At 62.1% G+C, this 51,073-nt stretch carries 49 protein-coding genes; 32 read left to right on the forward strand and 17 right to left on the reverse strand.

What is annotated here, in order from left to right:
* Window positions 1–123: 123 nt before the first annotated feature.
* Complete coding sequence (locus tag NCR98_RS11825; RefSeq protein WP_250526287.1) at window positions 124–900, reverse strand: enoyl-CoA hydratase; 777 nt, start codon at window positions 898–900, stop codon at window positions 124–126.
* 139 nt (window positions 901–1,039) lie between these two features.
* Here NCR98_RS11825 and paaN point away from each other — a divergent pair, with 139 nt between their 5' ends.
* From paaN to paaK, 4 genes are all read left to right on the forward strand, one after another.
* Window positions 1,040–2,749, forward strand: a complete 1,710-nt coding sequence (paaN, locus tag NCR98_RS11830; RefSeq protein WP_250526288.1) for a phenylacetic acid degradation protein PaaN — start codon at window positions 1,040–1,042, stop codon at window positions 2,747–2,749.
* 102 nt (window positions 2,750–2,851) lie between these two features.
* Window positions 2,852–3,643 carry a 2-(1,2-epoxy-1,2-dihydrophenyl)acetyl-CoA isomerase PaaG gene (paaG, locus tag NCR98_RS11835; RefSeq protein ID WP_244826319.1) on the forward strand — a complete coding sequence of 264 codons (792 nt, stop codon included), beginning with the start codon at window positions 2,852–2,854 and terminating at the stop codon, window positions 3,641–3,643.
* A gap of 58 nt (window positions 3,644–3,701) precedes the next feature.
* Entirely contained in the window at window positions 3,702–4,088 is a 387-nt protein-coding gene (gene paaI, locus NCR98_RS11840) for a hydroxyphenylacetyl-CoA thioesterase PaaI (protein WP_250526303.1), read from the forward strand.
* A 70-nt stretch (window positions 4,089–4,158) separates the two neighbouring features.
* Window positions 4,159–5,457 (forward strand): phenylacetate--CoA ligase PaaK, encoded by a 1,299-nt coding sequence (paaK, locus tag NCR98_RS11845; protein WP_250509524.1) that lies wholly within the window; start codon window positions 4,159–4,161, stop codon window positions 5,455–5,457.
* Here the strand turns inward: paaK and mltA are convergent.
* Window positions 5,454–6,617 (reverse strand): murein transglycosylase A, encoded by a 1,164-nt coding sequence (gene mltA / locus NCR98_RS11850; RefSeq protein WP_284503831.1) that lies wholly within the window; start codon window positions 6,615–6,617, stop codon window positions 5,454–5,456. The genes paaK and mltA overlap by 4 nt on opposite strands.
* On the opposite strand from mltA, the gene NCR98_RS33670 reads away from it, so the two are divergent.
* Window positions 6,616–6,765 (forward strand): hypothetical protein, encoded by a 150-nt coding sequence (locus tag NCR98_RS33670; RefSeq protein WP_284503192.1) that lies wholly within the window; start codon window positions 6,616–6,618, stop codon window positions 6,763–6,765. The genes mltA and NCR98_RS33670 overlap by 2 nt on opposite strands.
* Window positions 6,766–6,785: 20 nt before the next feature.
* On the opposite strand, the gene apaG is transcribed toward NCR98_RS33670, so the two are convergent.
* Complete coding sequence (apaG, locus tag NCR98_RS11855) at window positions 6,786–7,160, reverse strand: Co2+/Mg2+ efflux facilitator ApaG/CorD (protein WP_244826321.1); 375 nt, start codon at window positions 7,158–7,160, stop codon at window positions 6,786–6,788.
* 295 nt (window positions 7,161–7,455) lie between these two features.
* On the opposite strand from apaG, the gene rpe reads away from it, so the two are divergent.
* From rpe to NCR98_RS11895, 8 genes are all read left to right on the forward strand, one after another.
* On the forward strand, window positions 7,456–8,145 hold the full coding sequence (gene rpe / locus NCR98_RS11860; protein ID WP_244826322.1) for a ribulose-phosphate 3-epimerase: 690 nt from the start codon (window positions 7,456–7,458) through the stop codon (window positions 8,143–8,145).
* The gene (locus NCR98_RS11865) at window positions 8,142–8,882 is read left to right on the forward strand and encodes a phosphoglycolate phosphatase (RefSeq protein ID WP_250526289.1); all 741 of its coding nucleotides are present in this window, start codon (window positions 8,142–8,144) and stop codon (window positions 8,880–8,882) included. Before rpe ends, NCR98_RS11865 begins: the two co-directional genes overlap by 4 nt.
* A 385-nt stretch (window positions 8,883–9,267) precedes the next feature.
* Window positions 9,268–10,764, forward strand: coding sequence for an anthranilate synthase component I (gene trpE / locus NCR98_RS11870; protein ID WP_250465751.1), 1,497 nt, complete (start codon window positions 9,268–9,270; stop codon window positions 10,762–10,764).
* Window positions 10,765–10,776: 12 nt separating this feature from the next.
* Window positions 10,777–11,361 (forward strand): aminodeoxychorismate/anthranilate synthase component II, encoded by a 585-nt coding sequence (locus tag NCR98_RS11875; RefSeq protein ID WP_244826325.1) that lies wholly within the window; start codon window positions 10,777–10,779, stop codon window positions 11,359–11,361.
* Between the two features lie 5 nt (window positions 11,362–11,366).
* Entirely contained in the window at window positions 11,367–12,398 is a 1,032-nt protein-coding gene (gene trpD / locus NCR98_RS11880; RefSeq protein ID WP_244826326.1) for an anthranilate phosphoribosyltransferase, read from the forward strand.
* Window positions 12,399–12,409: 11 nt separating this feature from the next.
* Window positions 12,410–13,195, forward strand: a complete 786-nt coding sequence (gene trpC / locus NCR98_RS11885) for an indole-3-glycerol phosphate synthase TrpC (RefSeq protein ID WP_250526290.1) — start codon at window positions 12,410–12,412, stop codon at window positions 13,193–13,195.
* 21 nt (window positions 13,196–13,216) lie between these two features.
* Window positions 13,217–13,870 carry a CYTH domain-containing protein gene (locus tag NCR98_RS11890; RefSeq protein ID WP_244826328.1) on the forward strand — a complete coding sequence of 218 codons (654 nt, stop codon included), beginning with the start codon at window positions 13,217–13,219 and terminating at the stop codon, window positions 13,868–13,870.
* Window positions 13,867–14,643, forward strand: coding sequence for a uracil-DNA glycosylase (locus NCR98_RS11895; protein ID WP_250526291.1), 777 nt, complete (start codon window positions 13,867–13,869; stop codon window positions 14,641–14,643). The genes NCR98_RS11890 and NCR98_RS11895 overlap by 4 nt, the downstream gene beginning before the upstream one ends.
* Window positions 14,644–14,731: 88 nt before the next feature.
* Here NCR98_RS11895 and NCR98_RS11900 read toward each other — a convergent pair whose 3' ends face one another.
* The 4 genes from NCR98_RS11900 to NCR98_RS11915 form a co-directional block, all read right to left on the reverse strand.
* Window positions 14,732–15,328, reverse strand: coding sequence for an FMN-dependent NADH-azoreductase (locus NCR98_RS11900; protein WP_250465758.1), 597 nt, complete (start codon window positions 15,326–15,328; stop codon window positions 14,732–14,734).
* A gap of 139 nt (window positions 15,329–15,467) precedes the next feature.
* Complete coding sequence (locus tag NCR98_RS11905) at window positions 15,468–17,285, reverse strand: M61 family metallopeptidase (protein ID WP_250526292.1); 1,818 nt, start codon at window positions 17,283–17,285, stop codon at window positions 15,468–15,470.
* A gap of 98 nt (window positions 17,286–17,383) precedes the next feature.
* Window positions 17,384–18,115 (reverse strand): DsbC family protein, encoded by a 732-nt coding sequence (locus NCR98_RS11910; protein ID WP_244826332.1) that lies wholly within the window; start codon window positions 18,113–18,115, stop codon window positions 17,384–17,386.
* 30 nt (window positions 18,116–18,145) lie between these two features.
* Window positions 18,146–19,318: a UbiH/UbiF family hydroxylase gene (locus tag NCR98_RS11915; RefSeq protein ID WP_250526293.1), complete on the reverse strand. Its 1,173-nt coding sequence runs from the start codon at window positions 19,316–19,318 to the stop codon at window positions 18,146–18,148.
* Between the two features lie 240 nt (window positions 19,319–19,558).
* Here NCR98_RS11915 and ychF point away from each other — a divergent pair, with 240 nt between their 5' ends.
* The 4 genes from ychF (at window position 19,559) to NCR98_RS11935 (ending at window position 24,317) form a co-directional block, all read left to right on the forward strand.
* Window positions 19,559–20,653 (forward strand): redox-regulated ATPase YchF, encoded by a 1,095-nt coding sequence (ychF, locus tag NCR98_RS11920; protein ID WP_244826334.1) that lies wholly within the window; start codon window positions 19,559–19,561, stop codon window positions 20,651–20,653.
* Between the two features lie 121 nt (window positions 20,654–20,774).
* On the forward strand, window positions 20,775–21,104 hold the full coding sequence (locus tag NCR98_RS11925; protein WP_250526294.1) for a DUF3761 domain-containing protein: 330 nt from the start codon (window positions 20,775–20,777) through the stop codon (window positions 21,102–21,104).
* Window positions 21,105–21,282: 178 nt separating this feature from the next.
* Window positions 21,283–22,950 (forward strand): energy-dependent translational throttle protein EttA, encoded by a 1,668-nt coding sequence (gene ettA / locus NCR98_RS11930; RefSeq protein WP_244826336.1) that lies wholly within the window; start codon window positions 21,283–21,285, stop codon window positions 22,948–22,950.
* 242 nt (window positions 22,951–23,192) lie between these two features.
* Window positions 23,193–24,317, forward strand: coding sequence for a DUF748 domain-containing protein (locus NCR98_RS11935; RefSeq protein WP_250526295.1), 1,125 nt, complete (start codon window positions 23,193–23,195; stop codon window positions 24,315–24,317).
* Window positions 24,318–24,320: 3 nt separating this feature from the next.
* On the opposite strand, the gene NCR98_RS11940 is transcribed toward NCR98_RS11935, so the two are convergent.
* The 3 genes from NCR98_RS11940 to NCR98_RS11950 are packed head-to-tail and all read right to left on the reverse strand — an operon-like array spanning window position 24,321 to window position 27,122.
* The gene (locus tag NCR98_RS11940) at window positions 24,321–24,944 is read right to left on the reverse strand and encodes an HAD family hydrolase (protein ID WP_244826338.1); all 624 of its coding nucleotides are present in this window, start codon (window positions 24,942–24,944) and stop codon (window positions 24,321–24,323) included.
* 28 nt (window positions 24,945–24,972) lie between these two features.
* A complete protein-coding gene (locus NCR98_RS11945; protein ID WP_284503832.1) occupies window positions 24,973–26,802 on the reverse strand; it encodes an aminopeptidase P family protein in 1,830 nt (609 codons plus the stop codon).
* Window positions 26,803–26,849: 47 nt separating this feature from the next.
* A complete protein-coding gene (locus tag NCR98_RS11950) occupies window positions 26,850–27,122 on the reverse strand; it encodes a hypothetical protein (RefSeq protein ID WP_250526296.1) in 273 nt (90 codons plus the stop codon).
* Between the two features lie 295 nt (window positions 27,123–27,417).
* Between NCR98_RS11950 and NCR98_RS11955 the strand changes: the two genes are divergently transcribed.
* From NCR98_RS11955 to NCR98_RS11985, 7 genes are all read left to right on the forward strand, one after another.
* A complete protein-coding gene (locus NCR98_RS11955; protein ID WP_250526297.1) occupies window positions 27,418–28,185 on the forward strand; it encodes a glycosyltransferase family 2 protein in 768 nt (255 codons plus the stop codon).
* Window positions 28,186–28,347: 162 nt separating this feature from the next.
* Window positions 28,348–29,682, forward strand: a complete 1,335-nt coding sequence (hemA, locus tag NCR98_RS11960) for a glutamyl-tRNA reductase (protein WP_244826341.1) — start codon at window positions 28,348–28,350, stop codon at window positions 29,680–29,682.
* A 94-nt stretch (window positions 29,683–29,776) separates the two neighbouring features.
* On the forward strand, window positions 29,777–30,859 hold the full coding sequence (gene prfA, locus NCR98_RS11965) for a peptide chain release factor 1 (protein WP_244826342.1): 1,083 nt from the start codon (window positions 29,777–29,779) through the stop codon (window positions 30,857–30,859).
* Window positions 30,856–31,692 (forward strand): peptide chain release factor N(5)-glutamine methyltransferase, encoded by an 837-nt coding sequence (prmC, locus tag NCR98_RS11970; protein WP_250526298.1) that lies wholly within the window; start codon window positions 30,856–30,858, stop codon window positions 31,690–31,692. Before prfA ends, prmC begins: the two co-directional genes overlap by 4 nt.
* Before the next feature lie 97 nt (window positions 31,693–31,789).
* Window positions 31,790–32,101 (forward strand): Grx4 family monothiol glutaredoxin, encoded by a 312-nt coding sequence (grxD, locus tag NCR98_RS11975; RefSeq protein ID WP_244826344.1) that lies wholly within the window; start codon window positions 31,790–31,792, stop codon window positions 32,099–32,101.
* A 13-nt stretch (window positions 32,102–32,114) separates the two neighbouring features.
* Window positions 32,115–32,711, forward strand: a complete 597-nt coding sequence (locus tag NCR98_RS11980; RefSeq protein WP_250526299.1) for a UbiX family flavin prenyltransferase — start codon at window positions 32,115–32,117, stop codon at window positions 32,709–32,711.
* Window positions 32,712–32,820: 109 nt separating this feature from the next.
* Complete coding sequence (locus tag NCR98_RS11985) at window positions 32,821–33,606, forward strand: DODA-type extradiol aromatic ring-opening family dioxygenase (RefSeq protein ID WP_250526300.1); 786 nt, start codon at window positions 32,821–32,823, stop codon at window positions 33,604–33,606.
* A gap of 90 nt (window positions 33,607–33,696) precedes the next feature.
* Here NCR98_RS11985 and NCR98_RS11990 read toward each other — a convergent pair whose 3' ends face one another.
* The gene (locus tag NCR98_RS11990) at window positions 33,697–35,289 is read right to left on the reverse strand and encodes an APC family permease (RefSeq protein ID WP_250465772.1); all 1,593 of its coding nucleotides are present in this window, start codon (window positions 35,287–35,289) and stop codon (window positions 33,697–33,699) included.
* A 476-nt stretch (window positions 35,290–35,765) separates the two neighbouring features.
* On the opposite strand from NCR98_RS11990, the gene NCR98_RS11995 reads away from it, so the two are divergent.
* Window positions 35,766–35,969 carry a cold-shock protein gene (locus tag NCR98_RS11995; protein WP_016346375.1) on the forward strand — a complete coding sequence of 68 codons (204 nt, stop codon included), beginning with the start codon at window positions 35,766–35,768 and terminating at the stop codon, window positions 35,967–35,969.
* Window positions 35,970–36,033: 64 nt separating this feature from the next.
* On the opposite strand, the gene NCR98_RS12000 is transcribed toward NCR98_RS11995, so the two are convergent.
* Entirely contained in the window at window positions 36,034–37,308 is a 1,275-nt protein-coding gene (locus NCR98_RS12000; RefSeq protein ID WP_244828124.1) for an Hsp70 family protein, read from the reverse strand.
* Between the two features lie 197 nt (window positions 37,309–37,505).
* On the opposite strand from NCR98_RS12000, the gene NCR98_RS12005 reads away from it, so the two are divergent.
* Window positions 37,506–38,993 carry an MFS transporter gene (locus NCR98_RS12005; protein ID WP_244826348.1) on the forward strand — a complete coding sequence of 496 codons (1,488 nt, stop codon included), beginning with the start codon at window positions 37,506–37,508 and terminating at the stop codon, window positions 38,991–38,993.
* A 49-nt stretch (window positions 38,994–39,042) separates the two neighbouring features.
* Here NCR98_RS12005 and NCR98_RS12010 read toward each other — a convergent pair whose 3' ends face one another.
* Both NCR98_RS12010 and NCR98_RS12015 read right to left on the reverse strand, forming a co-directional pair.
* On the reverse strand, window positions 39,043–39,639 hold the full coding sequence (locus NCR98_RS12010) for a nitroreductase family protein (RefSeq protein ID WP_250526306.1): 597 nt from the start codon (window positions 39,637–39,639) through the stop codon (window positions 39,043–39,045).
* A gap of 210 nt (window positions 39,640–39,849) precedes the next feature.
* Window positions 39,850–41,133 carry an MFS transporter gene (locus NCR98_RS12015; RefSeq protein ID WP_250465776.1) on the reverse strand — a complete coding sequence of 428 codons (1,284 nt, stop codon included), beginning with the start codon at window positions 41,131–41,133 and terminating at the stop codon, window positions 39,850–39,852.
* Window positions 41,134–41,260: 127 nt separating this feature from the next.
* Between NCR98_RS12015 and NCR98_RS12020 the strand changes: the two genes are divergently transcribed.
* Together NCR98_RS12020 and NCR98_RS12025 are read left to right on the forward strand one after the other, a co-directional pair.
* Entirely contained in the window at window positions 41,261–41,905 is a 645-nt protein-coding gene (locus NCR98_RS12020; RefSeq protein ID WP_502799745.1) for a TetR/AcrR family transcriptional regulator, read from the forward strand.
* Complete coding sequence (locus tag NCR98_RS12025) at window positions 41,902–42,459, forward strand: DUF1415 domain-containing protein (RefSeq protein ID WP_250509545.1); 558 nt, start codon at window positions 41,902–41,904, stop codon at window positions 42,457–42,459. The genes NCR98_RS12020 and NCR98_RS12025 overlap by 4 nt, the downstream gene beginning before the upstream one ends.
* On the opposite strand, the gene NCR98_RS12030 is transcribed toward NCR98_RS12025, so the two are convergent.
* Window positions 42,460–43,329, reverse strand: coding sequence for a class I SAM-dependent methyltransferase (locus NCR98_RS12030; RefSeq protein WP_250465780.1), 870 nt, complete (start codon window positions 43,327–43,329; stop codon window positions 42,460–42,462).
* 389 nt (window positions 43,330–43,718) lie between these two features.
* Here NCR98_RS12030 and NCR98_RS12035 point away from each other — a divergent pair, with 389 nt between their 5' ends.
* Window positions 43,719–44,039, forward strand: coding sequence for a DNA-binding protein (locus NCR98_RS12035; protein WP_244826352.1), 321 nt, complete (start codon window positions 43,719–43,721; stop codon window positions 44,037–44,039).
* Window positions 44,040–44,089: 50 nt separating this feature from the next.
* Here the strand turns inward: NCR98_RS12035 and NCR98_RS12040 are convergent, their stop codons facing one another.
* Entirely contained in the window at window positions 44,090–44,788 is a 699-nt protein-coding gene (locus tag NCR98_RS12040; RefSeq protein WP_250465782.1) for a FadR/GntR family transcriptional regulator, read from the reverse strand.
* 253 nt (window positions 44,789–45,041) lie between these two features.
* Here NCR98_RS12040 and NCR98_RS12045 point away from each other — a divergent pair, with 253 nt between their 5' ends.
* From NCR98_RS12045 to NCR98_RS12055, 3 genes are all read left to right on the forward strand, one after another.
* Complete coding sequence (locus tag NCR98_RS12045) at window positions 45,042–46,166, forward strand: mannitol dehydrogenase family protein (protein ID WP_250526301.1); 1,125 nt, start codon at window positions 45,042–45,044, stop codon at window positions 46,164–46,166.
* A gap of 115 nt (window positions 46,167–46,281) precedes the next feature.
* Window positions 46,282–47,562, forward strand: coding sequence for an MFS transporter (locus NCR98_RS12050; RefSeq protein WP_244826354.1), 1,281 nt, complete (start codon window positions 46,282–46,284; stop codon window positions 47,560–47,562).
* A 9-nt stretch (window positions 47,563–47,571) separates the two neighbouring features.
* The gene (locus tag NCR98_RS12055; protein WP_244826355.1) at window positions 47,572–49,113 is read left to right on the forward strand and encodes a UxaA family hydrolase; all 1,542 of its coding nucleotides are present in this window, start codon (window positions 47,572–47,574) and stop codon (window positions 49,111–49,113) included.
* A gap of 120 nt (window positions 49,114–49,233) precedes the next feature.
* Here the strand turns inward: NCR98_RS12055 and NCR98_RS12060 are convergent, their stop codons facing one another.
* Complete coding sequence (locus tag NCR98_RS12060) at window positions 49,234–50,874, reverse strand: NAD(P)/FAD-dependent oxidoreductase (RefSeq protein ID WP_250526302.1); 1,641 nt, start codon at window positions 50,872–50,874, stop codon at window positions 49,234–49,236.
* Window positions 50,875–51,073: the final 199 nt, after the last annotated feature.

The raw sequence follows: 51,073 nt of genomic DNA on the forward strand, positions 1-51,073 counted from the left end.
ACCACCTTTGCCCGCCTCGCCTACTGAAACCACCTCCCGCTTCCTTCGCGTTCATCGAATCGCGAAGGAACGGAATTTTAGTGGGCGCCGGCGAGAATCGCAAGCCCTTTGCGTCGAAGAAACTCAACGGTGTTTGAAGACGGGCTTGCGCTTCTCGACGAACGCGGCCATGCCTTCCTTTTGATCTTCCGTCGCGAAGAGCGAATGGAACAGGCGACGTTCGAAATGAACGCCTTCCGCCAATGTTGTTTCGTAGGCGCGATTGACCGCCTCTTTCGCCATCATGACCGCTGGCAGCGAGAAAGAAGCGATGATCGTCGCGGCCTCGACGGCCTCATCGATCAGACGCTCCGCACCGACGACGCGCGACACCAAACCTGCCCGCTCCGCCTCGCTCGCGTCCATCATGCGCGCGGTCAGGCACATGTCCATCGCTTTTGCCTTCGATACCGCGCGCGTCAGCCGCTGCGTGCCGCCCGCACCCGGGATGACGCCGAGCTTGATTTCGGGCTGGCCGAACTTCGCGGTATCCGCGGCGATGATGATGTCGCACATCATGGCGAGTTCGCAGCCGCCGCCCAGCGCGAAGCCGCCGACCGCCGCGATGATCGGCTTGCGAATCGAGCGGATGGTTTCCCAGTTGCGCGTGATGTAGTCGCCCTTGTAGGCGTCCATATAGGAATAGCCGGCCATCATTCCGATGTCCGCGCCCGCTGCGAACGCCTTCTCGCTGCCGGTCACGACGATCGCGCCGATATCCTCGTCGGCGTCGAATGCCTTCAACGCCGCGCCCAACTCATCCATCAGCGCGTCGTTCAGCGCGTTGAGCGCCTTCGGCCGATTGAGCGTGATCAGTCCAACCCGCCCGCGCGTCTCCACCAACAGATTCTCGTAAGCCATGCACTCCTCCTTTCGATCCTCAGGTAAGCCCTAATGAAATCACTTGCTTCGCGCTATCTCGATAATGCTAACATTACCAACCAACCGGTCGGTTAATTATTCGACCCGCCGCCATCCGCCGTTCTTACTGCTCGCGACCATGACACATCCGCTCTTTACGAAACATGAGGCGACGCTCGACCAAGCGCTTGCCGCCATCGAGACACGCGGCTATTGGAGCCCGTTCGCCGAAATGCCGAGCCCCAAAGTGTACGGGGAAACGGCAGCCGCGGATGGCGAAGCCGCGTTCAAGGCGCATCTCGGCAAGACGTTCGAACTCGACCAGCCCTCGACGGGAGAGACGGTCGGTGACGAACGATCGCCGTTCGGCATTGGGCTTGGCATCAAGTATCCCAAGTCTGATCCCGACGCGCTCATTCGGGCCGCTTCCGAAGCGCAATCTGCGTGGCGCGCCGCTGGACCGAAAGCGTGGGTCGGCGTGAGTCTCGAGATTCTTTCGCGACTGAACCGCGCGAGCTTCGAAATTGCGCAAAGCGTGATGCATACGACCGGTCAGGCATCCATGATGGCCTTTCAGGCGGGCGGCCCGCACGCGCAGGATCGCGGGCTCGAAGCCGTGGTCTATGCGTGGGACCAGATGCGCCGAATCCCTTCCGAAGCGCATTGGGAAAAGCCACAAGGCAAGAATCCGCCGCTCGCGATGCAAAAGCGCTTCACCATCGTTCCGCGCGGCACGGGCCTCGTGCTTGGCTGCTGCACGTTCCCGACGTGGAACGGTTACCCCGGCCTGTTCGCCGATCTCGCGACCGGCAACGCGGTCATCGTCAAACCGCATCCGGGTGCGATCTTGCCGCTTGCAATCACTGTTCGCATCGCGCGCGAAGTACTGCGGGATGCGGGCTTCGATCCGAATGTCGTCACGCTGCTCGCCACCGCTCCGAATGACGGCCCGCTCGTACAAGAACTCGCCGTGCGGCCCGAAATCAAGCTGATCGACTTCACGGGCAGCACGCAGAACGGCACCTGGCTCGAACGCAACGCGCATCAGGCGCAGGTCTATACGGAAAAAGCGGGCGTGAATCAGATCGTCATCGATTCCGTGGACGATCTGAAGGCAGCGGCACGGAACATTGCGTTTTCGCTCGCGCTCTATTCCGGCCAGATGTGCACGGCGCCTCAAAACATCTACGTGCCGCGTGAGGGTATCCGCACGGCCGACGGACACGTGAGCTTCGACGATGTCGCCAAGGCGCTCGCCGTTTCCGTCGAAAAACTGACCTCTGACCCGGCGCGCGCGGTCGAGCTGACCGGCGCGATTCAAAACGATGGCGTCGTCAATCGTGTAGCCCAAGCACGCGAACTCGGCGCGGTTCTCCTTGATAGCCAGACGCTCGCGCACCCGGCATTTCCCGAAGCGCGAGTGCATACGCCCCTCATGCTCAAACTCGACGCGCGCGCCGATGAAGCCAGCTTCACCAAGGAATGGTTCGGCCCGATCTCCTTCGTCGTCGCGACGGACTCGACCGCGCAGTCGCTGGAACTTGCCGGCTCGATCGCGCAAGAACACGGCGCGCTGACCTTCGCCGTGTACAGCACGGACGACGCAGTGATCGAAGCGGCCTATGACGCAGCCATTCGCGGCGGCGTCGCCCTGTCCATCAATCTGACGGGCGGCGTTTTCGTCAATCAGACCGCGGCGTACTCGGACTTCCATGGCACCGGCGCGAATCCCGCGGCCAACGCTGCGCTGTCCGACGCGGCTTACGTCGCCAATCGCTTTCGTGTCGTGCAAAGCAGAGTCCATGTTGCGCCAAAGGCCGCGACTGCGGAAGCTAGCCAAACGGCATAGGCAAAAGCGACGGTGCAAAGGGCCTATGCCATTCGGCCGAATGGCAAGGGCTTGGGCGCACGGCTAGTATCGATTCGAACGATTGGTGATTAAGGAGACGCCATGTCCGGAAAGTCCGTCCTGTTTCATATCGATGCAACGACGCGCGTCGCAACGGTGACGCTCAATCGTCCCGACAAGCTGAACAGCTTTACCCGCGAGATGCATATCGAGCTGAACGACGCGTTGAACGAAGTCGAAGCGAGCAACGCGCGCGCGGTCATCATCACCGGCGCGGGACGCGGCTTTTGCGCGGGTCAGGATCTGGCCGATCTCGACTTCACGCAAGGCGCCACGCCCGATCTCGGCGAGCTGATCGAGGCACACTTCAACCCGCTCGTGCGACGTCTTCAGGCAATGCCATTGCCGATCATCGCCGCTGTCAACGGCACGGCCGCCGGCGCCGGCGCGAATCTGGCGATGGCGTGCGATCTGGTCATTGCCGCGCGCTCGGCCAGCTTTATCCAGGCGTTCGTGAAGATCGGTCTCGTGCCCGACTCAGGTGGAACGTGGCTTCTGCCACGACGTGTCGGCGAAGCGCGCGCGCTCGGGCTCGCGCTGACGGGTGAGAAGCTCGGCGCGGAAAAAGCGCAAGCGTGGGGCATCGTTTGGCGCGTGGTGGAAGACGCCGACTTGACCGACGCCGCGACGCAACTGGCCGCACAACTCGCGCAGCAGCCCACGAAGGCGATAGCGGCGATCAAGCAGGCGCTTCGCGCGAGCGCCAACAACACGTTCGATCAGCAACTCGACCTCGAACGCGATGTTCAACGCGAGTTGGGCGCGTCCCACGATTTCATGGAAGGCGTCGCCGCGTTCAAGGAAAAGCGCGCACCGCGCTTCGAAGGTCTGTGAGAGCCGCAAGGAGAAACCCGTGACGCCTCAACAACTGGCGGAAGCGACCGCCAAGGCAATGTATGAAGCAGACGCCTGCACGCGCTCGCTCGGCATTGAACTCGTCGAAATCAGGCCTGGCTACGCGCGGCTGCAGATGAACGTGCGCCCCGACTTCCTGAACGGTCACGCGATCTGTCACGGCGGCTTGATGTTCACGCTTGCCGATTCCGCCTTCGCCTTTGCATGCAATTCGTACAACCTCAGCACGGTCGCGGCGGGCTGTTCGATCGAATTTCTGCGTCCGGTTCAAGGCGGCGATCGACTGACCGCCGAAGCGATCGAGCAGACTTTGAGCGGCCGCGCCGGCATCTACGATATTCGCCTGACCAACCGCGAAGGCGAAACAGTCGCGATGTTTCGCGGCAAGTCCGCGCAGATCCGCGGCACCGTCATACCAATCTGACTGGACCGACCCGGGCAGGCGGACGCGCCAGACATGGCCCCGCTGCATGGCGAGCATGAAGGAGACAACGATGACCACAACGCTGCCGCTCGAGCCCATAGAAAAGGCGAGCCGCGACGAACTTCTGGCGCTGCAACTCGACCGTCTGAAATGGACGCTCAAGCACGCCTATGAGAACTCGCCGGTGTATCGGCGCAAGTTCGATGCAGCCGGCGTGCACCCGGAGGACGTGCAGTCGCTCGCCGATCTCGCCCGCTTCCCGTTCACGACGAAAAAAGATTTACGTGACAGTTATCCGTTCGGCATGTTCGCCGTGCCGCAAGAGCGAATCTCGCGAATCCACGCTTCGTCCGGCACGACCGGGAAGCCGACTGTTGTGGGTTACACGGCGTCCGATATCGACATCTGGGCGAATCTCGTGGCGCGCTCGATCCGCGCAGCCGGCGCGCGACGCGGCGATAAGGTCCACGTGAGCTACGGTTACGGTCTCTTCACGGGCGGCCTCGGCGCGCACTACGGCGCCGAACGCGCGGGACTCACGGTAATTCCCTTCGGCGGCGGTCAGACCGAAAAGCAAGTGCAACTGATCCAGGACTTTCGTCCGGACATCATCATGGTGACGCCGAGCTACATGCTCTCGATCGCGGATGAACTCGAGCGGCAAGGCGTCGATCCGGCGAGTTGCTCGCTGCGTCTCGGCATCTTCGGGGCGGAACCGTGGACGAACGACATGCGTCGCGCGATCGAGGCGCGCATGGGTATCGACGCGGTCGACATCTACGGGCTTTCGGAAGTGATGGGGCCAGGCGTGGCTTCGGAGTGCGCGGAAACCAAGGACGGCCCGACGATCTGGGAAGACCATTTTTATCCCGAGATAATCGACCCGGAAACGGGCGAAGTGTTACCGGATGGCGAATTCGGCGAACTCGTCTTCACCTCGTTGACGAAGGAAGCGCTGCCGATCATCCGCTATCGCACGCGCGATCTCACACGGCTTTTGCCGGGCACCGCGCGCACGATGCGCCGCATGGAAAAGATCACCGGCCGCTCGGATGACATGATGATCGTGCGCGGCGTCAACGTGTTCCCCACGCAGATAGAAGAGTTGCTGCTCAAGCGCCCCGTGCTCGCGCCGCACTACCAGATCGTACTGACGAAGGAAGGTCCGCTCGACGTCCTGACGCTGAACGTCGAGCCTTGCCCCGAATCCGCGCCCGATACCGTCGCGCTCGACGGCGCCAGGGATGCGCTTACCTACGACATCAAGGCGCTGATAGGCGTCAGCGCTATCGTGAATGTGCTCGCGGTGAACGGCATCGAGCGTTCGGTGGGCAAGGCGCGACGCGTCGTCGACAAACGCGCCCGCTAGGAATTCGGCAGCAAGAGCCACATCCGGCCGCCCTGCTTCATGCGGCCGGCAAGATCGCCGGCGTCGTCGCCCAGGCCCCAGAAGTAGTCGGCGCGCACGCCGCCCTTGATTGCGCTGCCGGTGTCTTGAGCGAAGACGAGGCGGTTCATCGGCTGATTGCTGAGCGGACGCGTGGTCTGGAGGAACACGGGCGTGCCGAGGGGGATCGCGGACGGATCGACGGCGATCGAACGTTCGGGCGTCAGCGGCACCCCCAAGGCGCCAACCGGGCCGTCGCCGAGACTCGCGGACACCACGTCGGCCGACGGCATCTCACGGAAAAACACGAAGCGCGGATTCACGTCGAGGAGCGCATCGACGCGCGCGGGGTTCGCCTTCGCCCACGCCTTGATGCCCTGCATGGTCGCCTGCACCGGCGTGATTTCGCCGCGATCGAGCAACTCCTTGCCGATCGACCGATACGGCTGGTTGTTCGTGCCGCCGAAGCCAACGCGCATCACGCTTCCGTCTTCCATGACGACGCGTCCCGAACCCTGAACCTGCAGGAAAAACGCTTCGATCGGGTCGTCGACCCAGACGAGTTCGTTGCCGGTCAACGCGCCCGAACGTTCGAGCTGCGCGCGCGCAGGCAACGCGGAGCCTTGCTTATAGCGATACGGCCATCGATAAAGCGCGTTCTGATAGATGCCATGCCGCGTACGCGCGCCGCGCAACAACGGCTCGTAGTAGCCGGTTACGAGACCGTCGAGCGTGCCGTCGGTATTCGCGAGCTGATAAGGCGTGAAGTAGCTCTCGAAGAAGCTGCGCGCCGCCGACATGTCCAGATCGTCGAGCTGCTGTGCCGCCGCGCATGCTCGCTGCCACGGCGCCTGACGCGCGAGACGGCTGCAATTCTGACGCAGCGCGGCCGTCGCGCCGATAAGTGAATCGTCCTGCCAGCCCGGCACTTGCTGCCAGCTCACCGGCGAAAGACGCGAAGCCGCGCGCTGTCCCGTGATGATCGGCGCGCCAGTCGGTGCATTCGCGCCTGGCTTCGTATAAGAGCCGCCTCCGCACGAGGCGACGAGGACCACGGTTGCAATCGATGCGGCCAGCGCCGCCACGCGCGCGGCTGACCGCGTGAAACGCATACAATGCTCGTTCTTGATGGGAACCGCCATGTCTGATCTGTTCGACGAATATCCAATGCTGGTTTTCGGGCTCGAGGCGCTGGTTGCGCTCGGCTTGCTGATTTTTATCGTCGTGTGGACGAATTCGGGCAAGAAGAAACACCAGAACCGCCAAAACGACGCTGCGAAGCGCCGCTGATTACCACTAAAACTCCGCGTTCAATGCAGGGTGCGCGGCATGTGCAGCGCGAACTCCGCGACCGGCGCTTCGAAGCGCTCGCCATCTTCCGCCACGCAGAAATACGAGCCGCGCATCGTGCCCACGGGCGTCGCGATGACGGCCCAGCTCGTATATTCGAAGCGCTCGCCCGGCGGCAAAAGCGGCTGATGCCCGACCACGCCGAGCCCTTTTACTTCCTGCACGTGATCGTCGCTATCGGTGATGATCCAGTGACGGGAGATCAGTTGAGCGGTGACCTGACCCGTGTTACGGATCGTCAACGTGTAGGCGAACGCGTATTGACGGTTGTCGGGATCTGACTGGTCCGGCAGGTAGCGCGTCTCGACCGCGACGCTGAATTCGTACTGGCTCATCGTTGTTCCAATTCTATTCGTCGCTGCGCCGCCATTTAGCGCGCAGGTGCCTCATTGTTTCATCGCTTTGCTTCCACTGGTCAAGCATTCTGCTTTATGCAATTCACACTCGCAATACGAATTGCGTGCTCGAGTCAAATCCAAAACTCGCGCCATTTCATTCCGAGTAGCACGTATTAGGCCGTTCAGCCGGGTAACGTGCTGAAAAAACACGGGTTAGAATCGGTGTTCCAGACATCGAGCCTTAATCCGGCAATGCTTTCGCCGAACGCGGGCCAACTCACTCCACACGTCCATGAAGCAATTCCATATCGCTCCTAGCATCCTGTCCGCCGACTTCTCGCGCCTTGGCGAAGAAGTCCGTAACGTCGTCGCGGCCGGCGCCGACTGGGTTCACTTCGACGTGATGGACAACCATTATGTGCCGAACCTGACGATCGGCCCGGTGGTGTGCGAGGCGCTTCGCCCGCATGTGGACGTGCCCATCGACGTGCATTTGATGGTGCGCCCGGTCGACCGCATCGTGCCGGACTTTGCAAAAGCCGGAGCTAATCAGATCAGTTTCCATCCGGAAGGTTCGGATCATATCGACCGGACCTTGTCGCTCATTCGCGATCACGGCTGCAAGGCGGGCCTCGTGTTCAATCCGGCCACGCCGCTCATTTATCTGGATCACGTGATGGACAAGGTCGATCTCGTGCTCATCATGTCGGTGAACCCCGGCTTTGGCGGACAGTCGTTCATTCCTGAAGCGTTGAACAAGATTCGCGAAGCGCGCACGCGTATCGACGCTTACCGCGAGCGAACGGGCCGCGATATTCATCTCGAAGTGGATGGCGGCGTGAAGGTGGAGAACATCGGCGAGATCGCGGCGGCGGGCGCGGACAGCTTCGTCGCGGGCTCGGCCATCTTCGGCAAGCACGACTACAAGCAAGTAATCGACGCCATGCGCGCCGAACTCGCCAAAGTGGGGAACGCGCAGTGAGCGAACTCACCACCTTTTCGATACGACCCGCGCGACCGATTCGCGCGGCCATCATCGATCTCGACGGCACCATGGTCGATACAGCCGACGACTTCGTCGCCGCGATCAACGGCATGCTCGTGCGCATCGGTCTGGAACAGCAGCCGGTCACGCGCGATGAAGTCGTGGGTTACGTCGGCAAGGGCTCGGAGAATCTGATCCGCAGCGTGCTCGCCGTGCGCCTGCCGCGCACCGAAGCCGCCGCGCAATTCGACGACGCCCTCGCTATCTATCAAAGCGAATACGCGAAGATCAACGGCCAGTACTCGGCGCTCTTTCCCGAAGTGAAGGAAGGCCTGGAAGCCATGCGCGAACTCGGCATCGCGCTCGCGTGCGTGACCAACAAGCCGCATCGGTTCGCCGTGGAGTTGCTGGCGCACTTCGGCATTGCCGAGTATTTCAAGGTCATTCTCGGCGGCGATTCGGTCGCGCAGAAGAAGCCCGATCCGCTTCCCATGCTCACCGCGTGCGAGCGGCTCGACGTGCTGCCGCGCGAAACCGTGGCGGTCGGCGACTCCGAAAACGACGCTCTCGCGGGCCGCGCCGCGGGCATGGCGACGCTCACCGTCCCCTACGGCTACAACCACGGGAAAGATGTGCAATCGGTGAAATCCGATGGTATAGTTTCCACGCTGCGCGCCGCCGCAATGGCCATTTCCACTACGCTGGCGCCGCCCAATACCACACTGACTGAATAGTCCATCTCATGTTTCTCAACAGAAAACGGAGTCTGAGCAGCATCGACCGGGGAGCCTGGCCCTGGCGTCGCTGGTCGCGCTAACCTCGCCCGAGGTACGCTGAAGCCATCATGTTCGAGCACGCTTCAGCATCCGTTTTTTGTTTCGCTGCGCATTCCCGCGCCGTTTCCTCTGACTTGTCGCACCGCTTGCTTCGGAACCATTCCGGCGCAACGCACGATAACCGCGTCGTTCTTCAAGACGTCTCTCCTTGCGAGAAACGCCCGCGAAAACGCGTGTCGTCGCGCACCGTTCGACAGCACGGAAAACCGGCCGATCGCAGTGCCCCGCTTGTCCCGATGCCGCGCTCAATCAAAAGAATGCGCGGCACGCAAAGGATCGCAACATGACCGAACTCGAATTCCAATCGCTGGCGAACGAAGGCTATAACCGCATTCCGCTCATCGCAGAAGCGCTCGCCGATCTCGAAACGCCCCTGTCGCTTTATCTCAAGCTCGCGCAGTCCGAGCGCAATGGCGCCAACTCGTTCCTGCTGGAATCCGTCGTGGGCGGCGAGCGCTTCGGGCGCTATTCGTTCATCGGCCTGCCGGCGCGCACGGTGGTGCGCGTACAGAACGGCGTGTCGCAAGTCGTGACCGACGGCAACGTCACCGAGACCGATGAAGGCGATCCGCTCGCGTTCATCGAACGCTTCCAGAAGCGTTTCAAGGTTGCCATGCGTCCTGGTTTGCCGCGCTTCTGCGGCGGCCTGGCAGGCTACTTCGGTTACGACGCGGTGCGCTATATCGAGAAAAAGCTCGCGCATACGGCGCCGCACGACGATCTCGGCCTGCCGGACATTCAGCTTCTGCTGACCGAGGAAGTCGCGGTCATCGACAACCTCGCGGGCAAGCTCTACCTGATCGTCTATGCCGATCCCACCAAGGCCGAGGCGTATGCCAAGGCGAAGCATCGGCTGCGCGAACTGCGGGCGCGTCTGCGTGCTACCGTCCAGCCGCCCGTGACGTCGGCGAGTGTGCGCACCGAAACGTTCCGCGAATTCGCTAAAGAGGATTATCTGAACGCCGTGCGACGCGCGAAGGAATACATCGCGGCGGGCGAACTAATGCAGGTGCAAGTCGGCCAGCGGCTCGTCAAGCCGTTCCGCGACAACCCGCTCTCGCTGTATCGCGCGCTGCGTTCGCTCAATCCGTCGCCGTACATGTACTACTACAACTTTGGCGGCGACGTTCACGTGGTCGGCGCATCGCCGGAAATTCTCGTGCGTCAGGAACAGCGCGCGGGCGAGCGCATCGTGACCATACGTCCGCTTGCCGGCACGCGACCGCGCGGCAACACGCCCGAGCGCGACGCCGAACTCGCCACCGAACTGCTGAACGATCCGAAGGAAGTCGCCGAGCACGTGATGCTGATCGACCTCGCGCGCAACGACGTGGGCCGTATTGCGCAGACCGGCTCGGTTTCGGTGACGGACAAGATGATCATCGAAAAGTATTCGCACGTTCAGCACATCGTGAGTTCGGTCGAAGGCACGTTGAAGCCCGGCATGAGCAACTTCGACGTATTGCGCGCGACCTTTCCCGCCGGCACGCTTTCCGGCGCGCCGAAAGTGCGCGCGATGGAATTGATCGACGAACTCGAACCCGTGAAGCGCGGCTTGTATGGCGGCGCGGTCGGTTATTTGTCGTTCAGCGGCGAAATGGATCTGGCGATTGCCATTCGCACCGGCCTCATTCACAAGGGCAATCTCTATGTGCAGGCAGCGGCGGGTGTCGTTGCCGACTCGGTGCCCGAGTCCGAATGGCAAGAGACGGAGAACAAGGCGCGCGCCGTGTTGCGTGCCGCCGAGCAAGTGCAAGATGGCCTCGACAGCGACTTCTGAGGAGAAAAGACCATGCTGCTGATGATCGACAACTACGACTCGTTCACCTATAACCTGGTCCAGTACTTCGGCGAACTCGGCGAGGACGTGCAGACGTTTCGCAACGACGAAATCTCGCTCGATGAAATCGCCAAGCTCAATCCCGCACGCATCTGCCTGTCGCCGGGACCGAGCAATCCGCAGCACGCGGGCATCACGCTCGACGTACTGCGCGAGTTCTCCGGCAAGCTGCCCATTCTCGGCGTGTGCCTCGGCCATCAGGCCATTGGCGAAGCGTTCGGCGGACGCGTGGTGCGCGCGCAGACCATCATGCACGGCAAGGTGAGCGCGATCGAAACCGACTGTAAAGGCGTGTTCTCCGACCTGCCAAAACACTTCAACGTCACGCGCTATCACTCGCTGGCGATTGAACGCGAGTCTTTGCCCGACTGTCTCGAAGTGTCCGCATGGACGCCTGATGGTGAAATCATGGGCGTGCGCCACCGGGAACTCGAAGTGGAAGGTGTGCAGTTCCATCCGGAATCCATTCTTTCCGAGCATGGTCACGCGCTGCTCGAAAACTTCGTGAAAAACACGGCATCGGGAAAGCGAGCGTGACTGCCATGACGATCACCGCACAAGAAGCGCTGCAACGCACGATCGAGCATCGCGAAATCTTTCACGACGAAATGCTGCATCTCATGCGCACCATCATGCGTGGCGAGATGTCGCCGGTGATGGCCGCTGCGATCATCACCGGCTTGCGCGTGAAGAAGGAAACCATCGGCGAGATCGCGGCCGCCGCGACTGTCATGCGCGAGTTCGCCAATCACGTCGAGGTGGCGGACAACTCCCATTTCGTCGACATCGTCGGCACGGGCGGCGACGGCTCGCACACTTTCAACATTTCCACGGCATCGATGTTCGTTTCCGCCGCCGCCGGCGCGAAGGTCGCGAAGCACGGCAATCGCGGCGTGTCGAGCAAGTCGGGCAGCGCGGACGTGCTCGAAGCGCTTGGCGTGAATATCGATCTGACGCCGGAACAAGTCGCCGCCTCGATTGCCGAAACCGGCATGGGCTTCATGTTCGCGCCGAACCATCATCCGGCAATGAAGAACATCGCGCCCGTGCGCCGCGAGCTCGGCGTGCGGACCATCTTCAATATTCTCGGGCCGCTGACCAATCCGGCGGGCGCGCCGAATCAGCTGCAGGGCGTGTTCCATGAAGACCTCGTCGGCATCCAGGTTCGTGTGATGCAGCGGCTCGGCGCAAACCACGTGCTTGTCGTGTACGGCAAGGACGGGATGGACGAAGTGTCGCTCGGCGCCGCGACCAAGGTCGGCGAATTGAAGAACGGCGAAGTGAACGAGTACGAGATTCATCCCGAAGACTTCGGTCTTCAAATGGTCTCGAACCGCTCGCTGAAAGTGCAGGACGCGCAGGAATCGAAAACCATGCTGCTCGGCGCGCTGAACAACAAGGCGGGTGTAGCGCGCGAGATCGTCACGCTGAACGCGGGCGCGGCGCTCTACGCGGCCGACATCGTCGATTCGATCGCCGAGGGCATGGCCGCCGCGCGCGAAGCCATCGCCAGCGGCGCGGCGCGCGAAAAGGTCGAAGCTCTCGTGCGCTTCACGCAGCAATTCACCAAATAACGGACATCACCATGAGCGACATTCTGGATCGCATCATCGCGGTGAAGCGCGAGGAAATCCGCGCCGCCGAACAAAGCGCGCCGCTCGAAGAACTCAGGCTCGAAGCGAGCGCGCGCGACTTGCGCGATTTCGTCGGCGCGCTGCGTGCGAAGCATGCTGAAGGCCGGGCCGCGGTCATTGCGGAAGTGAAGAAGGCGAGCCCTTCCAAAGGCGTGCTGCGCGAGCACTTCGTGCCGGGCGAAATTGCACGCTCCTACGAGCAAGGCGGCGCCGCGTGCCTTTCCGTGCTCACCGACGTGCAGTTCTTCAAAGGCAGCGTCGCGTATCTCGAAGAAGCGCGCGCCGCGTGCAGCCTGCCGGTGCTGCGCAAAGACTTTATCGTCGACCCTTATCAGATCATGGAAGCGCGCGCGATGGGCGCCGACTGCATTCTGCTGATAGCCGCCGCGCTCGAACTTTCGCAGATGCAAGATCTCGAAGCCTATGCACATTCGCTCGGACTCGCGGTGCTGGTCGAAGTGCACGACGCCGACGAACTACGAGACGCGCTCACACTGAGAACGCCGCTCATCGGCATCAACAATCGCAATCTGCGCACGTTCCAGACAACTATCGATACGACCATCGGCATGCTCGAAGCGGTGCCGGACGACCGTATTGTGGTGACCGAATCGGGCATTCTCTCGCGCCACGACGTGGATCGGCTGCGAGCGATGCACGTACACACGTTCCTCGTCGGCGAAGCGTTCATGCGCGCCGACGATCCGGGCACGGAACTCGCGCGAATGTTCTTCTGACTCTAAAGACGGGACCGAATTTTGGGCATCGAACAGGAAATCAAGCTCGCGCTGCCGCCTTCGCAGCACGACGACGTGGCGCGCTTTTTCGACGAGCGAACCGGTGCGGGCAAGCCGATGGAACTGGCGAACGTCTATTTCGACACGCCGGATTGCGCGCTCGCCAAGGCGAAGTCCGCATTGCGCCTGCGCCGCACGCCCGACCAGTGGCTGCAGACGTACAAGGTGCTGGGCGAATCGAAGGCCGGCTTGAGCCGTCGTCACGAATGGGAGATGCCGGTGGCGGGCGAATCGCTTGAAATCGATGCGCTCCTCGTTTCCTGCGAAGACGAAGCGGCCCGCAAGGCGTTGCAGGACGCCGCGCCGAATCTGATCGCCCTGTTTCGCACGGACTTCCGGCGCATCGTGTGGGACATCGAGCGTGAAGGTTCGCAGATCGAAGTCGCGCTCGACGCCGGCAAGATCACGGCGGACGTGGATGGCGAAAACCATCACGCGGAAATCAGCGAGCTGGAACTCGAAATCAAGTCCGGCGACGCCAAAGCGCTCTCCACGCTCGCCGCCGAATTGCGCGGCGCGTTTCCCGAACTCGACCCGGAAGATTTGAGCAAGGCGGAGCGAGGTTATCGGCTGCGCGAGCGTCCGGAAAGCGCGGTAGACGACGCCGAAGCATGAGCCAGCAGCCTTCTCTTTTTGACGAGCCTCGCACGCACGCTAGCGGCTTCATCACGCTCGAAAGCCAGTTCGAAGCGCTGCCCGCTGAATGGCGGCGGCATCTGACAGCATTTATCGACAGTCCGCGCTATGCGTCGTTGTGCGCTTTCGTGGATGCCGAGCGCGCCGCCGGCAAGACCGTTTATCCCGCCGATGTTTTCCGCGCATTGCGCCTCACCAGTCCTGGCGAGGTCAAAGTGGTGATTCTCGGTCAGGACCCGTATCACGGTGAAGACAAAGGCGCGCCGCAAGCGCATGGGCTTGCGTTCTCCGTGCCCGCGCCCGTGCGCCCGCCGCCTTCGTTGCGCAACATCTTCAAGGAAATCGCCGCGAGTCTGGATATCGTCGCGCCTGCTCACGGCTGCCTCGATTCGTGGGCGAAACAAGGCGTGCTCTTGCTCAACACGTCGCTGACCGTCGAGCGCGATAAAGCGGGAAGCCATGCCAAGCGGGGCTGGGAACAGTGCACGGACACGCTGATCCACGAAATTGCCGAGCGCCACGATGGCGTCGTGTTCATGTTGTGGGGCGCGCACGCTCAGGCAAAACGCGCGCTGATCGACGGCACGGGAAAGGCGCATTGCGTGCTGGAAGCGCCGCATCCGTCGCCGTTGTCGGCGCATCGCGGGTTCCTGGGGTGCGGGCATTTCGTCGCCGCGAACGAATATTTGAAGCGGCATGGGCGCGAGCCGATCGACTGGCGCTTGCCCGCCGAGGCACAGTTGCTCGCCTGAGCATCCGCATCAATGCAACGCAATGCAAAGAGCCCGCCGCGGTCCGAAGACCGGGCGGGCTCTTTTACTTCGGCGTCGAGCTTAAGCCTTACAGCGCCGCGATCGAATCGCGTGCCGAAGCGAGCGCTGCGCTCGCGGCCTCCGGCCCCATCGCCAGGCCTTCGGCGTAGATGAAGTTCACGTCAGTCATGCCGAGGAAGCCCAAGAACGTCTTGAGATACGGCGTTTGCGAGTCGTTCGGCGTGCCTGCGTACTTGCCGCCACGCGCCGACACCACGAACACCTTCTTGCCCTTCACCAGGCCTTCGGGGCCGGTCGCGGTGTAGCGGAACGTGATTCCGGCCCGCGCGATCCAGTCGAAATAAGCCTTCAGTTGCGACGACACGCCGAAGTTATACAACGGCGCCGCGATCACCACGATGTCGGCCGCTTGCAGTTCGTCGATCAGCGCTTCGCTCTTCGCGTTGATGGCGACTTGTTCCGGTGTGCGTTGTTCGGCGGGCGTGAAAAACGCGCCAAGCGTGGCGTCGTCGAGGTGCGTGAGCTGGTCGGCGAGCAGATTGCGGACGACCACGTTCGCGCCGGGATTGCTTTGTTGCAGCTTCGCGGTGAGTTCGTCGGCGAGCAGCGTCGATTGAGCGCCTTGCGAGCGGGCTGCGGAGTTGATCTGGAGAATCGTCGTCATGATGGCTTCCTTGATGGAGGAGCGGGTGCCGTCGGCGCCCGCGTTGGAAGCATTCTTCGTTGTTCGGCGTTCCGGAAAAAGCCGTCCGGCCGTGAAGGATCGTTGCACCAGTAGGACAATCCCCGGTGGGCGCAGCCTTTCAGCCCTTCAACCAGCGCTCGCGCCATTGTTTCGACGGTCCGCGCCCGTCGATAGCCGTCAGCGCGTAACGCGACACTTCGGGGCCGTCGAGCTTCACTTCGGTACGACGCAGTTCGTCGCGGCGAAACGCGTGTACTTCGACCTTCGCACCCGGCAGATAACGCGACAACAGCGCCTCCAGATTCGATCCCGTCACACGCAGACCATCGAGGGCCACGAGAACATCGCCCGCCGAAAGCCCCGCCTTCTGCGCGGCGCTGCCGTCGTGCACGACCGCCAGCGTGCAATCCGCGCTGCCACGCACGCGCACGCCGAGCGACGGCTTGCCGGCCGTGCCGCTCGTCGGCAGATCGGGCGCGAGTGCTATGCCGAACGGCTCGAGGAGCGCGTCGAGCGGCAAGTCGCGCGTGCCGCGCACGCCGTCGCGGAACAGCGAGCGCAGATCCGCGCCGGTGGCCTCGGCGAAGAGCGCTTCCACTTCGTCCTCGCGGATGCCCCGTGCCTTGCCGAGATAGAAGTCGCGTCCGTAGCGCTGCCACAAGAGACGCATGACATCGTCGAGCGACTTACGGTTGTCAGTCTGCGCGCGGATCGACAAATCGAACGCGAGCGCGACGAGCGAACCCTTCTGGTAGTAACTGACGATGGCGTTCGATGCGTTCTCGTCGGCGCGGTAGTACTTCACCCATGCGTCGAACGAACTCTGCGCCACCGATTGCTTGAGCCGCCCGCTTCCGCGCAACACGCCGCCGATGGTCTTGCCGAGCATCGAGAAGTAATCGCTCGCGGAAATAAGGCCGGTGCGCTCGAGGATCAGGTCGTCGTAATACGACGTGAAACCTTCGAAGAGCCACAAAAGCGACGTGTAATTTTCCTGCGACAGATCGTACGGCGCGAACGCCGCCGGCTTGATGCGCTTTACGTTCCACGTATGGAAGTATTCGTGGCTGCAAAGGCCAAGATACGTGCGATAACCTTCGCTGACTTCGGGTCGGCCAAGCACCGGCAAGTCGCCGCGATTGCAGATCAGCGCCGTGGATGCGCGATGTTCCAGCCCCCCGTAACCATCGCTGACGGCGACCGTCATGAACACGTAGCGATCCACCGGCGCTTTCTTCGTGCGCGGTTCGAAGAGCGCGATCTGCGCTTCGCACACGCGTTTGAGGTCCGCCGCGAGCCGGTTCATGTCGAGCCCGATCACGCGTCCCGAGATCACGATGTCGTGCTTCACGCCATGCGCGGTGAAACCGCCGAGCGCGAATTCGCCGATCGTCACCGGATGATCGACGAGTTCGTCGTAATTCGCGGCCTCGTACGCGCCGAAACCATGGCGCTTCGTGCCACGCGCTTCGCCAAGCGCCGTGGCGACGCGCCAGTTGCGCAGCGCTCCGCCCTGCGGCGCTTGAATATCGACGATACACGGCGCAGCCGACTGCCCCTCCACCGCGAGAAACACGCTCGTGCCGTTGAAGAAGCCGACGCTGTCATCCAGATGCGCGGCGCGTACCGACATGTCCCACGCGTACACCTCGTAACGCAGCGTGATGGGGCCATCCGCAGGCGCGGCTTGCCACGCGTGCTTGTCGATTTTTTCGATACCGATCTTGCGCCCTGCCGCGTTGAACGCCTGCAAGGTGACGATATTGCGCGCGAATTCGCGAATCATGTAGCTGCCCGGAATCCACACCGGCAGCATGAAGCGTTGTCCCGCCGGGTCCGGCGCGGCGACCGTGAGCGTGACTTCGAAGATATGCGCGGCCGGGTTCTTCGGAACGATGCTGTAGCGCACCGGTCGATCGAGCGTAGTCGTTGCCATGTCGTGTCCTTTGTTCTTGTTGTGGGCGCGCGGTCGGTGCGCCTTTGAAACCAAAAGAGGCGCCTCTCATGCGCCTCTCGTCGTGGGTTCGGGCCGCCTCAATGCGCGGTCGAAAGTTCCTTCTCCAGCCGGTCGGCGGGAACGGCGCCCGGCAGACGGCGGCCGTCCGCGAGGAACACGGTCGGCGTGCCGCTCACGTTCATCGTGTGACCGAGCTTCAGGTTCTTGTCGATGGCGGTGGTGTCGCACGAGGCGGCCGTGGTCGGCGCCTTGCGGTCCAGCATCCAGCCTTCCCAGCTCATCGCGCGATCTTTCGAGCACCAGATCGACTTCGACTTCGCGGTCGAATCCGGCGAGAGCACGGGATACAGGAACGTGTACACGGTGACGTTATCGATGGACTTCAAGGTCGATTCGAGTTGCTTGCAATACGGGCAATTCGGGTCCGAGAACACCGCGATCTTGCGGCTGCCGTTGCCCTTCACCACTTTCACCGCGTTCTCGAAAGGCAGCTTCGCGAAGTCGATCTTGTTGGTCTCGGAGAGCCGCGCTTCCGTGAGATTCTTGCTGCTGCGCGTATCGACGAGATCGCCGATCAGCACGTAGTTGCCGGTGGCGTCGGTATAGACGATCTGCGAGCCGAGGTTCACTTCATAGAGCCCTGGAATGGGCGTCTTGTCGACACTCTTGATGTTCGCGTCGCCCATGCGCGATTCGAGCGTGGACTTGATCTTGTCGGTGGTCTGGTCGGCCTGCGCCGTACAGCCGAGACCAAGTGTCACGGCGAGTGCCGCGGCCGCTGCGAGTGCCGTTCGAAGTGTGCGTTTCATATTCTTTTCCTGTATGTGCCTGGCGTGTCTTTAACCGAGCGCGGCCGAAACCAGCCAGCGCTTGACGAGTGGCTGCGCGCCCACGAGCGCCATGCCGGTATTGCGAACCGCGCGCGCAAGCGTGCCCGGCACCGAGAAAAGCCGTTGCAAGCCGTCTGTCGCCAACATGAGTTTTTGTATGTCTTCGCGGCGCGCGCGTTCGTAGCGGCGCAGCAAAATGGGATCGCCAAGATTGCGAAAACCTTCTTTATTGGCGATGACATCCGCGAGCGCGGCGACATCGCGCAAACCGAGGTTCATGCCTTGCCCGGCTAGCGGATGAATTAGATGCGCGGCGTCGCCGATAAGCGCGACACGTGGCGCGATCAGCTTGTCGACCGTTTGCAACGCGAGCGGGAAGCCTTGCGCGGGAGTCACGCATTCGAGGGTGCCGAGCATGTTTTGCGTGGCCTGTTCGACTTGTGCCGCGAGTTGCGCGGGATCGAGCGCGAGGAGTTCGTCGGCGTGTTCGGTGCGCGCGGACCAGACGAGTGAGACGTGATCGCCCGGCAGCGGCAGCAGCGCGATGATCTCCGAGTCGCGGAACCATTGGTAGGCGGTTTCGCCGTGCGGCCGCTCCGCCTTGAGATTCGCGACCACGCCCGTTTGCCGATAATCGCGCCGGTCGACCTTTGCGCCCATTTGCGCGCGCACCCAAGAATGCGCGCCATCCGCGCCGACGATCAGATCCGCTTCGAGCGTCTCGCCGCTTGCAAGCGTGACGTGCGCGGCATCGTCCTCGACCGTCATGCCCTGCGCGCGCGATTCGAACCACGACAGACTCGGCTGGAAGCGCAGCGCGGCGTCGAGCGACTGTTCGATCAGATTCGACTCGACGATCCACGCGAGCTGCGGCACCGAGGCCTGGAACGCGGAGAAGTGCAGTTCCGCGTGCGTGTCGCCGAACACGCGCATGTCGAAGACGGGCCCGAGCCGCGTGCGATCGAGCGCTTGCCAGACACGCAGCCGTTCGAGCAGCGTCTGCGAACTCGACGAGAGCGCGTAGATGCGCGAATCGAACGCGGCGCCCGCGGGCAAGGCGGCAGCTTGCGGCGCGAGCAACGCGGTGCGCAAGCCGGATTGCGCGAGCGCGAGCGCAGCGGTCTTGCCGACGAGCCCGCCGCCGACGACAACTGCATGAAAGGTCAGGGGATGCGAAGTCATCCGGCCATTATAGCCGTGAGGATTGCAGCGTATTTGGCGCCTGCGCGGCGCTGCGGCGGGCCGTCGCGGAAGGCGGCGCGAAACGCCGCTGCCCGGCGCGGCGGTACAATGGCGGTTTGCCTGGCCGCTCGACGCGGCCGTTGCGCTGGCGGGCGTTTTTGCCAACTCAGCCTTTGCCCGGCGCGCGACTTTTGACGAAACCCGCGCGGCCTGCGCCGTCTCACCAGTTCGAAGGATTCCATGAGCCTCCAATGCGGCATCGTCGGCTTGCCTAACGTCGGCAAGTCCACTCTATTCAATGCTTTGACCAAGGCGGGTATTGCCGCCGAGAACTATCCGTTCTGCACTATCGAGCCGAATGTCGGCGTGGTCGAAGTGCCGGACGCGCGCCTCACCGCGCTCGCCGAAATCGTGAAGCCCGAGCGTATCCTGCCGGCCGTCGTCGAGTTCGTGGATATCGCGGGTCTCGTCGCGGGCGCGTCGAAGGGCGAAGGTCTCGGCAATCAGTTCCTCGCGAACATCCGCGAGACGGATGCGATCACGCACGTCGTGCGCTGCTTCGACGACGAGAACGTGATCCACGTCGCGGGCAAGATCGATCCGCTGGACGATATCGGCGTCATCAACACGGAACTCGCGCTTGCGGATCTGTCGACGGTCGAAAAAGCGCTCACGCGTTATTCGAAGGCGGCGAAGTCGGGCAACGACAAGGAAGCGGGCAAGCTCGTCGCCGTACTCGAAAAGGTGCGCGCGCAGCTCGACGAGGCCAAGCCGGTGCGTGCGCTTTCGTTGAACGAAGACGAGCAGGCGCTCATCAAGCCGTTTTGCCTCATCACGGCGAAGCCGACCATGTATGTGGCGAACGTGAAGGACGACGGCTTCGAGAACAACCCATATCTCGACGCCGTTCGCAAGCATGCGGACGCGGAGAACGCGCCGGTCGTCGCGGTGTGCGCGGCAATCGAAGCGGAAATCGCCGATCTGGACGACGCGGACAAGCAGGACTTCCTCGCCGACATGGGCATGGACGAGCCGGGCTTGAACCGCGTGATCCGGGCGGGTTTCAAGTTGCTTGGCTTGCAGACGTACTTCACGGCTGGCGTGAAGGAAGTGCGCGCGTGGACCATTCATATCGGCGATACGGCGCCTCAGGCCGCTGGCGCCATCCATACCGATTTCGAGCGCGGCTTCATTCGCGCGCAGACCATCGCGTTCGATGACTACGTCGCGTTCAAGGGCGAGCAAGGCGCAAAGGAAGCCGGGAAGATGCGGGCCGAAGGCAAGGAATACGTCGTGCACGACGGGGACGTAATGAATTTCCTGTTCAACGTTTGAGCGCTGTCAAGCGTCAAGAATCGTCAAATCGTCTTGCATGATAAAGCGGAGTGCCCGATAAACGGGGCTCCGCTTTTTTCATGAGCGGTACCCGATAAAAATAAAGAGAGACAAAAAGAAGATGAAAGGACCCGCGTTTCTGCGTTCGCTCGCTGTCACGTGTTGCATTGCGTTGTCCGCGAGCGTCATCCCTTGCACACCGGCGCACGCGTACGCGAACAGCGCGAGCGCGAACGCGAACAGCTTCAACCCGCAGCCTGACGAAAACGACCTCGACAGACATGGCCATTACGTCAACCGCGACGGCAACGTAATCCATGCGCCCTCTCGCTCGCGTTCGGGTGCGGTACCCGAAGGCGCGACCGCGCAGTGCCGCGACGGCTCGTACAGCTTCAGCCGCCACCACGGCGGAACGTGTTCACGGCATGGCGGCGTGGCGCGCTGGCAATAGCCTGAGCACGCCCGAAGTACAATGACATTCGATCCCGCGCGGCACACGCGCCGGGAAGCGCGTCATCCCGCGCCGACGATTCGCGTCGAATGCCGATAACGCGGCGTGCGCGTCCCGCACGCAGCCGCCCGCGCCCGGCGTTCGCACTCTTCACCACACCATTACAGACAACATCGACATGGCCCAATACGTCTTCACCATGAACCGCGTCGGCAAGATCGTCCCGCCGAAGCGTCAGATCCTGAAAGACATCTCACTCTCGTTCTTCCCCGGCGCGAAGATCGGTCTGCTCGGTCTCAACGGTTCAGGCAAGTCCACGCTCATCCGGATCATGGCGGGCGTCGATAAGGACATCGAAGGCGACGCCACGCCGATGCCCAATCTGAACATCGGCTATTTGCCGCAGGAACCGCAACTCGATCCGCAACAAACCGTGCGTCAGGCAGTCGAAGAAGGTCTCGGCGATGTCTTCCAGGCAACCAAGAAGCTCGACGAAATCTACGCCGCTTACGCCGAGCCCGACGCCGACTTCGACAAGCTCGCCGCCGAGCAGGCGAAGTACGAAGCCATCCTCGCGACGAGCGACGGCGGCAGCCCCGAGCAGCAACTCGAAGTCGCCGCCGATGCGCTGCGCCTGCCCGCGTGGGACGCGACCATCGAACATCTTTCGGGCGGCGAAAAGCGCCGCGTCGCGCTGTGCAAGCTCCTGCTGCAAAAGCCCGACATGCTCCTGCTCGACGAACCGACCAACCACCTCGACGCCGAATCCGTCGAATGGCTCGAACAGTTCTTGACGCGCTATCCGGGCACCGTCGTCGCGGTCACGCACGATCGCTACTTCCTCGACAACGCCGCCGAATGGATTCTCGAACTCGACCGCGGTCACGGCATTCCGTGGAAGGGCAACTACAGCAGCTGGCTCGACCAGAAGGAAGAGCGCCTGAAGCAGGAAGAATCGAGCGAATCCGCCCGCCAGAAAGCCATCAAGAAGGAACTGGAATGGGTGCGCCAAAATCCGAAGGGACGTCAGGCGAAGTCCAAGGCGCGCATCGCACGCTTCGAGGAACTCAACAGCCAGGAATATCAGAAGCGCAACGAAACGCAGGAAATCTTCATTCCCGTGGGCGATCGTCTCGGTAATGAAGTCATCGAGTTCAAAAACGTCAGCAAGGCGTATGGCGACCGGCTGCTGATCGACAACCTCAGCATGAAGATTCCGGCGGGCGCGATCGTCGGTATCATCGGGCCGAACGGCGCGGGCAAGTCCACGCTGTTCCGCATGCTGACCGGCAAGGAGCAGCCGGATTCCGGCGAGATCGTGCAAGGGCCGACGGTCAGGCTCGCCTATGTCGATCAAAGCCGCGACGCGCTTGGCGCCGACAAGACCGTGTTCGAGGAAATCTCCGGCGGCGCGGATGTGCTCACGGTTGGCAAGTACGAAACGCCGTCGCGCGCGTATATCGGCCGCTTCAACTTCAAGGGCAGCGATCAGCAGAAGCTCGTCGGCAATCTGTCGGGCGGCGAACGCGGACGTCTTCATCTGGCGAAAACGCTGATTGCGGGCGGCAACGTCTTGCTGCTCGACGAACCGTCCAACGACCTCGACGTCGAAACGCTCCGCGCGCTCGAAGACGCGTTACTCGAATTCGCCGGCTCGGTCATGGTGATCTCGCACGATCGCTGGTTCCTGGACCGTATCGCCACACACATCATCGCGTTCGAAGGCGACTCGCACGTCGAGTTCTTCGACGGCAACTATCAGGAATACGAGGCCGACAAGCGCAAGCGGCTCGGCGAAGAAGCCGCGAGGCCGAAGCGTCTGCGCTACAAGCCGATCACGCGCTGATCCTTTGCGTGAACGGATGAGACGAGGAACGCGCGTGCCTATGCGCGCGCGCGCACCGACATCGGACACGAATGCGGCGACTGTCTGAGGCACGTCGCCGCCAGTCTTCACGGCATCTTTGCGACACGCTAGCGGCGCGACAGAGGCTGAAAAGTACGCGCTCACTTAAAAAAACGATGCACGCGAAACGGCTTACCGCCGAGTGAGCCTCAGGCAGAACCAGTATTCGGGAGACATAGCAGATGGCGCGATCGAAAGCGCAACGGGGAGCGCTTTGGGCAGTCGGAATCGTCGTGGCGATCATCGTCGTGGCGGTTGGCGGGTGGCTCTTCGTCGCGCATCAGATGAAGGAGCGCATTCTCGAAACGCTCGGGCCGAACGGCTCGGCCGAAGAGATCGATGTCGGCTTCGGCCACGTCACACTGTCGCGCGTGCGTCTGCGCGGCCCGCAGGACTGGCCCGCGAGCGACGCCATGCGCGCCGAGCGCATCGTGCTCGACATCGACATGCACGAAGCGCTGCGAAACCGCGTGCATCTGCATGGCGTGAGCGTGGACAACTACTATTTGTCGATCGTGCGTTCCGCCGATGGCCGCGTGCAGATTCTGCCCGGTCTCAAGGAAACCGCGCGCGTCGCCGACGCCAAGCCCGACGCGAAGGAAGACGCGCGCTTGCAAGAAGAGAAGCTCATCGATCGCGTGTCGTTCGAACGCGGCTCGATGGAGTTCTTCGATTCATCGGTGCAAAAGCCGCCGTATCGCGTGTTGATCAGCGATTCGCGCGCGACCATCGACCATCTGCATCTCCCCGCGCTCACCGACCGCACCAATCTGTCGATGTCCGGTTCGATCAAGGGTCCGTCGCATACGGGAACGGTTTCGTGGGGCGGTTGGATGGTCATCGCCAACAAGGATTCGCAGACGCGCGCCGTGCTGAGCGGCGTGGATATCGCGTCGCTCGACCCGTATCTGCTGAAAAAGGCCGGCGCGCGTGCGGCGCTGACGGGCGGGACCATCGACCTCACCGTGGACGCGAACATCCACGATTACCGCATTCACGCGCCCGGCACGCTCACGCTGAATCACTTGCAGATCAGCGACACCGGCAACGGACTCGACACCTTCCTCTCCATTCCGACGAAAGCCGCTGTCGCCGCGCTGAAAGACCGCAAGGATCAGATCAAGCTCGACTTCGTGCTCGACGGCGATCTGCGCGATCCGAAGTTTTCGCTGCAGGAAAGTCTGTCGAAGAAACTCGCCGCCGGTTTTGCAAAGGCGCTCGGTGTGAGCGTCGAAGGCGTGGCCAAAGGCACGGGCGATACCGTGCGCGGTATTGGCAACGCGCTCAAGAGTTTGCTCGGTCAGTAAGCGTCAGATAGGCACGGCGAGCGCGCGCAGCTTCGTTTCGGTTTCCATCGCGCCCGTGTAGTGGATGCCGTGCCAGCCGAGATCCGTGGCGGCCTGCGCGTTCTTCGCGTTGTCGTCGATGAAGACGAGTTCGTGCGGCTGAATGCCCGGGAGATGCTTTTCGATCTCCGCGCGCATCAACGCGAAAATCTGCGGGTCGGGCTTGACGATTCCCACGCGCCCCGAAACGATGATCTCGCGAAACCGCCGCAACACGTCGAAGCGTTCCCATGCATACGGGAACGTCTCCGCCGACCAGTTCGTCAGGCCAAATAGCGGCACGCCTTCCGCGTCCAGCCGGTCGACGAGCGCCACGCCCTCTTCCAGCACGCCCGACACCATCTCGTGCCAGCGCGCATAGAACGCGCGAATCAGCGCTTCGTGATCGGGATAGCGCGCGATCAGTTCGGCGGTGCCTTCTTCTATGGTCTGCCCGCCGTCCTGCTGCACGACCCAATCCATCTTGCAGACGTTGTCGAGAAACCAGCGGCGCTCGGTTTCGTCCGGAATCAGTTGCCGGTACAAATACTCGCGGTCCCAGTCGATCAACACGCCGCCGAAGTCGAAAACGACTGCCTTGATGGTCATGGTTTTGCTGCTCCCTCTTGTTTTCGGATCAGATAGCCTGCGTGCGTTTTTCGAGCCACGCCAACGCCGTGCCCGACACATGCGGCGACACGCGCCGGCGCACTTCCTCGTGATACGCGTTGAGCCACGCACGCTCGTCCTCGCGCAGCAAGGCCAGGTCGATGCAGCGGGTATCGATAGGGCAGAGCGTGAGCGTTTCGAAGTCGAGGAAATCGCCGAATTCGGTCTTGCCCGCGCTCCGGTTCAGCACCAGATTCTCGATGCGAATGCCCCACTTGCCCGGCCGATAGATCCCCGGCTCGATGGACGTGATCATGCCCTCTTCCATCGCCGTCCAGCTTTCGGCGGGCGCGTAGTGCGAGATGACCTGCGGGCCTTCATGCACGTTCAGAAAGTAGCCGACGCCGTGCCCGGTCCCGTGGCCGTAGTCCGCGCCTACTTCCCAGATAGGCGCGCGCGCGATGGAATCGAGCATTGGCGAACGGATGCCACGCGGAAAGCGTGCGCGCGACAGCGCCATCGTTCCTTTCAGCACGATGGTGAAATCGCGCTTGTGTTCAGCCGTGATCTCGCCGACGGGAACCACGCGTGTGATGTCCGTCGTGCCGCTCACATACTGTCCGCCCGAATCGATCAAGAGCAAGCCATTGCCTTCTATCACCGAATGCGACGCTTCGGTTGCGCGGTAGTGCGGCATCGCGCCGTTGGCATTGAAGCCCGCGATAGTGCCGAAGCTCAGCGTCACGAAGCCCGGACGCCGCGCGCGCGCCGCCGTGAGCTTTTCGTCGATGGTGAGTTCCGTAATGCGCTCGCGGCCCAGCGCATTTTCGAACCAGGCGAAGAATTCGGCGAGCGCCGCGCCGTCCTGTTCCATCGTCGCGCGGATATGCTCGGCTTCCGCCGCCGTCTTTTGCGACTTCGCGAAGGTGGACGGATTCACGCCTTCCACGATCGTCACCGCCGAGGGCACTTGCTCCAGCAAACCATGCGTGATGCGGCGCGGGTCGATCAGGAGCGTGGCGCCGGCGGGCAGCGCGGCGAGTGCGCGGGGCGCATCGGCGTAAGGCGCGACGCGCACGTTGTCGCGCGCGAGCCATTCCTCGAGCTCGGCCGACACCTTGCCATCGGCGATGAAGATCGTCGCGTCGTCAGTGCCGATCAACGCGTGCGCGACGAACACGGGGTTGTAGCTGACATCGCCGCCGCGCAGATTGAAGATCCACGCGAGATCGTCGAGCGTGGACACGAAGTGCCACTGCGCGTTTTTTGCGCGCAAGGCTTCGCGCACCTGGGCGAGTTTGTCCGCGCGGCTCACGCTGGCGTGCGGCGCGGCATGTTCGTAGATGGGCGCGTCAGGCAAACCGGGACGCGTCGGCCAGATGGAATCGAGCAGATCGACATCCGTGCGCAGTACGATGCCGCGTGCCTTCAGCGCATCCGCAAGCGAGCGCGCCGCCGCCACGCCGAGCACGGCGCCATCGACGCCAACGACATCGCCCGAATCGACATGCGCCGCCAGCCATTCGACGTGCGGCGCGGTTTGCTGGCCGCCCATCATCTTCATGAGCGCGATGCCGGTGCCCGCCAGTTGCGCCTCGGCTTGCGTCCAATAGCGGCTGTCCACCCAGACGCCCGCGAAATCCGCCGTCACCACGAGCGTGCCGACCGAACCGGTGAAGCCGGACAGCCATTGCCGCCCTTGCCAGCGCTCCGGCAGATATTCGGAAAGATGCGGGTCTGCCGACGGAATCAGCACGGCGGCAAGATTGTCGAGCGCCATCTGGCCGCGCAGCGATTCAATGCGCCGGGCGAACTCGGCTGCGTCGGGAATGGCGGAATGTGCGATGCGGTCGTTCATGAAGTCACCTGCATGGAATGCGTGAGGAAGCGCCGGCGAGCGCGGGTTTAGCGACGCGCGGCAAGGCTGACTGTCACCGTCACGACGACGAGCGCGAACACCGTGCACGCGAACCATTCGAGCGTATCGCCGTCGTGATACAGGTTGATGATATTGCCGAACATGCGCGCGACGATTATCGCCAATATGCCCGCGACGATGGCCGTCCAGATGCGCCCCGCCGCGCCTGTGCCCACGCGCCCCGCGCGCCGCAGCGGATGCAGCCACCAACCCGTCGCGCCGATTACCGCGCCCAAAAAGATCAAGCCCGTCCAGCCCATCAGCTACCGCGCCCCTTTGATTGCGTTTGAACCGGCGCCGCGCGCCGTTAGCGGTCGAGTTTAGGGGGCCAGGTTGGCGATGGCAAGTGCGTTTCCTTGAACGATTTATGCGACTAAGCTTAAAAATGAAAATATGCCGGGCCGGTAAAATGACCGCTTTAGCCACGCTGATTTAAGGGCGATACTCTAAGGAGTCATTGCCCAAGTTCGCGGCATCGATTGAATAGGTTTACAGCGGAAATAAAGCACCATGATTGAGAAAAGCCTCATATCGCTAAACGGTCTGGAATTCATCATGACCTACCGCGGTTCCACGCTAGAGCGGCGTGAAAATCTGCGCGGCATATTGCGCCATCTCGATTCGACTTATTCCGACTACACGGTTTATCTCATCGAAGCCGATGCCACGCCCACCTTCCACTGGTCGGGCCTTGGCGACAAAAAGATCAGGCATGTCTTCGTATGCGACAACGGCCCCTTTCCAAAGGCGCGCCTATGCAATCTGGGCGCGCGAATGTGCACCGGCGACATCATTTGTTTCCATGACGCGGACATGATTTCCAACCCGGATTATCTGCCGCTTTGCATCAACGCAATTCGTCATGGAACGGCAAGCGACGCACTTTGCCCATTCACGAACGTGATTAACGTTACGGGTGTTTATCGCGATGCATTCATTGCTTCCGGAGATTACGCAATACTAAAACCGTTTCTCGAAAGCGACCGGCCCGAAGAAATGGAAATTCTCTATGCGAATACGCCGGGCGCCATCGTGCTCATAAAACGCTCGGATTACATGCGCGTCGGCGGCTACGATCCGCGCTTCATTGGCTGGGGCGGCGAAGATGACGACCTGCTCACGCGCGCGGTGCGGCTCGGCGTTCGCTGGCATTCCGTGCCCGATGCAAACGCGTCGCTGTTCCATCTGCATCACGACAATACTTCGCGGCACGCGGCCATTGCCGCCGCCGAACGAAATCGCGAAGCGGCTGCCGAGACGCATGCATTGTCGCAAGAGGAACTCGAAGCGCGCGCCGCCGAGCTGGCAAAGTACTTCGATTGAGCGCGGCGCTGCGTCCTGGCGTCGCACGAGCTTGGGGCTTCGCGCCGGCTGCAAGCGGCGCGAGCGAACACCAGCCATCCCCTATGCCGCCTATAAATGAAGAGATTCGTAAAACGCTATAATATTGCGCTATCTGAAAGGCCATCGGCTTAGGCCCATTACATGCAGCTCCTCACGATCGGAATCAATCACCACACTGCGCCTGTCGCCTTGCGCGAACGCGTGGCGTTTCCGCTCGAACAGCTGAAGCCCGCTCTGGGCGCGCTGAAGGACATCTGGCTTGGGCCGCTCGCCAAGGTTTCGCCCGAAGCGGCGATCCTCTCGACCTGCAATCGCACCGAACTTTACTGCGCCACCGACGACGCCGCCGCGCGCGACGCTGCCATTCAGTGGATGTCGAAGTACCACAATCTCCCGGTTTCGGAACTCGCGCCGCACGTCTACGCGCTGCCGCAGTCCGAGGCCGTGCGCCACGCCTTCCGCGTCGCCTCGGGGCTGGATTCCATGGTGCTCGGCGAAACGCAGATCGTCGGACAAATGAAGGATGCCGTGCGCACCGCGTCGGAAGCGGGCGCGCTCGGTACTTATCTCAACCAGTTGTTTCAGCGGACCTTCGCGGTGGCGAAAGAAGTGCGCTCCACGACCGAGATCGGCGCGCAGTCGGTTTCCATGGCCGCCGCCGCCGTGCGACTCGCCCAGCGCATCTTCGAAAACATTTCGAGTCAGCGCGTGCTTTTCATCGGCGCGGGCGAAATGATCGAACTCTGTGCCACGCACTTCGCCGCGCAAAATCCGCGCGAACTGGTGGTCGCAAACCGCACGGCCGAACGCGGCGAAAAGCTCGCCGAACGTTTCAACGGCCGCGCTATTCCGCTTTCCGAGCTGCCCACGCGCATGCACGAGTTCGACATCATCGTGTCGTGCACGGCGTCGACGCTGCCTATCATCGGGCTGGGCGCGGTCGAACGCGCGGTGCGCGCGCGCCGGCATCGGCCAATCTTCATGGTCGATCTCGCCGTGCCGCGCGATATCGAGCCGGAAGTCGGCAATCTGCAGGACGTGTTCCTCTATACCGTCGACGACCTCGGCGCGATCGTGCGCGAAGGCAATGCGTCGCGGCAAGCTGCCGTCGCGCAAGCCGAAGCGATCATCGAAACGCGTGTGCAGAATTTCATGCAGTGGCTGGATGCGCGCAGTATCGTGCCGGTCATCCGCCACATGCATACACAAGCCGACGCGTTGCGCCGCGCCGAAGTCGAACGCGCGCGCAAGCTGCTCGCGCGCGGCGACGATCCCGCCGCCGTGCTCGAAGCATTGTCGCAATCGCTCACCAACAAGCTCATTCATGGTCCGACGCACGCGCTCAATCGCGCGACCACGGAAGAGCGCGCCCAGCTCATCGACCTGATGAGCGGCTTCTACCGCCACGGTTCGTCCGACAAGCCGCAAGACGACACGCCTTCGGCGCCTGAATCGTCGCAGTCTCCGGACCGTTAGCGGCTTTCCTCGCTGTTCTCCAATGCCGCGCGGCGCTGACGCGCAGGCATTTCTGATTCCACAATTCTCCGGAGCATCGCTCCAACTCCGCCCGATGAAAACGAGCATGCAAAGCAAGCTCGACCAGCTTGCAAAACGGCAGGTCGAACTCAACGAATTGTTGAGCCGCGAAGACGTGACCGCCGATATGGATCAGTATCGGAAACTCACGCGCGAACATGCGGAAATCAGTCCGGTCGTCGAGCAGTACGCGCTCTGGCGTCAGGCGCTCAACGACGAAGCGACCGCGCAGGAATTGCTGTCCGATCCGTCGATGCGAGATTTCGCCGAAGAGGAAATCGGCGAAGCGCGCGAACGCATGGCGACGATCGAAAGCGATCTGCAGACCATGCTGCTGCCGACCGATCCCAACGACGAGCGCAATATCTTCATCGAAATTCGCGCGGGCACGGGCGGCGACGAATCCGCGCTGTTCGCGGGCGACCTGCTGCGCATGTATCTGCGCTATGCGGAGCGCAACCGCTGGACTGCCGAAACCATGTCCGAGAGCGTGTCCGACTTGGGCGGCTACAAGGAAGTGATCGTGCGGATTGCGGGCCACGGCGCCTTCTCGCGGCTCAAGTTCGAGTCGGGCGGGCATCGTGTACAACGTGTTCCGGCGACGGAAACGCAGGGGCGCATCCATACGTCCGCGTGCACGGTCGCGGTCATGCCGGAAGCCGATGAAATCAGCGAAGTGGTGATTAATCCGGCGGATCTGCGTATCGATACCTTCCGCGCGTCGGGCGCGGGCGGGCAGCACATCAACAAGACCGATTCGGCCGTGCGCGTCACGCACTTGCCGACCGGAATCGTCGTCGAATGTCAAGACGACCGCTCGCAGCACAAGAACAAGGATCGCGCGCTGAAGGTGCTCGCCGCGCGCATCAAGGACAAGCAGTATCACGAGCAACACGCGAAGGAAGCGGCGACGCGCAAGAGTCTGATCGGTTCGGGCGACCGCTCCGAGCGCATTCGCACCTACAATTTTCCGCAAGGGCGCATGACGGATCACCGCATCAATCTGACGCTCTACAAGCTCGAATACATCATGGACGGCGATATCGACGAACTGATCGGCGCGCTCGTGAGCGAGCATCAGGCGGAATTGCTCGCGGCGCTCGGGGAAACCGAGTGACGACCGCAGTCGATCTGCTGCGTGCGTGTGCGCTGCCCGCGCTCGAAGCGCGCGTCTTGCTGATGCACGTGCTCGGCTGGCGACGCACGCAGCTCATCACGCGCGACCGCGAAGCGCTTGGCGCCATCGCGGTTAGCCGCTTCGAGGCGCTCGTCGCGCGCCGTGTCGCGGGAGAACCGATCGCGCAGTTGACTGGAACGCGTGAATTTTTCGGGCTCGAATTCGACGTGACGCCCGATGTGCTGATTCCGCGCCCGGAAACCGAATTGCTGGTGGAAACGGCGCTCGACGCCATCGCGAATACGCCGAACGCGCGCGTGCTCGATCTCGGCACGGGAACCGGCGCCATTGCGGTTTCGCTTGCGCATGCACGGCCCGACGCGCGCGTGTGGGCCGTGGACCGCTCAGGCGCCGCGCTGGATGTCGCGCGTCGCAATGCAGAACGGCTGCTCGATCCGGCGCGCGCGGGCGGGCCGCTCGCGTTCGTCGAAAGCGACTGGACCGCGAAGGTCGATCCTTCGCTGCTCTTCGAAGCCATCGTGAGCAATCCGCCGTATATCGCAAGCGACGATCCGCATTTGCAGCAAGGCGATCTGCGCTTCGAGCCGCGCGACGCGCTCACCGATGACGCCGACGGTCTGTCCTGCATCCGGACCATTATCGAGCGAGCGCCGTTTCTGCTTGCGCGCCGTGGCGTGCTGTGGCTCGAACACGGCTACGATCAGTCCGACGCCGTGCGCCGACTGCTCACGGCGCGCGGTTTCACCGATGTGCATTCGCTGTGCGATCTGGCGGGAATCGAGCGAATCAGCGGCGGCGTTTTCAATGCCTGAGCGCGGCGGGCGAGCCAGGCAGCGGTCAGCCCGGAATAGCGAAATCCGCTATCATTTCAACACTTAGTCCCCACCGACATCAAAGCGCAGGAACATCATGGAAACGCAAGAACGCATCAAGCAACTCGTCGATCAAAACGCGGTCGTCCTCTTCATGAAGGGCACGGCGCAGTTCCCGATGTGCGGTTTCTCCGGCCGCGCCATCCAGGTGCTGAAGGCGTGTGGCGTCGATCAGATCACGACCGTGAATGTGCTCGAAGACAACGAAATTCGTCAGGGCATCAAGCAATTCTCGAACTGGCCGACCATTCCGCAGCTTTACGTGAAGGGCGAGTTCATCGGCGGCTCGGACATCATGATGGAGATGTACGAATCCGGCGAACTGCAACAGCTCTTCGCCGCTGCCTGAAGTCATCTTCGAAGTGAACGCGCCTGCCGCCCGACGACGGCTCATCGTCGCCATCACGGGCGCCACGGGCGCAATTTACGGCGTGCGTCTGCTTGAAACGTTGCGCCGTGTTCCCGGCGTGGAAACGCATCTGCTCGTTTCCAGCGCCGGCTGGCTCAATATCCAGCACGAGCTGGAACTCGATAAATCCACGGTTCACGCGCTCGCGGACGTTGTTCATAACGTGCGCGATGTCGGCGCGAGCATCGCGTCCGGCTCGTTTTCCACGGAAGGCATGATTGTCGCGCCGTGCTCCATGCGATCGCTGGCAAGCATCGCGCACGGACTCTCCGACAATCTCATCACGCGCGCGGCGGATGTCGTGCTCAAGGAGCGTCGCCGTCTGGTGCTGCTGGTGCGCGAAACGCCGCTCAACCTCGCGCATCTGCGCAATATGACCGCCGTGACGGAAATGGGCGGCGTGATTTTCCCGCCGCTGCCGGCGTTTTATCAGAAGCCGGCGAGCATCGACGAGATGGTGGATCACACCGTCGCGCGCGTGATCGATCTGTTCCAGATCGCATCGCCGGCCGCCGTTGCATGGGAAGGGATGCGCGGCGAAGCGGACTGAGCGTCGATTCGATTGCAAACGCCGACGACACAATTCATTGCTTCACCGGCCGTTTATTTCCGCCAGTCACGGCCGTACATTGGTGGCATCCAACTCAATACGCGACGCCATGACTTCCTTTCCCTCCGTTTTCATTTCTCACGGCGCGCCGACGCTGCCTATCGACCCGTCGATGCCTTCCGGCGAATTCGCCTCGCTCGCTGAAACGCTGCCGCGCCCGCGCGCCATCCTCATGCTTTCGGCTCACTGGGGCACGACGCAACCCGTTGCGAGCATCGCCGAGTGGCCGGAAACCATCCACGATTTCTACGGTTTTCCGCGCGCGCTCTATGAACTGCGCTATCCCGCGCCCGGCGCGCCCGATCTCGCCCGCAACGCCGCCGCGCTGCTCGGCGAGCACGGCATTGCTGCGAGCACGACGGAGCACGGCCTCGATCACGGCGCGTGGGTGCCGCTTCTGCTCATGTTTCCCAACGCCGACATCCCAGTCGCGCAACTTTCCATTCAACCGCGCCTCGATGCCGCGCATCACTTTGGTATCGGCCGGGCGCTGCGCGATTTGCGGCGCGACGGCGTGATGATCGTCGGTTCCGGGCAGATCACGCATAACCTGCGCATGGCGGATTTCGGCGCTCGTCCTGAAGATGCCGATCCGCGCGTCGATGAGTTCACGCATTGGTTCGAGGCGCGTCTTGCCGATCGCGACATCGACGCGCTGCTCGACTATCGCGCCCGCGCGCCGCACGCCGCGCTGATGCATCCGACCGACGAGCATCTGCTGCCAGTATTCGGCGCACTAGGCGCTGCGGCGGATGACTATCAGTTGCGCATACAGTCGCTCGGCACTTTCCAGCGCGCGCTCGCCATGACGAACTACGTGTTCGCGGACGCCTGAGGCCTGAACGTACGAGTCGAGCAGGAAAGAACGAAGCCCGCCTGATTGCTCAGGCGGGCTTCGTTTTACCGCTTCTCGTCGACGATCTGTTTACGCGCCGACTTCGTGCTGGATATCTTCGTGCGCTTCGCGTTCATCCAGATAGTCCGTCCTATAACCGGTGTGCACGCCCCAGAAGTAAAACACGAGCGCGAGCACGGCGACGAGCGCCATGTCCCAGCCATACGGCAACACGCCACTTCCGCCGAATTCCTTGCTGCCGATGAGCGACATGACGGCCATTGTCGGCAGATACGCCACCAGCCACCACGCGGCTTTCAGATCGCGGCCCCATCCTGCGAAGCCGGTCTTGCCCTGGAAGTAGAAGTACACGGGCAGCGCGACGACCATCAACAGGATGATTTCGCCGGTCAGCGGCCACTTTGCCCAGTACAGGACGAGCGACGCGCAGACGAACGCGAACGGCGCGACCAAGCCCATTAGCGGCAAGCGGACCGGCCGTTCCAGATCCGGCGCGGCGCGGCGCAGCGCCATCAGGCTCACAGGCCCGGTGAGATAGGAAATGACCGTCGCCACCGAAATCACCGCCGCCAGCGTGCCCCAACCACGGAAGAAGAACAGGAACACGAACGCGACGAACAGGTTGAACCACATCGCGGGACGCGGCACGCCGTAGAACGGATGCACGTTGCCGAATATCTTCGGCATCGTGTTGTTGCGCTCCATCGCGTAAATCATGCGCGTGGTCGTCGCCATGTAGGTGGTGCCGGTGCCGCTCGGGCTCACGAAAGCATCGACATAAAGAAGCACGGCGAGCCAGTTCAAATTCAGCGCCAGCGCCAGTTCCGCGAACGGCGACGCGAAGTTGAAATGCGACCAGCCCTTCGCGACATCGGCGGGATTGACCGCGCCGATGTAGGCCACTTGCAGCAATACGTAGATCACGAGCGCGATCAGAATCGAGCCGATCACGGCGAATGGGATGCTCCGCGACGGATTGCGCGCCTCGCCCGCGAGATTGACCGGGCTCTGAAAGCCGTTGAAGCTGAATACGATACCGCTCGTCGCCACCGCCGTCAGCACGGCCGGCCAGCCATAGGGCGCGAAGCTCGACACCGTGCCGAAGTTCTCGGAATGGAACCCTGTATAGATGAGGCCGGCGATGGTCAGGCCGGGAATCAGGAACTTGAAAACAGTGATTGTCGAGTTGGCGCGCGCGAACACCTTCACGCCCCAGTAGTTGAGCATGAAGTACACGACCACGAGCAGCGCCGAGAGGATCAGCCCTGAAGTCGTGAGCGTTTCGTTCACGAAGAGCGCATGCGCCCATTCATAGGGCCACGTGCTCATATATTGAATGGATGCCTCGGCCTCGATCGGAATGACCGAGACGATGGCAATCCAGTTCGCCCACGCGCTGATGAAACCGACGAGCGCGCCATGCGAATAGCGCGCGTAACGCACCATGCCGCCGGATTCGGGAAACGTCGCGCCCAACTCCGCGTAAGTAAGAGCGATCGCCATGATGACGACCGCGCCGATCACCCACGCGACCATGGCTGCGGGACCGGCGATCTTGGCCGCTTTCCACGCGCCGAACAACCAGCCTGAACCGATGATGGAACCGAGGCCGGTAAGCATGAGTGCTATCGGCCCGATATTTCGTTGTATCGAACTCTTCACATTGTTCTCCAGTGTCTCTCGCCTTGCGCTTGGAGGTCAGGCGCACGAATGCACATCCGCCGCGCGCGATGCCGGCCTACGGTCCGGTGATAGGGCGATTTTGGTGCAACCTTGGCAGGTTGGCGCGTAGTGTAACGGTTGCACCTTTCGAATGCAGCGAAGGATTGTCAGCTTTCATCAGTTTTTGCGCGATGAAAGCTACCACACGGCGGTGATAGACAGTTGGCAGTGAAATTATGAAAGATTCGTAAGATACGTTGCGATATCTCAAAAAGTCCCTGCGCGGCAGTCGGATATTATTTGACCGCGAAAACGATTAGCCGTATAAACCTTCTTGCAGGATTTCAAGTGGCGAGTGACTTGTGGTTCTTTCGTAGTTCGCCATCGCGGTACTCCGGTTGGTCCCATTGCCCCTTCCTTGATCTTCATGCACCCTTGGCTTCGGCCTCATTCATCAATTTTTTGGAATAAGTAACATGGAAACCGGTACCGTCAAGTGGTTTAATGACGCAAAGGGCTTTGGCTTCATCACCCCGGATGGCGGCGGCGAAGATCTGTTCGCACACTTCTCGGAAATCCGCATTGAGGGTTTCAAGACACTTCAAGAAAACCAAAAGGTTACCTACGAAGTGAAGACTGGCCCCAAGGGCAAGCAAGCAGCGAACATCAAGCCGGCGTAAGTTTTTATCCGGCTTAAAGAAAACCCCGCCTCGGCGGGGTTTTTTGCATCTGGAACGAGCGCGATCAGGTAAAGACGCGTTGCGCGTAAATACCGAGACCCGTCGCCACACTGGCAAGTCGATCGCCGAATACGGCTCGTGCGCCGGGAAAAGCCGCCGCGAGCGCATCGGACAGAAAGCGCAAACCGGTGGTGCCGCCCGTGAAGTACACGGCGCCGACATCCGCGTTCGCCACGCCCGCGCGTTTCACCGTTTCCAGCGCCGCTTCGACGATACGCCGCGTCTCGTCCGCGCCCGCTTCGATCAGCTGCGCTTCGTCGAATGCGACGCGCAGCGCTTCCTCCACCTCTTCCATGTCAATCTCGGTTACGCCGCCCGCCGCCACGTCGATCTTCGCTTCCTCAGCGTGCGCGGTCAGCGCATGCCCGAGCCTGCGATCGACGACGCGCATTAGCCGGTCATGCAGACGCGGTTCGGTGTAAAGGTGGCGCATCAGTTGCAATTCGCTCACGCGCTTGGGCGTGTAGACGGTATTGATCAGATGCCACGTCGCCAGATCGAAATACACGCGGTTCGGCACTTCGCGCCCTTGCGGATCGAGCGTCTGATAACCGAGTTCGCGCAAAACGGTCGTCAGCTCGACGCGCCGGTCGAAATCCGTGCCGGCCACGTGCACACCGTGATGCGCGAGGACATCGCTTTTTCGGTCTAGCTGGCGAGCGCGCTCGGGCCCCACGCGAACGAGCGAGAAGTCGGACGTACCGCCGCCGATATCCGCGACCAGCACGAGCCCTTCCTGCGTCAGGCGCGCTTCGTAATCGAATGCGGCGGCGATCGGTTCGTATTGAAAGTGAATCTCGCGCAAGCCGATGGCGTGCGCGCACGCTTCGAGTTGCGACTGCGCGAGGCGGTCGGCGCGCGGATCGTCATCGACGAAAAAGACCGGACGGCCGAGAACCGCGCGATCGAGCGGACTTGGCGAGACCGCCTGCGCTTTCTGCTTCAGATGCTGCAGAAAAAGCGTGATGACGTCTGTGTACTTGATGGCGGAGCCGTCGCCGAGATCGGTGCTAGTGTCGGCGAGCGGCGAGCCGAGAATGCTTTTCATCGAACGCATGAGGCGGCCGTCGAAGCCGTCTATATACGATTCGAGCGCGGCGCGGCCATAGGACTGGCTGTTTTCGTCCGTGTTGAAGAAGACGGCCGTCGGAAGCGTGGTTGCCTCGCCCTCGACGGGAGCCAGCCGGATCGAATGGCCACCCTGCGTCTGCGCCTGAATCGCGGCAGGCACGGCGACGGCGGAATTCGACGTGCCAAAATCGATCGCACAGTAGGTCATGGACATCGAGGCAGCGTTACGAGGCAACGCCGCATTCAAAAGTGGACAGGGTTTGTAGCATGTTCGGCGGCATGCATCAACCGCATTCGAACCCGTCTGGAACCGCCACGACGCTTCAACCGGCGCGGAATGCAACTTGCTCGCCAAAGCGGCAATTTATTCACTGTTGCGCGCGCGGATGCGGCGGGCACGAGCCAATGAACGACACTACCTTACCGCAGGAAAATCGTTCGACTGCGAGCGCCAGCGATCGATCCGACATCATAGAAACCGATTTACCGGGACGGCTCGACCGTCTGCCCTGGGGACGGTTTCATACGTTGATCGTATTCGCGCTCGGCATCACGTGGCTGCTCGATGGGCTCGAAGTCACACTCGCGGGCGCGGTGGCGAGCGCATTGAAGTCGAGCCCGGCGCTGCACTTCAACAACACGGATGTCGGCATCGCCGGCAGCGCATATATTGCGGGCGCGGTGGTCGGCGCGCTTGGCTTCGGCTGGCTCACCGACCGGCTCGGAAGACGCAAGCTCTTCTTCATCACGCTCTTTCTCTATGTGGCCGCGACCGCCGCAACCGCGTTCTCATGGGATCTCGCAAGTTTCGTGCTGTTCCGCTTTCTGACGGGCGCGGGCATCGGCGGCGAATACACGGCCATCAATTCCACGATCCAGGAATTCACGCCTGCACGCTTGCGCGGCTGGACCGATCTCGCCATTAACGGCACGTTCTGGATCGGCGCGGGCATTGGCGCGGCCGGTTCGCTCGTTTTGCTCGATCCGGGCCTGATGCCGCCCGATTGGGGCTGGCGCGGGTGCTTTCTAATCGGCGCGGCGCTCGGTCTCACCATTCTCTTCATGCGGATGTGGGTGCCGGAAAGTCCGCGCTGGCTCATCACGCATAACCGCGTCGATGAAGCGAAGCAGATTGTCGAGGACATCGAAGCGCATTTTCGCAAGCACGGCGTCGAAATACCGAACACGCCGATCAAGCCGCTGCGCCTAAAGATGCGCGAGCACACGCCACTTTCGGAAGTCGCGCACACGCTGTTTCATGTGCATCGGAGCCGCTCGCTGGTCGGCCTCATGTTGATGACCGCGCAGGCGTTCTTCTACAACGCAATCTTTTTCACTTACGCGCTCGTGCTGACGGACTTCTATCACGTGCCGGGCGATCACATCGGCTGGTACGTGCTGCCGTTCGCGGCGGGCAACTTCCTCGGCCCCGTTCTGCTCGGCAAGCTATTCGACGTGCTCGGCCGACGCCGGATGATCGCCTTCACTTACGCGATCTCGGGCGTGCTGCTCACGATCAGCGGATGGATGTTCATGCACGGAATGCTTTCCGTGACCACGCAGACGATAGCGTGGATGGTGATTTTCTTCTTCGCGTCGGCGGCGGCGAGTTCGGCCTATCTGACGGTCAGCGAGACGTTTCCGCTTGAGATTCGCGCGCTTGCCATCGCCGTGTTTTATGCGTTCGGTACGGCGCTCGGCGGGATCATCGGGCCGGCGCTGTTCGGGCAACTCATCGATACGCATCAGCGTGGCGCGGTGTTCGTCGGCTATCTGATCGGCTCCGCGCTGATGATCGCGGCCGCCGTCGTGGCCGGCATCTGGGGCGTGGCGGCGGAGCGCAAGTCTCTGGAAGATGTTGCGCGGCCGCTGTCATCGGCGGATGAGGGGTGATGTCGTACACGTCCGCAGTCAAGCGCACCCGCGCCGCGTAAGCCTGGCTTCACTCGAAACTCTTTCCCCACGCGCCTTCGAACGAGGTCTCGCCCAGCGCCTTGCGTGCTCGCGGCGCGGCCTCGCGTTCGCGAAGCGCGTCGTCGAGAAGATTCGCGTCGCCGTGATTACCGATTGCGATCATCGCGATGATCTCTACCTCCGGCGGAATCTCGAACGCCGCGCGGAACGCGTCGCGATCGAAGCCGCCCATCTGATGCGTCGCGAGCCCGAGAGCGTGCGCCTGGAGCACGAGCGCCATCGCGGCCGCGCCGGTGTCGTAGAGCGCGGTGCGGCTGACATCGCCCTTCGGCGTGAGCGTCGACGCAGTCACGCAGACCAGCACGGGCACGCGAACATTCCAGGTCCGATTGGACGGCGCGAGCGTTTCGAACGCGCGCTGGAACGCGGCTTCGTCGCGATGCCGATCGAACGCGATAAAACGCCAAGGCTGCAAATTGCTCGATGAAGGCGCCCAGCGCGCCGCTTCGAGCAGGCTATGCAGATGCTCGCGGCTCAGCGGCGCCTCGGAGAACGCGCGCGGGCTCCAGCGGCCCGCGAGTAGTTCGTGGATATCGACTTCGGTTGCGGCGGGTTTGGCGGTCATCATTGGAATCCTTCAGCGAATGGAAGAAGCGAGGCCTGCCCATCACGATAACGGCTTGCAGCAGTCAACCGCACAACGCTACCACTTCGATTCAGCACCGCTGCCTCGCGCCGCCCTCAAAAGCGCAAACGGCGCGCATCGGCCCAATGCGCGCCGTTCAAGTATCGAACGACAAGGATAAGTCACGGACTCACACGTCCGCAAAAGTGCTCAAGTGGCGGCGACGCCCATCGACCGCCCCGCGCGATTGATCCGCAGCACCGTAACGGCTGCGACGAGGCAAAGACCGCCAGAGATCATCGTCGCCACGGTGTAGCTGCCGAGGCTCGACCGCAGCATGCCGCCGCCCAGCGCCGCGAACGCCGCGCCGAGCTGGTGCCCCGCCACGATCCAGCCGAAGACGATCGGCGCCGACTCCTTGCCATAGACATCGGTGGCGAGGCGCACCGTCGGCGGCACGGTCGCGATCCAGTCGAGCCCGTAAAACACCGCGAAAAGCGGCAACCCAAAGAAGTCGATGCCAAACGCATACGGCAGATAGATCAACGACAACCCGCGCAGGCCGTAGTACCAAAACAGCAGCAGGCGCGCGTTGAAGCGATCCGAAAGCCATCCGGAAAGCGTCGTGCCGAACAAATCGAAAATGCCCATCGCCGCGAGCAAGGTCGCGCCTTGCACCTGCGTCATGCCGTAGTCGGAGCACATCGCGATCAGATGCGTGCCGACATAACCGTTCGTGCTCGCGCCGCAGACGAAAAAGCTGAAGAACAACAGCCAAAAATCGCGCGTCTTGCTCGCCATGCCGAGCGTGCCGAATGCGACCTTGATCGGATTTTTCGGCGGCGGAATGACGGCGGGCGGCGCGTCCGGGCTTTCGCCGACGGGTCGCAGCGCGACATCCGACGGACGCTCCGGCAGCAGCCACGCGACGAGCGGCACGACGACTGCGGTAGCTATCGCCACGACGAAAACCACCGGCCGCCAGCCGTGATGCTCCGACAACGCCGCGAGAAACGGCAGAAACACGAGCTGCCCGGTCGCCGAACTGGCGGTGAGAATGCCCATTGCAAGCCCGCGATGCGTCGTGAACCAGCGATTCACCACCGTCGCCGAAAGCGTGAGCGCCGCCACGCCCGTCGAGCCGCCGACCATCACGCCCCAGATCACGATCATCTGCCAGGGCGCGGTCATCATCGAGGAGAGGCCGACGCCCGCGGCCAAGGTCGCAAGCGCGGCGAGCAAGGTCGGACGCACGCCGAAGCGCTGCATGGCGGCAGCGGCGAACGGTCCGGTCAGGCCGTAAAGCGCAAGGTTGATCGAGATGGCGAGCGAAATGGTTCCGCGCGACCAGCCGAACTGTTTTTCGAGCGGCAACATCATCACGCTCGGCGTCGCGCGCGTGCCGGCCGCCGCCAGCAAAACCAGGAAAACGACGCCCACTGCGATCCAGCCGTAATGCACGCGGCCGCCAAGCCGTCTCGCTACCCAATTCATCGCTGCTCCGTTCCGTGAATTTCGTGTTTTACGCGCCGTGACGTTACCGACCTGTCACATCAGAGTTGCGAGCTTAGTTACCGATCGGTAACATGTCAAGACCCAAGCAATATTCAAGGATGCGACTGTGACACGAACTCCCGCCGACCAGCCGAAAACCCCTGCTCGCCGCGGTGTGCGAACCGACGGCGTGCAGGCTCGGGAACAATTGCTCGATGCCGCGCAGGAACTGTTTTATCGCGATGGCATCCGCGCGATTGGCGTCGATGCCGTCGTCGAACGCGCGGGCGTCAACAAGATGAGCCTGTACCGGCGCTTCGCTTCGAAAGACGAACTCGTCACCGCGTATCTGCAGCGCATGGACGAAAGATTCCGCAAGCGCTTCGAGGCAAGCGTCGAGAAGCATCCGGGCGCGCCGGCCGAGCAACTCGTTCAATCGCTCGAGGATCTCGTCGGGCGCGCGTCGGCGCCGGATTATCGCGGCTGTCCGTTTCTCAACATCGCGTGCGAATTCGGCGATCCGGCGCATCCCGCGCGGCAATCCGTCGAGCGCAACAAGCACTATCTGATCACGCGGCTCACCGAGATTTCGGCTGCTGCGGGCGCCGCCGATCCCGTCGAACTGGCAGAATCGCTGGCGTTGCTCGTCGATGGCGTCTACGCGACGAGCCAGACTTACGGTCCCGGTTCGGGGCCGATGCGCGCGGCGCCTCGCATTGCGCGCACGTTGATCGACGCGGCCTGCAAGCCGCTTATTCAGGATGCACCATGAACGACCGTAGCACCCGCGAAGAAGAAGTGATCGCGGCCACGCGCCACTGGCTCACCCGCGCTGTCATCGGCTTGAACCTGTGTCCTTTTGCCAAGAGCGTGCATGTGAAGGGACAGATTCGCTATGTCGTGAGCGACGCGCGCGGCGTGGAAGATGTCGTCGCGGAACTCGCGGACGAACTGCGCCTTTTGCGCGAAAGCGATGCAAATGACATCGACACGACGCTTTTCATCACGCCGCACGCCTTTGCGCACTTCACCGATTACAACGACGCGCTGTTCTTCGCCGACCGCTTGTTGAACGACATGGGCCTTGCCGGAGAACTGCAGATCGCGAGCTTTCATCCGCAATATCGATTCGAAGGCAGCGAGCCCGACGACATCGAGAACTATACGAATCGGGCGCCGTATCCCATCTTTCATTTGCTGCGCGAAGCGAGCATCGACCGCGCAGTGGATGCCTTTCCCGACGCCGCTGATATCTACGAACGCAACATGGAAACGCTGCGTCGCCTCGGTCACGAAGGTTTCGCGGCGTGGATGAAAAGCGACTGATCAGTGCGCGAAGAAGCGCTCGCGCAACTCGTCCAGCCCGAGCGTTTCAAGCACATCCGACAGCCGTTGCGCGGGCCGGGCGCGCGGCAAGTCCTTGAACTGAGCGATGATGAGCTCGTTTTTCATCGAATGTTCCCAGCCTACGAGTTCCGTCACGCTGACCTGATATCCGTGCGATTCGAGCTGCAGGCAGCGCAGTACATTCGTAATCTGGCTGCCGAATTCGCGCGTATGCAGCGGATGCCGCCACATCTCCGTCAGCACGTTCTTCGACAGCGCATGCCCCTTGTTCTTGCGCAGCACTGACGCGACTTCCGCCTGACAACACGGCACCACGACGATGTACTTCGCGTTCTTCTGCAGAGCGAACTGGATGGCGTCGTCCGTCGCGGTATTGCAGGCGTGCAGCGCGGTCACGACATCGATGGAATCCGGCAGCAGATTCGATTCAATCGATTCGGCCACCGACAGATTCAGAAACGACATTCCCTCGAAATCCAGCCGCTTCGCCAATTCCTCCGATTTTTGAACAAGATCCTCACGCGTCTCAATACCGTAGATGTGTGACCGATCGCGCAGAGTCTTGAAGAACAGATCGTAGAGAATAAACCCAAGGTAAGACTTCCCCGCGCCATGGTCGACAAGCGACACCGAACCCTGGCGTTCGTGAACGTCGGCAAGCAGCGGTTCGATGAACTGATAGAGGTGATAGACCTGTTTCAGTTTGCGGCGGCTGTCCTGATTCATCTTGCCGTCGCGCGTGAGGATATGAAGTTCCTTCAGCAGTTCGATCGACTGACCTGGACGGATTTCGTGCTTTGTAGTGGGGTCGGGGGTGCCCGGAGCCGACGCGGAGGACTTCTTGGCCATCGTGAAAGTAATGTTGTAATTAAAAAACGAGGCTAGTTTGCGCCGAATGTGCGCTAACCGCTGGTTCTGCCGACTCGAAAGGAGAAGTTTACCCAAAAGCGCGAAGACGCTCTTGTTCCGCCCAAGTCGACCGGCGATGCAAGACGGCTAGAAAACGCTTGGAACACTTCGTGCATTGTCCGGTATGCGGATCTGGCCGGGACGATGCACAGCGTGGGGAAGAAGCCCGGCGCGCCAATGCAGCAAGGAAGAGCAACAAGCAGGTAGCAAAGCCACGCCTCGACAACGCAGTACGCGTCGTCACCCGCGAGCGGCTTTCGTTACGTAACACCTAACACTCAGCGCGGCGATTGCGACTCGCCGGCGCCATGAACATGGAGAGGACGGCGATGGACGCGATCCCCGACAAGAAAGCAGAAAAGCAGTTTCAGGAGATGCTCGCGGCGCTGACCACGATGCCCGCCTGGAGCGAGAAGCAACAACTCGAACTCGAAATGGCTCGAGAGATTTCGGTGGAGATGCTGCGTCTCGCCGAATCGATGCGCGACGGCTCCACGGATATCGAATCGTGTCTGACCATGCTGAAGTACGCCAAGGTGATGGACTTCGTCCTGACCACGCTCGCCTCGCGCCGCGAGATCGCGCCGCAGACACTGCGCGTGATCTTCAAGCTGGCTGGCCTGAAGGTCGATGAAGCGTACCCCGGCTAACGCGGGCTAACTTTCGAGAGAACCGGTTCGTCTTTGAAGGCGCGCCGGTTTCAGCCTTTGCGCCGTGTCATCAGACGCTCGGCCGACTTGCGCATGTGCCGCTGCATTGCGGCTTGAGCCTGCACCGCGTCCCGCGCTTCGAGCGCCTCGAGAATCTCGAGATGTTCGCCAAGCGCGGCCGCCCAGGTTTCCTCCCCCTCGAAATGTCCGCGTAACGTGGATGACAGCGGACTATGCCGTTCGTCATAGAGACTGCCCACTGTCCTGACCAGCACGTCGTTGCCCGACATCTGCGCGATCGCAACGTGAAACGCGCGGTCGGCGCTCATCGGCACTTGTCCCGCTTCGACTTCGCGCGCCATGGTCTCGTAGACGGCGCGCAGCGTCTTCAATGCCTTGGGCTTGGCAAACGGCGCGACATTCGCGGCAATCGCGCCTTCGATCACGCTGCGCGCATTCATGATCTCGATCGGGCTCTCGCCCAGTTCCGCCTCGGTGGCGGGCGGCTTCGCCACGGGCGTCGCGCAGATATAGACGCCCGAGCCCATGCGAATCTCGACTCGCCCTTCCAGTTCCAGCGCAACCAGCGCCTCGCGCACCGAAGGCCGCGACACGCCCAACGTCTGCGCGAGTTCGCGCTCGGAGGGCAACCGGCCGTTCGGCGCAAAGTCCTGCTGTTCGATCAGAGCGCGCAGTTTGTCGGCGATCTGAAGGTAGAGGCGACGCGTTTCGACTGGTTTGACACTCACGTGCACACTCCTGCATGTCTCGGGGAAAACGTGGATTGTAATCAGCGGAAGGGTTGACGCACCGTACGAAGCGCGTTCGACGGTTTTCAAACGCTTACAAGTGGCTTGACCAATTCCAATTCGAGCCACTAGTATGCATTTCGGTAAGGCCAGATGGGCCATATTTTTTACGGCTGTCTGGAACCGTTCCCAACGACAATACCCCCTATGTACTTCGCCGTCGCATCGAGCGATGGCGCGATAGCCGCCCGACATGACCAATCCGATTCTCCAGTTCGGCACGAGCCGTTTCCTGCAAGCGCACGTTGACTTCTTCGTGGCCGACGCCGCGCGGCGCGATCCTGCGAAAGCGCTCGGCAAGATCACCGTCGTGCAGACCACGTCGAGTCCTGACAGCCGCGCGCGCGTCGATGCGCTGCGCGCCACGGGCCGCTATCCGGTACGCATTCGCGGACGCGAGCGCGACGCGACCGTCGACACCACCATCGAATGCGATTCGATCACCGAAGCGCTGCACGCCAACGACGACTGGCCGCTGTTGCTAGAACGCATGGAACGCGACGTGAAGGTGATCGTCTCGAACACGGCCGACACGGGTTACGCCCTTTTCGACGAAGACACGGCCGACCTGCTCGATGGCGCGCGTACGCCGCGCGGATTCGCGGCCAAGCTCGCCGTGCTGCTGCACGCACGCTTCAAGGCGAGCGCGGCGCCGATCACGCTGTTGCCGTGCGAACTCGTCTCGCGTAACGGCGACACCTTGCGCGACCTCGTGCTCGACTTGGCGCGCAAATGGAATGCGGACGACGCGTTCATCGCTTACTTGTCGAACGATTGCGTCTGGGTGAATTCGCTCGTGGACCGCATCGTGTCGGAGCCTATCCTGCCGGTCGGCGCGATTGCCGAGCCTTACGCGTTGTGGGCAATCGAGCGGCAAGCGGGCATGACCTTGCCGTGCGAACACGAAGACATCGTCGTCACCGACGACCTCGCGCACTACGAGCGCCTGAAACTGCTGCTGCTCAACCTCGGCCACACGATGCTCGCGGAAATCTGGCGCACGCGCGACGGCGCGCCCGACATGACCGTGCTCGACGCGATGCGCGATTCCGCGTACCGCGAGCCGCTCGAAGCCACCTGGCGCGACGAAGTGCTGCCGGTGTTTGTCGCACTCGGCAAGGGCGACGTGGCAAGCGACTACCTCGCGAGCGTGCGCGACCGCTTCGAGAACCCGTTTCTCGTGCACAAGCTCGCGGATATCGCGCGCAATCACGACGAGAAGAAAGTGCGGCGTTTTCAACCTGTGATCGATTTCGCCGCCGAACTCGAACTCGATATCGAACAAAAGCGCCTGCGCGATGCATTGAACGCGCATTGAGATCCGCCAAAGAACGCGGACTCCCGTCACACCGTTTTTGAATCACGGCTCACCGCGTCGGCATGGCGGTTCGGGCCGGCAGAAATGAAATGCCATCATCCCGAGGAGACAAACGATGCGCAAAATGCGTTGGGTAGTGATATTTCTGGCCTTTCTGGCCATCGCGATCAATTACATCGATCGCGCGAATCTGGCCGTGGCTGCACCGCAGATTGAGAAGGCGCTCGGCATTGGGCCGGCGGAAATGGGCTTCATCCTGAGCGGCTTCTTCTGGACCTACGCGCTCATGCAGATGCCTTTCGGCTGGTTCGTTGACCGCGTGGGCGCGCGAATCGCACTGCCGCTTGCGGTGGGCTGGTGGTCGGTGTTCACGGCGCTCACCGCCACCGCGACGAGCGTCGCGGGCATGTTCGGCTGCCGGCTGATGCTGGGCGTCGGCGAAGCGGGCGCGTATCCGTCGTGCGCGAAGCTCGTCGCGCAGTGGTTCAAGCCGCAGCAGCGCGCGTTTGCCACCAGCATCTTCGATAGCGGCTCGCGTGTCGGTTCCGCGCTGTCGATTCCTGTTGTTGCGCTCATCATCAGCTCGGTGGGCTGGGAAGCGTCGTTCGTCATCACTGGCGCACTCGGCGCGGTGTGGATCTTGGGCTGGTTCCTCATTTACCGTAATAAGTCGCTCGGCGACCTCACCGGTCCCGTGGATGTCCCGCCGCAACCGGTCGCGCCGAAGAACAAGGTCTCGTGGGGCTCGCTCTTCAAGTACCGCACGCTGTGGGGCATGATGCTCGGCTTCTTCTGCCTGAACTTCGTGATCTATTTCTTCATCACCTGGTTTCCGAGCTATCTCGTGCAGACGCATGGCTTCTCGCTCAAGTCGCTCGGCACGCTCGGCATGATTCCGGCGCTGATGTCGATCCCCGGCGGCTGGCTCGGCGGCGTCGTGTCCGACTCGCTCTTCAAGCGCGGCTGGAGCCTCACGGCGGCGCGCAAGACCTGCATGGTCGGCGGCATGCTGCTGTCGTCGGTCATCACGCTCTCGGCGTTCACCACGAACATCTATCTGATGCTCGGCTTTTTCGGCGTTGCATACGGCAGCCTCGCGTTCGCCGCGGCCAGCATCTGGTCGCTGCCGGGCGATGTTGCACCGACGCCGGGACACGTCGCGTCCATCGGTGGCATTCAGAATTTCGCGTCGAATCTGGCGGGTATCGTCATCACGACGTTCACGGGCGTCATGGTCGAAATGACGAAAGGCTCGTTCACCATTCCGCTGTGTGTTGCAGGCGGCTTCTGCTTTCTCGGTGCGTTCAGCTATCTTGTGATTGTCGGCAAGATCGAACCGCTCAACCGCGCCGAAACGGAAGCCCTCGCCGACAAGCGCGCTCCCTCCACGATCTAAGAAAACATCATGTCCACCACATCCACCGACCATGCGGTCATCCGGCTGCATCCCAAAGACGATGTCGTCATCGCGACACGTCAGTTGCTCTCCGGCGCGCGCATCGCGTCGGAGGATCTCGTCGTCATGGGCCTGATTCCGCCGGGCCACAAGATCGCGACGCGCGCCATCGCCGCAGGCGAGCCCGTCAAGCGCTACAACCAGATCATCGGCGTGGCGAAGGACGCCATCGCACGCGGCCAGCATGTCCACACGCAGAATCTGTCGATGGCCGAGTTCGCGCGCGAGCACGAGTTCGGCATCGACAAGCATCCGACGCCTTTCGTCGATGAACCCGCGACGTTCATGGGTATTCGCCGCGACGACGGCCGCGTGGCGACGCGCAATTTCGTCGGCGTGCTGACGAGCGTCAATTGCTCGGCGACCGTCGCGCGCGCGATTGCTGATCACTTTCGGCGCGACGTTCATCCGGAAGCGCTGGCGGACTACCCGAACGTCGATGGCGTGATTGCGCTCACACATGGCTTGGGATGCGGCATCGACATGCAGGGCGATGGCCTTGCCATCTTGCGTCGCACGCTGGCGGGATACGCGGTGCATCCGAATTTCTATTCGGTGCTCTTCGTCGGCCTGGGATGCGAGACCAATCAGATTTCCGGCGTGCTCGAAGCAAGCGGACTGAAAGACGGCGAGCGTCTGCGCAGCTTTACGATTCAGGACAGCGGCGGGACGAGAAAGACGATCGAGCACGGCATCGCATTGGTCAAGGAGATGCTCACGGAAGCGAATCGCGTCAAGCGCGAGCCGGTGCCGGCGTCGCATCTGATCGTCGGTTTGCAATGCGGCGGGTCGGATGGCTACTCGGGCATTTCGGCGAATCCGGCGCTCGGCGCGGCTGTCGATAAACTCGTCGCGCATGGCGGCACGGCGATTCTCTCCGAGACACCGGAGGTTTATGGCGCGGAACATTTGCTGACGCGGCGCGCGGTCAGCCGTGAAGTCGGCGAGAAACTGCTGACGCGTATCAAGTGGTGGGAGGACTATTGCGCGCGCAACGGTGCGGCGATGGACAACAATCCATCGGCGGGCAACAAGGTCGGCGGGCTGACCACGATTCTCGAAAAGTCGCTTGGCGCGGTGGCCAAGGGCGGCACGACCAATCTCGTCGAGGTTTATGAATACGCACAGCGCGTCGACGCCAAGGGCTTCGTGTTCATGGATTCACCCGGCTACGATCCGATGTCTGCAACGGGTCAGGTTGCTTCGGGCGCGAATCTCATCTGCTTCACGACCGGACGTGGTTCGGCTTACGGCTGCGCGCCTTCGCCATCGCTCAAGCTCGCGACGAACACCGCGCTCTGGGAGCGGCAAGAAGAGGATATGGATATCAACTGCGGCGGCGTGATCGATGGAACGGCGAGCATCGGGCAACTCGGCGACCAGATTTTTCAGATGATGCTCGACTGCGCGTCGGGCGTGGCATCGAAGAGCGAACTGCACGGGTATGGGCAGAGTGAGTTCGTGCCCTGGCAGGTGGGCGTGGTTACTTGAGGTTCTTTGGATGCGGATGAAAGGGCGCAACGGTGACGATGCGCCCTTTTTCGTTTTAGAGGCAATGGGCGGTGGTTATGTCTCTTCGACGTTTGCATGGACAGCAAATGAGTCACGACGTTACCGGACGGCCGCCTCATGTTCCGCCATCATCCTCAACGCGACGGCCTCCGCGACTTCGATTCCGTCGATCGCCGCTGAATAGATCCCGCCCGCATAACCCGCGCCCTCGCCCGCCGGATACAAGCCTTCGACATTGACGCTTTGGTAATCGTCATTATTGCGGCGCACCCGCAGCGGCGACGACGTGCGCGTCTCGACGCCAGTGAGAACGGCGTCGTGCATCGCGAAGCCGGGGATCTTCTTATCGAGCTCAGGCAGTGCTTCTCGGATGGCTTCGATCACATAATCGGGCAACGCGGTGCTGAGATCGGTCGGCTTGACGCCTGGCTTGTACGAAGGCACGACCGATCCAAGCGATGTCGAAGCGCGCCTCGCGATGAAGTCGCCCACAAGCTGTGCAGGCGCGCTGTAATCGCCGCCGCCCAGTTCGAACGCACGCTCTTCCCACATGCGCTGGAAGGCGATGCCCGCGAGTGGACCGCCCGGATAATCTTCCGGCGTGATGCCGACGACGATGCCCGCGTTCGCATTACGTTCGGCGCGCGAGTACTGGCTCATGCCATTGGTCACGACTCGGCCGGGCTCCGACGTCGCCGCGACAACCGTTCCGCCAGGACACATGCAAAAGCTGTAGACAGCGCGGCCGTTGCTGCAATGGTGGACGACTTTATAGTCCGCGGCGCCAAGCCGTTCGTGACCGGCGAATTTGCCGAAACGGCTCCGATCGATAATGCCCTGCGGATGCTCGATACGAAACCCGAGCGAAAACGGCTTCGCCTCCATGAAAACGCCGCGATCGTTCAACATCTGGAAGGTATCGCGCGCGCTATGTCCGACGGCCAGCACAACGTGATCGCAGCGCAGCGTTTCTCCGCTCGACAGGCGTAGACCGCGCACCTTGCCATCGTCGATGTCGATATCCTCGACGCGCTGCTCGAATCGTACTTCGCCGCCGAGTTGATGAATATTCGCGCGCATCTTTTCGACCATGCTGACCAGTCGAAACGTGCCGATATGCGGCCGGCTCAAATACAGGATGTCTTCAGGCGCGCCCGCTTTGACGAACTCGTCGAGGACTTTACGGCCGTAGTGCTTCGGATCCTTGATTTGACTGTAGAGCTTGCCGTCGGAGAAGGTGCCGGCGCCGCCTTCGCCGAACTGCACATTGGACTCCGGATTGAGTTCGTTTCGGCGCCACAGACCCCAAGTGTCTTTCGTCCGCTCGCGCACGGCTTTTCCACGCTCGAGGATGATCGGGCGAAAACCCATTTGCGCGAGAATTAGCCCGGCAAACAGCCCACACGGCCCCATGCCGATGACGACGGGGCGAAGCTGGCTCGATGCTTCAGGCGCCTTGGCCACGAAGTGGTAAGCCATATCCGGCGTAATGCCGACATGCGGATGCGGCCGGGCCTTTAGTCGCGCGAGCACCGACGCTTCATCTGCCAACTCCACATCGATGATGTACGTAAGCTTGATGTCGGCGCGCTTGCGTGCATCGTGCGCGCGGCGAAAGACATGGAAGCGCACGAGTTCGCTTGACGTCACGCCGATTTCTTTAAGGCGTGCGATGACCGCAGGCTCGATGGCCGAATCGGGATGATCGAGCGGAAGCTTGATTTCGCTTAAACGTAGCATGGGAACTCGAATGGCAATCGGCTGCGCAATGTTTTGCTGATTTTATCGCGCGATCAAGGCACGCACGGCTGATCGAATCTGGCGTATCAGCCCAATGCCGCAGAAACGCAAAAACCCCACCTGTTTGGGGGTGGGGTTTTTGTTGCTGCATGAGGAGCCTGACGATTACCTACTTTCACACGGGAGATCCGCACTATCA

Source organism: Caballeronia sp. GAWG2-1 (genome assembly GCF_023631405.1).
Taxonomy (GTDB): Bacteria; Pseudomonadota; Gammaproteobacteria; order Burkholderiales; family Burkholderiaceae; genus Caballeronia.

Bases quoted from the DNA above. Each gene is read 5' to 3' on its own strand.
- rpe (WP_244826322.1), top strand. From the start codon at position 7,456: ATGAAGCAATTCCATATCGCTCCTAGCATCCTGTCCGCCGACTTCTCG.
- NCR98_RS11875 (WP_244826325.1), top strand. From the start codon at position 10,777: ATGCTGCTGATGATCGACAACTACGACTCGTTCACCTATAACCTGGTC.
- NCR98_RS12045 (WP_250526301.1), top strand. From the start codon at position 45,042: ATGACCAATCCGATTCTCCAGTTCGGCACGAGCCGTTTCCTGCAAGCG.
- apaG (WP_244826321.1), bottom strand. From the start codon at position 7,160: ATGAGCCAGTACGAATTCAGCGTCGCGGTCGAGACGCGCTACCTGCCG.
- trpC (WP_250526290.1), top strand. From the start codon at position 12,410: ATGAGCGACATTCTGGATCGCATCATCGCGGTGAAGCGCGAGGAAATC.
- mltA (WP_284503831.1), bottom strand. From the start codon at position 6,617: ATGGCGGTTCCCATCAAGAACGAGCATTGTATGCGTTTCACGCGGTCA.
- ettA (WP_244826336.1), top strand. From the start codon at position 21,283: ATGGCCCAATACGTCTTCACCATGAACCGCGTCGGCAAGATCGTCCCG.
- NCR98_RS12025 (WP_250509545.1), top strand. From the start codon at position 41,902: ATGAACGACCGTAGCACCCGCGAAGAAGAAGTGATCGCGGCCACGCGC.
- NCR98_RS11935 (WP_250526295.1), top strand. From the start codon at position 23,193: ATGGCGCGATCGAAAGCGCAACGGGGAGCGCTTTGGGCAGTCGGAATC.
- NCR98_RS11940 (WP_244826338.1), bottom strand. From the start codon at position 24,944: ATGACCATCAAGGCAGTCGTTTTCGACTTCGGCGGCGTGTTGATCGAC.
- ychF (WP_244826334.1), top strand. From the start codon at position 19,559: ATGAGCCTCCAATGCGGCATCGTCGGCTTGCCTAACGTCGGCAAGTCC.
- paaK (WP_250509524.1), top strand. From the start codon at position 4,159: ATGACCACAACGCTGCCGCTCGAGCCCATAGAAAAGGCGAGCCGCGAC.
- NCR98_RS11895 (WP_250526291.1), top strand. From the start codon at position 13,867: ATGAGCCAGCAGCCTTCTCTTTTTGACGAGCCTCGCACGCACGCTAGC.
- NCR98_RS11925 (WP_250526294.1), top strand. From the start codon at position 20,775: ATGAAAGGACCCGCGTTTCTGCGTTCGCTCGCTGTCACGTGTTGCATT.
- NCR98_RS12015 (WP_250465776.1), bottom strand. From the start codon at position 41,133: ATGAATTGGGTAGCGAGACGGCTTGGCGGCCGCGTGCATTACGGCTGG.
- NCR98_RS11915 (WP_250526293.1), bottom strand. From the start codon at position 19,318: ATGACTTCGCATCCCCTGACCTTTCATGCAGTTGTCGTCGGCGGCGGG.
- NCR98_RS11995 (WP_016346375.1), top strand. From the start codon at position 35,766: ATGGAAACCGGTACCGTCAAGTGGTTTAATGACGCAAAGGGCTTTGGC.
- NCR98_RS12035 (WP_244826352.1), top strand. From the start codon at position 43,719: ATGGACGCGATCCCCGACAAGAAAGCAGAAAAGCAGTTTCAGGAGATG.
- NCR98_RS12050 (WP_244826354.1), top strand. From the start codon at position 46,282: ATGCGCAAAATGCGTTGGGTAGTGATATTTCTGGCCTTTCTGGCCATC.
- trpE (WP_250465751.1), top strand. From the start codon at position 9,268: ATGACCGAACTCGAATTCCAATCGCTGGCGAACGAAGGCTATAACCGC.
- grxD (WP_244826344.1), top strand. From the start codon at position 31,790: ATGGAAACGCAAGAACGCATCAAGCAACTCGTCGATCAAAACGCGGTC.
- paaN (WP_250526288.1), top strand. From the start codon at position 1,040: ATGACACATCCGCTCTTTACGAAACATGAGGCGACGCTCGACCAAGCG.
- NCR98_RS12060 (WP_250526302.1), bottom strand. From the start codon at position 50,874: ATGCTACGTTTAAGCGAAATCAAGCTTCCGCTCGATCATCCCGATTCG.
- NCR98_RS11985 (WP_250526300.1), top strand. From the start codon at position 32,821: ATGACTTCCTTTCCCTCCGTTTTCATTTCTCACGGCGCGCCGACGCTG.
- NCR98_RS11900 (WP_250465758.1), bottom strand. From the start codon at position 15,328: ATGACGACGATTCTCCAGATCAACTCCGCAGCCCGCTCGCAAGGCGCT.
- NCR98_RS11910 (WP_244826332.1), bottom strand. From the start codon at position 18,115: ATGAAACGCACACTTCGAACGGCACTCGCAGCGGCCGCGGCACTCGCC.
- paaG (WP_244826319.1), top strand. From the start codon at position 2,852: ATGTCCGGAAAGTCCGTCCTGTTTCATATCGATGCAACGACGCGCGTC.
- NCR98_RS33670 (WP_284503192.1), top strand. From the start codon at position 6,616: ATGTCTGATCTGTTCGACGAATATCCAATGCTGGTTTTCGGGCTCGAG.
- NCR98_RS12055 (WP_244826355.1), top strand. From the start codon at position 47,572: ATGTCCACCACATCCACCGACCATGCGGTCATCCGGCTGCATCCCAAA.
- NCR98_RS11945 (WP_284503832.1), bottom strand. From the start codon at position 26,802: ATGAACGACCGCATCGCACATTCCGCCATTCCCGACGCAGCCGAGTTC.
- NCR98_RS12000 (WP_244828124.1), bottom strand. From the start codon at position 37,308: ATGACCTACTGTGCGATCGATTTTGGCACGTCGAATTCCGCCGTCGCC.
- NCR98_RS12030 (WP_250465780.1), bottom strand. From the start codon at position 43,329: ATGGCCAAGAAGTCCTCCGCGTCGGCTCCGGGCACCCCCGACCCCACT.
- NCR98_RS11905 (WP_250526292.1), bottom strand. From the start codon at position 17,285: ATGGCAACGACTACGCTCGATCGACCGGTGCGCTACAGCATCGTTCCG.
- NCR98_RS12010 (WP_250526306.1), bottom strand. From the start codon at position 39,639: ATGACCGCCAAACCCGCCGCAACCGAAGTCGATATCCACGAACTACTC.
- NCR98_RS11950 (WP_250526296.1), bottom strand. From the start codon at position 27,122: ATGGGCTGGACGGGCTTGATCTTTTTGGGCGCGGTAATCGGCGCGACG.
- NCR98_RS11825 (WP_250526287.1), bottom strand. From the start codon at position 900: ATGGCTTACGAGAATCTGTTGGTGGAGACGCGCGGGCGGGTTGGACTG.
- paaI (WP_250526303.1), top strand. From the start codon at position 3,702: ATGTATGAAGCAGACGCCTGCACGCGCTCGCTCGGCATTGAACTCGTC.
- prfA (WP_244826342.1), top strand. From the start codon at position 29,777: ATGAAAACGAGCATGCAAAGCAAGCTCGACCAGCTTGCAAAACGGCAG.
- NCR98_RS12005 (WP_244826348.1), top strand. From the start codon at position 37,506: ATGAACGACACTACCTTACCGCAGGAAAATCGTTCGACTGCGAGCGCC.
- trpD (WP_244826326.1), top strand. From the start codon at position 11,367: ATGACGATCACCGCACAAGAAGCGCTGCAACGCACGATCGAGCATCGC.
- hemA (WP_244826341.1), top strand. From the start codon at position 28,348: ATGCAGCTCCTCACGATCGGAATCAATCACCACACTGCGCCTGTCGCC.
- NCR98_RS11955 (WP_250526297.1), top strand. From the start codon at position 27,418: ATGACCTACCGCGGTTCCACGCTAGAGCGGCGTGAAAATCTGCGCGGC.